Genomic DNA, 57,671 nt, shown 5'->3' with positions numbered 1-57,671 from the left:
AAGCCGGACTGCACGGCGTCGACCGCGGTGGCGCGCACACAGCCGCTCGTGGTCGCCCCGCACACCAGCACGGTGTCCCGGCCGAGGCCGGTCAGCACGGCGGCGAGCGAGGTGCCGAAGAACGCCGAGGCGCCCTTCTTCACCACCAGCGGATCCCCCTCCCGCCGCGGCAGCCGGGGGTCGAGGGCCACCGCGTCGCTGCCCTCGGCCATCGCCCGCATCCCCGGCGCCTTGCGCAGCCAGGTGACCGCATCCCCGGCGGCCTCCGCCGGGGAGTAGGAGATGGCGGTGAAGAGCACCGGTACGGCGGCCGGGCGGGCCGCCTCGATCAGCGCCGAGGTCGCGGCCACCACATCCGTCAGATCGGCGCCCGTGGGGAAGGTGTCCTCGGTGAAACCGCGGGTGAGATCCACGACGACGACGGCGGGACGGCTGCCCCGGCGCACCGGTGCGCCGAATCCGGCCCGCTCGTAGGTGCGGTCGGTCCGCTCGCCGTGGACGCCCCCGGTCACCGGATCCTCCCCGCCGCGCGCAGCTGCTTCTCCTGGGTGGTCAGCCGCCCCAGCAGCCAGCCCTCGAACAGTCCGAAGGCGAACGCCGCGGCCAGCGGTCCGTACGTGGTGAGCACCGGACCGGCGATCAGCGACAGCCCGTCGAGTTCGGTGTCCGCCGCGGGGGCGGCCGGACGGGACACGGGGGCGGAGGACACCGGGGCGGACGCCGTCACGCCCGGGGAGACCGGTGGACCCGCGGCCCGGTCGCCGTCCAGCAGCCCGCCCAGGTTCTGTGCGAACCGCTGGAGGATCCGGTCGGAGACCGCGCCGATCGCGCCCTTGCCGAACTGGGCGATCTTGCCGCGGATGACGAGGTCGGTGGAGATCTCCAGCCGGGCACCCTCGGCGGCCTCCGCCACCTCCAGGGTGACCTCGGCCTCCGCGTCGCCGTTGCCGTGCTCGTCCGCACCCCGCGCCTGCACCCGCAGCCGCCGCCGCGCGGTGTCGACCTCCAGGAAGCGGACGGTGCCCGCGTAGGCGGCCGTGATGGGGCCGACCCTGACCTTCACCCGGCCGCGCCAGGTGTCGCCGTCCCGGCCGTCGAGCGTGGCGCCCGGCATACACGAGGCCACCCGCTCCACATCGTTGACGAGGGCGAACACCGCGTCCGGCGGCGCCGGGACCGGGACCGTGTTGGACAGGTGCATCTACGTCTCCTTCCGGCGCCGGGCGGCGCAGTCGTCGATCGCCTCGACGATGGTCTGGTAGCCGGTGCAGCGGCACAGGTTGGACGCCACGACCTCGCGGATCTCCTCCTTGGTCGCCGCCGGGCGCTCGGCGAGGAACCCCTCGGCGAGCATCAGGAACCCGGGGGTGCAGAATCCGCACTGGAGGCCGTGGTGTTCGGTGAACGCCCGCTGCAGATCGCTGAGTTCGCCGTCCTCGGCGAGGGACTCCACGGTACGGATCCGGGCGCCCTCGGCCTGTGCGGCGAACATCAGACAGGCGCGGGCCGGAGCGCCGTCGACCAGGACGGTGCAGGCGCCGCAGATGCCGTGTTCGCATCCCACATGGGTGCCGGTCAGCAGCAGGTCGTGGCGGAGGGCGTCGACGAGGGTGCGGCGCGGCTCGATCAGCAGCTCATGGCGTTCGCCGTTGACGTCGAGCGTGATGAGCTGCCGCTCCCGCGGGGCGGTGTCGGTCATGAGGGGTGCTCCACGGTCCGGCCGAAGGCCCGCTGCACGGTCTCCGGGGTGATGGGGGTGGTGTCCAGTTCGGTTCCGGTGGGCCGCAGGGCGTCGTTGACCGCGTTGAGCACGGCCGCGGGCGCCCCGATGGTGCCGCCCTCACCCGCGCCCTTGGCGCCGGTCTCGGTGAAGGCGCACGGCGTCTGGAGATGGCGGATCAGCACGTCCGGGATCTCGTGCGCGGTGGGGACCTTGTAGTCCATGAAGCTGGTGGCCGAGGGTTCGCCCTGGTCGTCATAGGTGACCTGCTCGAACAGCGCGCCCGCGATGCCCTGGGCGATACCGCCGCGGCACTGGCCCTCGACCACCTGGGGGTTGATCGCCACCCCGCAGTCCTCGACGCACAGATACGCCAGGATCTCCACCTGACCGGTGCCCGGATGCAGTTCCACCACCACTCCGTGGGTGGCGTTGGAGAACGTGCCGTCGTTGAACACGTCGAAGGTGGCGGTGGCGGACAGCCCCGGCTCCACGTCCTTGGGCAGCAGATGCGCCTTGAGATAGGCGATGTCCGCCAGTTCCGGGAAGCCCACCACCTCCCCGGTCCCGTCCCGTCTGCGGATCCCGCCGGTCACCAGCTCCACCGCGTCCGGGGACAGCTCCCAGCGGGCGGCGGCGATCCGGCACAGCTTCTCGCCCAGTTTCGCCGCGGCCAGCCGGACCGCGCTGCCCCCCACCGCGATGGACCGGGAGGCGAAGGTCCCCCAGCCGTAGGTGACGCGGTCGGTGTCGCCCTGGTGGATCCGCACCTTGGCGATGTCCAGGCCGAGTTCATCGGCCACGATCTGGGCCATCGTGGTCTCGTGGCTCTGCCCGTGGCTCATCGTCCCGGTGGTCACCACCACCGCGCCACTGGTGTCCATCCGGACCTCGGAGATGTCGAAGCCCGGGACCACCTCCATCTTGCGCTGCGCGAACGCGGCCGAGCCGTAGCCGGTGCGCTCGCTGAAACACGCGTAGCCGATACCGAGGTGGCGTCCCTCGGCCGCCGCCTCCTCCCGGGCCGCGTACCAGCCCTCCTCCCGCACCAGCCGTTCGCACAGGTCCAGCGACTCTCGGTAGGAGCCCGGGTCGTAGGTGATGCGGTTGACACCGGTGTAGGGAAAGTCGGTGATGACGTTGCGCCGCCGGATCTCCACCGGGTCCATCCCCAGCTCCCGGGCGGCGCGCTCGAAGAGCCGCTCCATGACCATCACATACTGCGGTCTGCTGACCCCGCGGTACGGCGCGGTGGGCGCCTTGTTGGTGGTCACCGCACGGCCGCGGACCCGGTAGGCGGGCACCTTGTACACCCCCGGCATCTCGGCGGAGGCCATCAGCGGTTCGATCCCGGCGGTGAACGGATAGCAGGAGTACGCGCCCATGTCGCATACGACATCGGCGTCCAGCGCCAGGATCCGGCCGTCCGCGTCGAAGGCGGCGCGTGCGTCGTAGTGCTGCTCCCGGGCGAGGAACGACGCGGTCAGCGCGTCCTTGCGGTCCTCGATCCACTTGACCGGGCGGTCCAGTCGCAGCGCTGCCGCCGCCACCGCGATCTCCTCCCGCCCCACCACGCACTTGAGGCCGAATCCGCCGCCCATGTCGGGGACGACCACCCGCACCGCGCGCTCGTCCAGCCGCAGACAGCGCGCGGCCACCGTGCGCACCTGGTGCGGCACCTGGGTGCAGGTCTGCAGCAGCAACTGGTCCTCCCGGGCGTCCCAGCTCGCCACGGCGCCCCGGGTCTCCAGTGGCAGGGCGTTCTGCCGTCCGGTGCTCGCCCGGACCCGCACCACGTGCGGGGCGCCGTCGAAGACCGCGTCGATGCCCTCGGTGGCGAACATCGACACGTCCAGCAGGGTGTTGAGCGGCGCCTCGTCATGGACCAGGGGCGCACCGGGGGCGAGCGCCCGTGCCGCGGAGACCACCGGCGGGCGGGGCTCATAGGACACCTTCGCCGCCTCCAGGCCGTCCTCCGCGGCATAGGCGTCGCGGGCCACCACGACGGCCAGCGGCTCGCCGACGAACCGGACCCGGTCCCGGGCCAGCACCGGCATCGCGGTGGCGACGAACTCGGAGGCCGGACGTCCCAGCCGGGCGGTGATATCGCCCAGCTCCAGGTCCTCGGCGGTGAACGCGGCCACCACACCGGGGACGTCGAGCACCGCCGACAGATCGATCCCGGTGACCGTCGCGTGGGCGACGGTGGCGCGAACGAACTGCGCGTGCAGCATGCCCGGAAGCTGGATGTCATCGGTGAACCGGCCGCGGCCGGTGAGCAGCCGGGGATCCTCCCGGCGGCCGACCGACGCGCCGATCCACGCACCCCCGGGGGTCGTCGGGCGGCCGTGTCCGGTGGCCCGCTGGTGTGCCGCAGTGGTGTCGTTCACCGGGAAACCGCCTCCTCGCAGGCGCGCCGTACCAGTTCGCGGATGAGGGCGGCGCGGTAGTCACCGTCGCCGGACACGCCGTCCGGCGGACCTGCGGCCGCCGCGGCGGCCCCGGCACACGCGGTGAACAGTTCGGGACCGGCCGGGCCGCCGCGCGCCAGTACCGCTTCCGCCTCCGGGGAGCGGACCGGCAGAGGTGCGACACCGCCCAGCGCCACCCGGCCGCCGTGCACCGCGCCGTCCCGCAGATCGAGCGCCACCACGGTGGACACGGTCGCGAAGTCCCCCCGCCGCTCGGCGAACTCGGTGAGCGCCGCGTACCGCGCCGGACGCGGGAAGACCACCTCGACCAGCAGCTCGTCGGGATCGAGGGCACTGGTGTAGTAGCCCTGGAAGAAGTCGGCGGCCGGGATCCGGCGTTCACCGCCCGGCCCCAGGGCCACCATCTCGGCGTCCAGCGCCACCGCGAGCAGACACCACTCGGCGGTGGCGTCGGCGTGCGCGATGCTGCCGCCGACGGTGCCACGGGTGCGGATCGGCAGATGGCCGACCCACTCCATCGCCGCGCGCAGCACCGCGAACCCGCTGCCGAGCCGCTCGTCGGAGGCGGTCTCCACCGTGTGGTGGGTGGTGAGCGCCCCGACGCGCAGCGCCCCGTCGGGGCCGGTGCGCAGGTAGTCGAGCTCCCTCAGTCCGCCGACGTCGACCAGGTGGCGGGGCCGGGCGAGCCGGAAGTTCATCATCGCGACCAGGCTCTGGCCGCCCGCGATGACCTTCGACTCATCACCGAGCTCGGCCAGCAGCCGGGTGGCGCCGACGGCGTCCCGGGCCCGGTGGTAGACGAACGGGGCGGGCTTCATCTCTCTCCTGTCGTGTCGCGCGGTCCCTCGCCGGTCAGGCGCGGACCGCCTCCTCGGGGGCGGGGCGGACCGGAGCGGCGGGCACCTCGCCGGTCTCGTCCAGCGCCCGGCCACGGGTCTCGGGAGCGGCCACGGCCATCCACGCCATCGCGGCCAGTACGGCCACCCCCAGCACCGCGAAGGTCAGCGGCAGCCCGAGCACCGGCCACATCACCGAGCCGAACAGCATCGGCGCGAATCCGGTGAGCACCCGGCTGACCGAGGAGGCCCAGCCGAAGCCACTGGCCCGCAGCGCGGTGGGGTACAGCTCGGACACATACGCGTACATGGCCGGGATGGTGAGCTGCATCAGGAAGCCGAACACCGCGATGGCGACCAGCGGCGCCGTCGGCATCTTCATCACCATCGCGAAGACCACCAGCGCCAGGGTGGCCAGCGGGGCCGTGACACCGATGAGCCACTTGCGGCCCACGACGTCCACCAGGACGGTCGAGACCAGCACCCCCACGATGCCCACCCCGCTCATCAGCGTGGTGCCGAAGAAGGCGGCGGTGTCGCCCTGGCCCTCCTCCTTGAGGATGGACGGCATCCAGCTCAGCGCCGCGTAGTAGACCAGCATCACGGTGGCGAAGATCAGCCAGGAGGCCGAGGTGATCCGCGGGCTGAACCGCCAGATGCCACGGAGCTGTTCGGTGGCGGCGGCCAGTCCCCGCACCCGCTCGTCGCGCGGCTCGGGGGCCGGGATGGCATACGGCTCCACGGGCGCCCCGGTTCTGGCCACCAGATCGTCGATGACCTCCCGGGCCTCCGCTTCCCGGCCCTTCTCGGCGAGGTAGACGGGGGACTCGGGTATGCCGCGCCGCACCCAGAACAGCAGCAGGGCGGGCAGGGTCATGGTGGCCAGCATCCAGCGCCAGTTGCCGTCCAGCGGCAGCATCGCGGTGGACACCACCCCGCACAGCGTCACCCCGACCGGCCACCACACATCGAGCGCGGTCAGCACCCGGCCCCGGTACTTCCTCGGCGAGAACTCGCCCACCAGGGCGTAGTCCACCGGGATACAGCCGCCCAGGCCGACCCCCGCGAGGAAGCGCAGCGCCAGGAACAGCCAGTACGTGGGGGAGAAAGCGGCCAGTACCGAGAACACGGCGAAGATCAGCAGGGTGACGCTGAACGCCCGCTTGCGTCCGATCCGGTCCGCGATACCGCCCCAGACGATGGCGCCCACGGCCATGCCGATGAGGTTGGCGGTGGCCACCAGCCCGCGCTCGGAGAGCGAGAGCCCGAACTCCTTGCCCAGCAGCGGCATCAGAAAGCCGTTGAGGGCGATGTCATAGGCGTCGAACAGGTAGCCGAGGCCACCGATGATGAAGATCCTGCCCTGGACTCCCCACTTCCATGGGAGATCCTGGACGATCTGACTTCCCGTCTTCACGTGCGCTCCATGGTGTTGTTCGTGTTGAGCACGTGCCGCACCATGGCGGACGTGATCCGGACGCGGGCCCCGGTGGGCCGGGTCAGCGGGCGAACTGGTAGCCGAAGGCCCCCAGATCGGGGTCGTTGAGCGGGGTGCCGCCCCACAGCCAGTCGTAGGAGAGGTCGGACTCCCCGTCGAAGCGGCGGCGCAGCTTCGCGTCCCGGGCCCGCTGCTCCGGCCCGTCGGGGAGGTGGTAGAGGGTCTTGTTGCGCAGGGATGCCTCCTGGACCATCCCGGCGTGCTTGGCCCGCCGGTCGGCGTAGCGGCGCAGCGCCCCGGTGGCGCCGTCGGCGGTGACCGCGCCCAGTTCCTCGGCCAGGACCGCCGCGTCCTCCATCGCCTGCGAGGCGCCCTGGGCCTGGTAGGGGAGCATGGCGTGGCAGGCGTCTCCGAGCAGGGCCACCCGGCCGTCGGTCCACACCGGGTCCCGGCGGCGGTAGTACAGGGCGAAGCAGGTGACGTCGTCCTTGGCCTTCGACAGCATCGCCGGGACCCGGTCGTCCCAGCCGGGGAAGGCGTCCACCAGCTCCCGGGCGGAGGAGACCGCCGTCCAGCGACGGGCCACCTCCTCGGTGCACGGCACGCACGCCACGACGTTGAGGTGTTCGCCACCGCGGATCATGTAGTGCACCAGATGGCGGTCCGGGCCGTACCAGATGGTGCTCTGGAAGCGGTCCACCAGCCAGCGGGTCGCCGGATCGGCGGCGATCAGCTCGCCCGGGATCAGGGTGCGGAAGGCCATCTCGCCGGAGAACACCAGGGTGTCCGGCGCCCCCATCAGATCGCGCACCCGGGACCGTACCCCGTCCGCGCCGATCACCACGTCCGAGGCGAACCGCCGTCCGTCCTCGGTGACGGCCACCGGCCGGCGCGGCTCGGTGGTGTCCAGCCCGGACACCTTGCTGTCGGTGTGCAGCGCCACCACCGGGCCGGGGCCCGCGGGGTCCACACAGGCGTCCATGATGACCCGGTGCAGATCGGCCCGGTGGTAGTGCCAGTAGGGGGCGTTGAACGCGCTGGTGCAGCGCTCGCCCAGGGAGGTCAGCCCGATGACGCTGCCGTCCTTCCACCGCCGCCGCACCTGGTCCAGGGGTTCGGTGTGGATGGCCTCCAACTGGCGTCGCAGACCCAGGCCCAGCAGGATCCTGCTGGCGTTGGGCGCGGTCTGGATGCCCGCGCCGACCTCGCCGAGCTCGGGCGCCTGTTCCAGTACGGTGACCCGCAGTCCGCGGTGGCGCAGCGCGAGCGCCGCGGTCAGCCCGCCGAGCCCGCCGCCCACGATGGTGACTTCGTACGACTGAGTGGACGCCACTTCTCCTCCAGCTTCCGAATGCGGTCCGTTCGGCCACGGCCGCGGTGCGATGCGTAGGTGCGGGTCAGCGGTCCTGGAGGACGCCGTCCACCACGACGTCGGTGCCGTCGACGGAGACGGTGCAGCCGCGCATGGCGATGTCCAGATGGGCGTAGGACTCACGGCCCAGCACCGGATGCGGACCGGTGGACCACAGGAAGTTGCCCGCGAAGGCCCGTGCGTCCATGCCCATCAGATCGCCCTTGCCGTACATGGCGGTGGCGAACCAGTCGGCGGTGCGCATCAGTCCCCAGCCCATGTGCGAGAGGCTGCGCGCCCACTGGTCCCGGGCGTCGTCGAAGAAGGTGTTGAGCAGATCCGCCTCGGCACCGCCGGACACTTTCTCGATGTGCCCGCCCTCGATCCGGAGGGTGACCGGGTCCCGGACGTACTCCTTGAACGGCAGCAGGATGTCGCCGGGGGCCAGTACGAGCTCCCCGTCGGAGATCTCCGGCCAGCAGAGCACCATGGTGCTGGGCCAGTGGTCCCAGCGGCCCGGATCGTCGGCGAAGCCGCACTGGAACTCGGGCTTGGCGCCGCTGAGCCGGACGGTCAGATCGGTGCCCGCGGCGGAGGTGACCCGCATGATCTCCGACCGCTTCAGCAGTCCGACCCCCTCCAGTACCTCGTCCTTGTCCTTCGGGCGGGGCAGATTGCGGATGAGTACGTCGGGGGCGTCACAGACGAAGATGATGCGGGTGCCGGCCCGGAGGATCTCCTGCTGGACGGGGGCGTGGATAAAGCCCTCCTGGGTGAGGTCGACCACCAGGTCGGCCGATTTCAGCAGGTCCTGGGCGGTGGTGTCGGTGAGCACGGAGGTCAGTCCGGGCCCGGCGCCGGTGTGGGTGCTGGGCATGGGGGCGGGACTGCCGCCGGGGACCGTGGCGGCGATGACATGGGCGCCGCACGCCTTCGCGGCGCCGAAGGCGGCCGCGACGTAGTCGCCGCGGCTGGCGGGTTCCGCGAGGACGACCACATGCTCCCCTTCGCGGAGCTTGCACAGCTCCAGCTCACGGGTGAAGGCGTCGAGGAGGTCGACGGAGGAAAGATCGAACACGGGGTCCCTCCAAGGACTGATGGGTGGTACCAGACAGCGCCCAGGGCGGCCGTCCCGGTCGGTGCGGGGGACGTGGGCCGCGGGGACGCGAGGGGAGGATTCCGGGAAACGACGGAGGACGGGCAGAGGCGGCAAGTCGATATATCAGCACACCGACACATCGACCGGACAGACCGGTCTCGACCCGTGGGACCGGGTCTGAGCAGCGGTTTCGCAGGGGCGCTAGGGGCCCGATGGAGATAATCCGAACACGTACGATCTCGGTTTGGCAAGGGGTCGTACCCGGACTCGGGGCCGTTATTTCCTGAGGAGCCATCAGCTTCGGGGCGTTTTCCGAGGTCGTCCCGGGGATGTGCGGAGGCGTGTCTTCCGCTGTTTCCCGTCCGCTGTTTCCCGATCGGGGGCGGGGGCACCCGCGGGGCGGCCGGAGGAGTGCCGATGGCAGACGCGACCGAGGGGGCTACGGCCCCGCGCGGGCGGCCGGGTGGCCCGCGCGGAGTCCGCGGGCCGGGCGGGATGACCGCCGCCGTGGCGTTGACGGTGGCCACCGGCGCCATGGACGCGATCAGCTTTCTGGCCCTGGGCGGTGTCTTCACCAGCGTCATGACCGCCAATCTCTCCCTGCTCGGCCTGTCGACCGGTGCCCATGACGCGACCCTCGCCCGGGACGCCGCGGTGGCGCTGTGCGGCTATGTCATCGGTGCGCTGATGAGCGGGCGGATCATCCGGGGCCGCGGTACGGCCCGGCGGGCCCGCTGGGCCCTGGCGGGTGAGCTCCTCGCCCTCGGTGCGCTGTGGGCGGTCTGGGGGGCCGCCGGGGGCCATCCCTCCGGCGGCTGTCAGCTTGCGCTGCTCGCCGTGGCCGCGCTGGCCATGGGCGGCCAGAGCGGGCTGGTGCGCGCGATCTGCCCGCCGGGGTTCTCCACCACGTATCTCACCGGCATCCTGACCGGACTGCTGGTCGAGGTGGCCCGCAGCGGCCGGGTGCGCTGGGCGGACCTGTCCCTGCTGGTGGCGCTGGTGGCCGGAGCGGCCTGTGGCGGTCTGCTGGTCACCAACGCGGCCCGCGCGGCGCCCGCCCTGCCGACCGTACTGGTCGCCCTGGTCCTGCTGGCCTCGCTCACCCCACTGGCCAGGGACGCCGACGGCCGGCTCTGGCCGCACCAGCGCTGACCGCGTGGCGGGGGCGGTGGGCGTCTTCGGAGGGGGCGCGCCGGAACCGGGCGGGGCCCGGATTCCGTCGCCGCGTCGGCCGGCCGACGGCCGATTCTGGCCGCGCCGGCGTTGACCACCTGGTGGGGCGGCAGGCGCCTTCGCAGGGGGCGGCGCTGGAACCGGGCGCGGGGCCGGTGGTGTGGCGGCGGGCCGTCCCGCGCACCCCGCCTGCGCGGGCGGGGGTGCTCGCGAACACCGGGCGGTTCACGACGGTGGACGACCGCATCCGGGCCGCCGGGATCCCGGCGGGTGGCCCCGCCCGAGGGGCGCGCACGCCGATCCGGCCGACCCCTCCGGCGGCCCGGCTCGATCCGTGTGCCGGCGTCCGGTCGCGCGCAAACCGCCAGCAGACCCGCCACGCCGCCTGCCCGGGGTGCGGCGGAGTGGGGCCGGGGTGGTGAGGCCCCGGCGGCCGGGGCGGCGCCGGGCCGTGCTCAACGGTCCGGCCGCCGGGCGGCGTTGGTGCGTGGCTCGATCGGCGCGCCGGTCCCGCGGGGGCCCCGTGAGGTTGGGTGACGGTTGCTCTTCCGGGCCGCTGCTCCCGGTGTCAGACTCCTTTCCGTGACCGACTTTGACATGCTCGTGATCGGGTCCGGCCCCGGCGGACAGAAAGCCGCCATCGCGGCAGCCAAGCTCGGTCGCCGGGTGGCCGTCGTCGACCGTCCCGACATGGTGGGCGGGGTCTCCCTGCACACCGGGACCGTGCCCTCCAAGACCCTGCGTGAGGCGGTGCTCTATCTCACCGGGCTCACCCAGCGGGATCTGTACGGCCAGAGCTACCGGCTCAAGGAAGAGATCACCGTCGCGGATCTGACGGCCCGCACCCGCCATGTGGTGGGTCGTGAGGTGGAGGTCGTCCGCAGCCAGCTCACCCGCAACCGCGTGTCGCTGTTCTCCGGCACCGGACGGTTCGTGGACGACCACACCGTGGCCGTGGTCGATCCGGAGGGCCGGGAGCAGCTGTTGACGGCACGTCATATCGTCATCGCCACCGGGACCCGCCCGGCCCGTCCGTCGAGCGTGGAGTTCGACGAGCGGACCATCATGGACTCGGACAGCGTCCTGAACATGGAGCGGGTGCCGCGCTCGATGGTGATCGTGGGGGCCGGGGTGATCGGCATCGAGTACGCCTCGATGTTCGCGGCCCTGGGCAGCAAGGTCACCGTGGTCGAGCAGCGCGACGGCATGCTGGACTTCTGTGATGTCGAGATCGTCGAGGCGCTGAAGTACCGGCTGCGCGACCTGGCGGTCACCTTCCGCTTCGGCGAGACGGTCGCCGCCGTCGAGCGGCATCCGCGCGGCGCGCTGACCGTGCTGGAGAGCGGGAAGAAGATCCCCACCGAGGCGGTGATGTACTCCGCGGGCCGCCAGGGCCTCACCGACGGGCTCGATCTGGAGCGGGCCGGGCTGGCGGCCGACCGGCGCGGCCGGATCGCGGTGGACGAGCACTACCGCACGACCGTCCCGCATATCTACGCCGTGGGCGATGTCATCGGCTTCCCGGCGCTCGCCGCCACCTCGATGGAACAGGGCAGGAGCGCGGCGTACCACGCATGCGACGAGCCGGTGAACCCGATCCATGACCTCCAGCCCATCGGGATCTACACCATTCCGGAGATCAGCTTCATCGGCCGGACCGAGGACCAGCTGACCGAGGCGCGGGTGCCGTTCGAGGCCGGGGTGTCGCGCTACCGCGAACTCGCCCGGGGCCAGATCGTCGGTGACTCCAGCGGGATGCTGAAACTGCTGGTGTCCCCGGAGGACCGGCGGCTGCTCGGCGTGCACTGCTTCGGGACCGGTGCCACCGAGCTGATCCACATCGGCCAGGCGGTCATGGGGTGCGGCGGCACGGTCGACTATCTGGTGGACGCGGTGTTCAACTACCCGACGTTCGCCGAGTCCTACAAGGTGGCCGCCCTGGACGCGACCAACCGGATACGGGAGATCGAGCACCTGCGGGAGTGAACCGCGCCCGCGCCGTCCGCCGGGGCGGCGCCACCGGTGCATCTGGCGCCACCGATGCATCCGCGGCCCGGGGCAGGCGCCGGTGGCCCGGCCCATGGATCAAGCCTGATACATCCCTTTTGGGATACTGGGAGGCAGATCGGGAGGAGGGCCGAGATGACCCGCGCAGTCGGTATCGACCTGGGAACGACGAACTCGGTGGTGTCCGTCCTGGAGGGCGGTGAGCCGACCGTCATCACCAACACCGAGGGCGCCCGGACCACCCCCTCGGTGGTGGCGTTCGCCAAGAACGGCGAGGTGCTGGTGGGCGAGGTCGCCAAACGGCAGGCGGTGACCAACGTCGAGCGCACCGCCCGGTCCGCCAAGCGCCACATGGGGGACGCGGGGTGGCGGTTCCCGGCCACGGGTGACATCGACGGCAAGCGCTACACCGCCCAGGAGATATCCGCCCGGGTGCTGCAGAAGCTCAAGCGCGATGCGGAGGCGTACCTCGGTGACGACGTCACGGACGCCGTCATCACCGTCCCGGCGTACTTCAACGACACCCAGCGCACCGCCACCAAGGAGGCGGGTGAGATCGCCGGGCTGAAGGTGCTGCGGATCATCAACGAGCCCACGGCCGCGGCCCTGGCGTACGGCCTGGAGAAGGACGACCAGACCATCCTGGTCTTCGACCTCGGCGGCGGCACCTTCGATGTCTCGCTGCTGGAGATCGGCGACGGGGTCGTCGAGGTCAAGGCCACCAACGGTGACACCCACCTTGGTGGCGACGACTGGGACCAGCGGATCGTCGACCATCTCATCAAGCAGTTCAAGAACGGGTACGGGGTGGACCTGTCCAAGGACAAGATGGCGGTCCAGCGGCTGCGCGAGGCCGCCGAGAAGGCGAAGATCGAACTGTCCGCGGCCAGTGAGACCGCGATCAACCTGCCCTATGTCACCGCCTCGGACGAGGGCCCGCTGCATCTGGACGAGAAGCTCACCCGCTCGCAGTTCCAGCAGCTCACCGAGGATCTCCTGGAGCGCTGCAAGGCCCCCTTCCACCAGGCGGTCCAGGACGCCGGGATCAAGACCTCCGCCATCGACCATGTGATCCTCGTCGGCGGCTCGACCCGTATGCCCGCGGTGACCGGCCTGGTCAAGGAGCTGACCGGTAAGGAGCCGCACAAGGGTGTGAACCCGGACGAGGTCGTCGCCATCGGTGCGTCCCTCCAGGCCGGTGTGCTCAAGGGTGAGGTCAAGGACGTCCTGCTGCTGGACGTCACCCCGCTGTCCCTCGGTATCGAGACCAAGGGCGGCATCATGACCAAGCTGATCGAGCGCAACACCACGATCCCGACCAAGCGCTCCGAGGTGTTCACCACGGCCGAGGACAACCAGCCGTCGGTGCAGATCCAGGTCTTCCAGGGCGAGCGGGAGATCGCGGCGTACAACAAGAAGCTGGGGATGTTCGAGCTCACCGGTCTGCCCCCGGCGCCGCGCGGGGTGCCGCAGATCGAGGTGGCCTTCGACATCGACGCCGACGGGATCATGCATGTCTCCGCCAAGGACCTGGGTACCGGCAAGGAGCAGCGGATGACCGTCACCGGTGGCTCCGCGCTGCCGAAGGACGACATCGACCGCATGATGCGCGAGGCCGAGCAGTACGCGGAGGAGGACCACAAGCGCCGCGAGGCCGCCGAGACCCGCAACCAGGCCGAGCAGCTCGTCTACCAGACCGAGAAGCTGCTCCGGGACCAGGGCGACAAGGTTCCGCAGGAGGCGCGGGACGAGGCCGGGACGGCTGTCGCGGATCTGAAGGAGAAGCTGAAGGGCGAGGACATCACCGCGATCCGGGAGGCCACCGAGCGCACCGCGGCGGCCGGACAGAAGATCGGCTCCGCGCTTTACGCACAGGCGCGCCCGCCGTCCGACGGCGGGGGAGGGGCGGCAGGGCCGGACAGCGGCGGTGACGGCGGCGGCAGCGGCCCGGCGGGGTCGGACGACGAGGTCGTCGACGCCGAGATCGTCGACGAGGACAAGCCCCCGGGGGGTGGTGGCTGACCTGCGCATACGGCCCGTGCCCGCACGATCCGGCCCGTGGTTCGCCGCGAAGGGGTCGTAGCGCAAAACGGGAGCATTATGAAAATATTGGGTACCGAGTACCTCAAGGATGTACGCGTGAGCAACGGGACCAGTGAGACCGGCTACGACGACATACGGCTCGACCGCACGGGTCAGGCCGAGGCATTCGATGCCATAGGCGCCCGCTACGACGAGGCGTTCCCGCACAAGGACGGGCAGCTCGCCGCCGGTGAGTGGCTGATCGGAAAGCTCCCGGCCGGATCCCGGGTGCTGGACCTGGGCTGCGGCACCGGGCTGCCGACCGCGCGCCAGCTGACCGACGCGGGGCTGCGCGTCGTCGGCGTCGATCTGTCCGCCGGAATGGTGCGGCTGGCCAGGGAGTACGTCCCCGGTGCCGAGTTCCACCGGCTGGACCTGGCCGATCTGCGCCCCGGCGGCCCCCATGACCTCGGCCGTTTCGACGCGGTCGCCGCCTTCTTCTCCCTGCTCATGCTGCCGCGGGCGGAGATCCCGCACGCGCTCGGCACCATCCGCCGGCTGCTGGTCCCCGGCGGCCTGTTCGCCCTGTCGATGGTGGAGGCCGATGTGGACGACTACGCCATCCCGTTCCTCCACCACACCATCCGTGTCTCCGGCTATCTGCGGGAGGACCTGCGCCGGGTCATCGAGACCGCCGGTTTCGAGATCCTCGCGGAGACCTCCTACAGCTACGCCCCGGCGACCTCGGACGTACCCCCCGAGGAGCAGCTCTTCCTCCACTGCAGACGCGGCGGCTGACACCGCTCGGCCGCCCCGGCGTGGCCCCCACCGGACGGAAACGACTCGTGTGATCGCGCACCCCCCTCCCCCCGAAGGCCCGGACCACCTCACCGGCCGGGCGCAGGGGAAGGCCGCGCTCCGGGGCCGCGGCCAGCAGCCCCCGGCCGCCGGACCGGGCGGCCCGCCGCCGCAGCCACCGCCCCAGCGCGGCCGGGGCACCCCGCCGCCCGGGACCCCCGCGGAGCGGACCCGGGACGAGACCCCGTACGGGCCGGAGCCGCAGACCGACCGGCTGCGCTACCTCGACACCGCGACCCGGCAGATCGCCCGCGGGATGGACCTCGACGAGACACTGCGCGAGCTGTGCCGGGCCGCCGTCCCCGACTTCGCCGACGCGGCCGTGATCCATCTGCGGGACCCGCTGCCCGCCGGGGACGACGATTCCCCCGGCCCCCTGGTACTGCGCCCGCACACCACGGGACCGATCGGCGCGGTCGATCCGGACCCCGCGCCCTGTGGCACCCCCGGCGTGATCACGGCCGCCACCGGACTGCCCCCCAGCGGACCCGTACCCCCCGACGCCACCCGCCGGACGATCAGTGGTGGACTCGCCGACCTGCTGAACGGTGGACGGCCCGCCTTCTGCGACAACCCCGCGGTGGCCGCCGCCGCGGCCGAGCTGCTCGGCCCGGACGCGGGCGGCCCCGGCACCCTGCCGCCCGGCCGGCGGCTGATCATCGCCCCGCTGCGCGGCCGCCGCCATGTGCTGGGCGCCGCCGTGCTGGTGCGCCACGCCGACCGTCCGGCCTTCACCGGGGACGATCTCCTCGTCGCCTCCCAGCTCGCCACCCACACCGCCCTGGGCATGAACAAGGCGGTGCTCTACGGACGTGAGGCGTCCGTCGCGGACGCCCTCCAGCGCACCATGCTCCCGTCCTCACTGCCCGAGCCCATGGGCGTCCGGCTGGCCAGCCGCTATCTGCCCTCCTCGAAGACAGCCCGGATCGGCGGCGACTGGTATGACGCGATTCCGCTCCCCGGGAACCGCGTCGCGCTCGTCATCGGCGATGTGATGGGCCACTCCATGACCTCGGCCGCCATCATGGGCCAGCTGCGCACCACCGTGCAGACCCTCGCCGGACTCGACCTGACCCCCGACGAAGTGCTGCACCACCTCGACGAACAGGCCGAACGGCTGGGCAGCCAGCACATGGCCACCTGTCTCTACGCCATCTACGACCCCATCGCGCACCGGCTCCAGGTGGCCAACGCGGGCCATCCGCCCCCGGTGCTGCTGCACCCCGAGGGCCGCGGTGAGGTACTGCGGGTGCCGCCCGGCGCGCCCATCGGGGTGGGCGGCGTCGGCTTCGAGACCGTGGAGATGTACGCGCCCACCGGTGCCACCCTGCTGCTCTACACCGACGGACTGGTCGAGTCCCGGGACACCGATGTGTGGACCGGGGTGGAGCTGCTGCGCGACCGGCTGCACGCCACCGCCCTGGTGCTCACCCCACCGCCGCTGGAGCTGCTGTGCGACGCGGTGGTCGGCGGGGTCGGCCCCGGCAGCGAACGCGACGACGACATCGCCCTGCTGGCCGCCCGCTTCCACGGGATCCCGTCGTACAACGTGGCGTACTGGTTCCTGGAGCCCGAGGCGCAGACCCCCGGCCGGGCCCGGAGGCTCACCCGCAGAACACTCCAGCGCTGGCGGCTGGAATCCCTGCTGGAGCCCACCGAACTCATGGTCAGCGAGGTGGTGACCAACGCCGTGCGCTACGCCAGCCGTCCGCTGTCGCTGCGGTTGCTGCGCACCGATGTGCTCCGCTGCGAAGTGGGCGACGATTCACCCTTCGTGCCCCGGATGCTGCACGCCCGGCCCGGCGACGAGGGCGGCCGGGGGCTGTTCCTGGTCAATCAGCTCGCCCAGCGCTGGGGCGCCACTCGGCTGAGCACCGGCAAGGTGGTCTGGTTCGAACAGCAACTGCCCAAGGGCCGCCGGATGGAGATCCCCGACGACTGAGGCCCGGCGGCGCCTGCCGGGCCCCGCGCCGGTCACTGCTTGCGCGGCGGCTCCCCGCGCGGTGCCGACACCTCCAGCAGCTCCGCGCGGCCGGTCCGGGTCAGATGCAGGATCGGCACCGCCTTGTTCCGCGGATTGCCGTCGTTCCGGAAGGAGATGAACCCGCTCGCCCCCGCCACCTGCTGCCGGCCGTCCATCTGGTGGAACATCCGGGCCACCGCGTCCCCGGTCACCTCGCCCTGCCAGCCCGCCGCCATCTGGATGCCGTGTGCCGCGGTCAGCACCGCGTCATGCGCCATGATGGCCTGCCCGTCGTACCGGGGGTCATTGGGGAACCAGCGGTCCAGTGAGCCGTCGGGCTGGAAGTGGCGGGCCGACGGACCGGAGACATGGAGCGGATCCTGGCGCCACATGTCCGGATGGGCCAGCCCCGTGTACAGCACCCGCACCCCGCTCTCGGCGGCGTGCGCGAGCTGCCGCGCGGTGAGGTTGGAGGTGTCGTCGCCCGCGATGACGGTGAACTTCCGCCCCTGGCAGGGCCGGTTGGCCAGCGAGTCCAGGAAGCGGGTGAGATGGCGGCCACGGCCGGCGAAGTAGACCACCTGCGGCTTCTGGTCGCACAACTGCCCCGGCATATAGCGCAGTTCGTTCTGCCAGGCGCTGCGCACGGAGGAGTCGTAGGTCATCCGGTCCGCCACCAGCCGGTGGCCCTCGGTGTCCTGGAAGACATCGGTGAAGGCGTCGCCCAGGGTCTTGGCGTAGTAGTTGCTCTCCGCGTCGTCCTGCACCACCACCGCGGTGCGGATCTTCTGCTGCTTCAGATAGGCCGACGCGGCCTGCGCCTCGTCCACGTTGGTCGGTGAGACCCGCACGAAGCCGTTGATGCCCTTGATGTTGGTGGCCGTCATGGTGCTGGCCACCAGGGCGAGGCCGTGGTCGGACAGCCGGCGCAGCGCCTCCAGGGTCCGGTCGGTGCTCGGCCCCAGCCCGGTCACCGCCACCAGGTGGTCGGGCGCGCCGGTGCGCCCGATGAGCTCGTCGGTGGTGTGCGCCCAGTGGGCCGCGTTGCTGCCGGTGTTGGCGATCAGCAGCTTGATCTTGGGAGTGGAGGACAGATCGCCGCGGTTGTGCCGGTACTGCGCCAGATAGGCGCCCTCCAGCTCATGGCGGACCGACTCCTCCGAGTTGCTGTCGTCATCGGTCAGGGTGAAGGAGGTCATATAGGCGACGCTGACGTACGGATCCTTGTCGGCACCGGCCGTGACCCGGTCGTTCTCCGCCTTGATCTTCTTCTCCACCGCGCCGAGATGACCGGCGAAGGCGTACGAGCCGTCGGTGATGCCCACGCATTCGCCGCCGTCGCCCAGCTTCACCACGCCCGCCGCGCAGCGCGACCGCTTCTCCTGGATCCAGTGCGCGGTGAGCGGCACCGCCACCGCCAGCACGGCGACGATCACCACCCCCACGATCACCCGCCGCACGATGTGCAGCGGCCATTCGAGTCTGGGCACCGGGCTCACCCCTCGCCGGCGGAGGTCAGCGGATGGCGCCAGTGGCGGTATCGCTCCGCCTCGTTGAACAGGGCCACGATGTCGTTCCTCCTCAGCCGGGACAGCTGGTTGAAACCGTCGGCGAGCACACCGCCCAGCCGTCGGCCGGGGTCGGCCAGCGGATCGCTCCACACCCAGCGCGCGGTGATCAGCTCCCGGATCACCGACGCGGCGGTGACCGCCTCCGGGGGGTTCTCCGGGGCCAGCGCCGCGAGCAGGTCCAGTGGACCGCCCGCCGCCGGGAACCGCCCGGGGGCGGCCGTGATGATGTTGAACTCGCTGATCCACTGGGCCGCGGGCACCACCGGGAACCGGGCCACCAGATACTCCGTCACCTCGTCGATCCGCTCCGAGGCCAGCCGGTGGTACATCTCGTGCATCGTGCGCCCCTCGGCCCGGAAGTGCTCGGCCAGCAGCTCGTGCACGGTGTCCCAGTCCCCGGGGCGTCCGGCCAGCCGCCACAGCAGCAGCCGCCGCAGCCACGGGTGGAGCGACGGGGTCACCGTGCCCGGCGTCAGCAGCAGCCAGCGGTCGCGGATCTCGCCGAACAGCGATTCGCCCGAGGCGAGCAGCCGGGTGCCGACGGACAGGTCGCGGGCGGCCGCGCATTCGGCGAGGGCGAGCCGCTGCCCGGGGTCGAAGCCCTTGAGCAGATGGCCGAGGGCGGATTCGGCGAGCGGGCGGGTGTCCTCGCCGTCGCGCAGGGTGCGGTCCGGCAGCGTACGCAGCCAGCGGTCCTGCTCGGAGCCGTCCTCCGCGGGCAGGTCCGACTGCCGGAACACCTCCAGCACCTGGGACACGGCCCGGGGGAGCCCCGCGGTCAGCCGGTGGACGAAGGGCGCGAGCCGGGTGTACGGCGCGAGGTCGGGGTGGTGGCGCAGCTCCAGCTCCATCCGGATGCGCACCTCGTCCAGATTGAGGTCACGCAGCCGCAGCGGGTACCACCAGGTGTCATCGCTGTCACGGGTGGGCCGGTGCTCCTCCCAGTCGCCCAGCGAGGCCCGGTCGGGGCCGCGCAGCTGCCACGGCCACTGGTCCCCGGTGGCCGGTCCCCAGCGCGGCAGCCAGCGGTTGGCGCTGGCCACCACGGTGAGCGGATCGCAGACCGCGCCCGCCACCACGGCGTCGTCATGGCGCGAGCGGATCAGCAGGTCGAGGAAGCGACGGCCGTACTCCGTATGGGAGTTGTCCAGCAGCAGCAGATACGAACGCGGCATGAACGAGCGGTCCGCGTTGCTCCGCAGATCCTCCAGGAAGGCGGAGAACAGCACCCGGTCCAGCCGCTCCAGATCATGGGCGTCGCCCTCGTGGCGCCATAAGTTGAGCTCGACCAGGGCCTCCCACGGATCACGGCTGTGCAGCAGCCGGTGGCCGCCGTACCAGGCGGCGCTGCCGGTGAACTTCCGCCCCGGCAGCCGTCGGCGACCGCGCCGCAGGGCGTCCCGCAGCAGCGCCAGCGCGGCGGTGGACGCACCGTCGGGGGCGCCCACCGCCCCTCCGGCCACCTCGAAGAAGGCGGCCAGGTAGTCGCCGTAGCGCGCCTCGGCCTGCTCCTGGAAGGCGTCCAGCTCCCGCCGGATGGTGCGCCGCCCCTCGGCCAGGCTGGTCATCCGCAACTGGTGGTCGGAGGCGAGCAGCCCGAGGGTGAGCCGGGGGAAGTGGGAGCGGCGGTAGCGCGGCAGCTTGCGCTCCAACTGGCGGGCCAGCAGGGCCAGGGCGTAGCGCGGCAGCAGCGACTGCTCCCCGCCGAGGTTCACATAGGCGAAGGGGTGCTCGGGGCCGAACCGCTCCATCAGCGCGCTGTGTGCCTCACTGGCGCCGCTGCCGCGCGGCCCGAGCAGCATGATCACCGGCCGCTCGGCCTCCGGTGGCAGCCGCAGGCACTCCTCGGCCAGACTGATGATGCCGCTCCGGCCTCTGAGGCCGACACCCATCCCCGATTCCCCCACGCGCCCCCGCCCCCCGTCAACTACGCTGAGTTTACCCGCGTTCACCCATTCTGATCCGGTCTGTGCTCCGGACATCCGGTTCCGGAGGGTCAGCGCCGGAAGATCTCCAGCCGGGACGGCGCGTTCCGGGCGGGCTCCGGCAGCCGCAGCGGACGCCGCCCCGGGGTGAGCGAGCCCAGCAGGCTCGGATGGTGTGCGCCGGTGCATCCGGGCGCGGTGCCCGGCAGTCCATGGGCGGTCAGGAAGCCCAGCACGGCGAACGCGTACGCCTCCTTCGCGTCCGCCGGGAGGCCGAGGTCGTCGGAACACCGCAGCGCGATCCCGTCCAGGGCCCGGTCCAGCGCCGCCATCAGCACGGGGTTGCGGACGCCGCCCCCGGAGGCGATCACCTCGGTGGCGTGCACCGACCGGACCGCGTCCGCCACCGTACGGGCCGTCAGCTCCGTGACCGTGGCCAGGACGTCATCCGCCGCGACCGGACCGGCCTCGGCCAGGGCGGCCCGCAGGTACGCCGGGTGGAACAGCTCCTTCCCGGTGGTCTTGGGCGCGGAGCGGGCGTAGTACGGCTCCGTCAGCAGCCGCCCGAGCAGTCCCGGGTGGACCGTGCCGCGCGCCGCCATCGCGCCGTCCGCGTCATGGTCGAGCCGGCCCCCGGTCAGCTCCGTGGCGGCCGCGTCGATGAGGGCGTTCCCCGGGCCGGTGTCGAAGGCCAGCGGTGCGCCGCCCTTGGGCACCGCGGTCAGATTGGCGATACCGCCGAGGTTCAGCGCGGCGCACACCCCGGGCCGTCCGTTCAGCCACAGCGCGTCCACCAGGCTCACCAGCGGGGCGCCCTGACCGCCCGCGGCGATGTCCCGGGAGCGCAGATCGGAGACGACCGGTACCCCGGTGGCCTCGGCGATCCAGGCGGACCGGCCCAGTTGCAGGGTGCCCAGTGCCCGGCCGTCCGCCACCCAGTGGTACACGGTCTGGCCGTGCGAGGCGATGAGGTCCGCCCGCCCGCCGCACAGCTCCCGGGCGGCCCGCGCGGCGAGCGCCGCGAACGCCTGGCCGATCCGGGTGTCCAGCGCGCACACCTCCTCCATGGTGGTCGCCGACGGTGGCAGCGCGGCCCGCAGCGCACCGCGCAGCGCGTCCGGATAGGGATCGCTGACCAGTCCCAGCGGGGCCAGGATCAGGGTGTCGCCGTCGAGGACGAGATCGGCGGCCGCGGCGTCGATCGCATCGTGGGAGGTCCCCGACATCAGTCCGATCACCCGCATGACGTCTCCTTCGGTGTCCGTGGTGTTCCGGGGTCGCGCGGTGTCCCGGTGGTCTCGCGCAGCGCCCCGCGGTGGTGGTCGCCGCGCAGCCCGAGCAGGGCGAGCAGACTGACGGCGCAGGTGACCGTCACGTAGTACGCGGGGATGTCCGCGTCGCCGGTCTGCTGGACGGCCTCGGTGATGATGAGCCCCGCGCATCCGGAGAACACCGCGTTCGACAGCGCGTAGGCGAGCCCCAGCCCGGTGCAGCGGACCCGGGTCGGGAACATCTCGGCGAGCATCGCCGGACCGGGTCCGGCCATCAGCCCGACGGCGGCGCCCGCCACGAAGACGGCGGCTCCGCGGACCACGGCCGAACCGTGCGGATCCTGGACCAGGTCGAGCAGCGGGAAGGCGAGCATGGCCACCAGGGCCGCCCCGGTGAGCATCACCGGACGCCGTCCGATCCGGTCGCTGAGCAGCCCCGCCGGGAGGATGGACAGGGCGAACCCCACATTGGCCACCACGGTGGCGACCAGCGCCTGCCGGAACGAGGCGTCCAGGGTGCTCTGGAGGTAGGAGGGCATGACGACCAGGAAGGTGTAACCGGCCGCGGCCCAGCCCATGACCCGTCCGGCCCCCAGCACGACGGCGCGCGCCACCTCCTTCCGGTCCGCTCTCGCCTCGGCCGGTGCCACCGCGGGCGCGGCCCGGAAGGACGGGGTCTCCTCCAGTCTCAGCCGCAGCCACAGCGCGGCGAGCCCCAGCGGCAGGGTGAGCAGGAACGGCAGCCGCCACCCCCAGTCGTGGAGCGCGCGCTCATCGAGCACGGTGGCCAGCACCGCCGCGGCGCCGGCCCCCGCGAGCAGTCCCAGCGCCACCGTGAACGACTGCCACGCCCCGTACAGCCCCCGGCGGCCCGGCGGCGCGAACTCCGTCATCAGCGACACCGCGCCGCCGAACTCCCCGCCCGCGGACAGGCCCTGGACCACCCGCAGCAGTGTCAGCAGCCACGGGGCGGCGGCGCCCACCGTGGCGTAGGTGGGCAGCAGACCGATCAGTGTGGTGGCGCCGGTCATCAGCAGCAGCACCAGGATCAGCGTGGGACGGCGGCCGATCCGGTCGCCGACCCGTCCGAACAGCGCGGCGCCCAGGGGCCGGAAGAAGAAGGCGAGCCCGAACGAGGCGTAGGTCTTGACCAGACCCTCGGCCTCGCTCCCGCCGCTGGGGGTGAAGAAGTTGGCGGCGATGACGGTCGCGAAGTAGCCGTAGACGCCGAACTCGTACCACTCGATGAGGTTGCCGACCGAACCGGCCACCAGCGCGCGGCGCGGAGCGGGCGCGGGCACCGGACGGCCGGGCCCGGTGCGGTGCGGGAGGGAACCGGCCGGGTCGGGGAGGGGACTGGTCACATCGGGCCCTTTCAGCCGTACACCGCCGGGCGGGGGACGTGGAGTGGGTACCCCGTGACGGCGGTGGTTACGGCTCGGGGACCTCCAGCGGCTGTTCCGCCCAGACCGTCTTGCGGTCCCCGGCGTACCGGGTGCCCCACCGCCTGCTGAGCTGGGCGACGAGGAACAGACCGCGTCCGCCCTCGTCCAGCCGTCCGGCCCGGCGCAGATGCGGGGCGGCGGCGCTGCTGTCGGACACTTCGCAGATGAGGGTCTCGTTCCTGACCAGCCGCAGCTTGACCGGACCGCCGGCGTGCAGGATCGCGTTGGTCACCAGTTCGCTGACCATCAGCTGGGTGGTGTGCACCAGATGGCCCAGCTCCCACTGGGCCAGCTGCTGGGCGACGAAGGAGCGGGCCCGGGAGACGATCGCGGGCTTCGGGGGCAGCTCCCAGGAGGCGCAGCGGTCGTCGTCCAGCGCCCGGGTACGGGCCACCAGCAGGGCCACGTCATCGGGCGGATGCTCGGGGAGCAGTCCGTTCACCACCGCGTCGCACACCGAGTCCAGCGACAGCTCGTGGCAGCCGTCGTCCAGGGCGCCCCGCAGCCGCTCCAGACCGGCGTCGATGTCATGGTCCCGGGACTCCACCAGGCCGTCGGTGTAGAGCACGAGCATGCTGCGGTCGGGCAGTTCGACCTCCGCCCGCTCGAACGGATGGCCGCCCACCCCCAGGGGCGGTCCTCCGGCGGAGTCCAGGAACCGGGTCCGGCCGTCGGGGAGGACCAGGGCGGGCGGCGGGTGTCCGGCGCGGGCGAAGGTGCAGCACCGGGTGACGGGGTCGTAGACCGCGTAGACACAGGTGGCCCCGAACGCCCAGGTGTCGATGGCCGGTTCGGCGGGCGGCCGCCCCGCCTCGGCGAAGTCCTGGTGCTCATCGGCCTGTTCCGCGATCAGCCGCCGCACATGGGCGTCCACATGGGTGAGCAGATCGTCCGGCGGGAGGTCGAGGTCGGCCAGGGTGCGCACCGCGGTGCGCAGCCGCCCCATGGTGACGGCCGCCTTCATCCCGTGCCCCACCACGTCCCCCACCACCAGTGCCACCCGGGCCCCGGACAGCGAGATCACATCGAACCAGTCGCCGCCGACCCCGGTCCGGCCGCTCGCGGGCAGATAGCGCGAGGCAGCCTCCACGGCCGCCTGCGCGGGCAGCCGCTGGGGGAGCAGACTGCGCTGGAGGGCGAGGGCCGTACCGCGCTCCCGGGTGTAGCGGCGGGCGTTGTCGATGCAGACCGCGGCCCGCGCCACGATCTCGTCGGCCAGCAGCAGGTCGTCCTCCTCGAACGGCTCGGGGCGCTGACGGCGCAGGAACACCGCCACCCCGAGCGTGCTGCCGCGCGCCCGCACCGGGACCACCATCCAGGAGTGGATGCCCCACACCCGGATGCCCGCGGCCCGCGCGGGATCGTCGGCGAGCCAGGCGGGGACCGGCCCCGGGCCGTTCGCGGACTCCAGCACCGGCTGCCCGGTGGCGAGCGCGCGGGCGAAGGGGGAGTTGGGGGCGGAGGCGTGGACGTCCACGTCCTCCACCTCGGCCACCGCCTCCGGGGAGCCCGGCACGATGGAGCGGTGGGCGGCGCGGCGGAACGCGGTCTCCCGGGTCACCGGGCCGGACGGCGGCTCCTCGCCCTCGAAGACGGAGTCGATCAGATCGACGCAGGCGAAGTCGGCGAGCCGGGGCACGGCCACGTCCGCCAGTTCCTGGGCGGTGTGCAGCAGGTCCAGGGTGCTGCCGATACTGGCGCTTGCGTCGTTGAGCACCGCCAGCCGCTCCCGGGCGCGGGCCTGCGCGGTCACGTCGACCACCGCGTGGCAGACGGCGAAGACATCCCCGGAGCGGTCCTTCAGAGGGAAGACGGAGTTGCACCAGGAGTGCTCCCGGCCGGGGTCGGCCGGTACCCGGCCGTGCACCTCCACGTCCCCCACCGGGCTGCCGCCCCCGAGCACCCGCCGCTGGAGCGCCTCCATCTCCGTGACCTCCAGGTCCGGCAGGGACTCCCGGAGGGTCCGGCCCATGCGCTCCTCGTCGGTGAGACCGCTCAGCCTGCGCAGGGCGGCGTTCTGCATCAGACAGCGGCAGTCGGTGTCGTAGACGCTCATGGCGACCGGCGCGTCCGTGCCGAGGCTGTCCAGCAGCGCCCGGCCGACGTCCTGCCGCCGTATCGCCTCCTCGCGGGTCGCCTGCACCAGCCAGTGGCGGCCCCCGTCACCGGGGGCCCACGGCTGCGCCCACAGCACGACGGGTATCTCGCCGCCGTCGTGGTGGCGCAGTACGGCCGCTCTTCCCCCGGGCGCCGTGTACGCCGCTACTCCGTGCGGCGGTTCGGCACCGTCCGCGAACAGCCCGGCCGCGGGCCGTCCGACGGCCTCTTCCGCGGGAATCCCGAGCAGCCGGTGTGCCCCGAGGCTCCAGCCGGTGAGGACACCCCGCTCATCGACCACGGCGACGGCCTCGGAGACCAGATCGGGGAGATGGTGGGGCCACCCGCGGAAGGTGCTGTCGCCCATGAGATCCGCTTTCGCTCTGCCTCCAGCACGTGAAGCGTAATTTTACTCCGCACCTGCCACGCTAAGCGGAAATAGGCGGATATGCCGGATGTGCATGCCGCCGGTCCCGCATCCCGGCTCCCGGATCCCGGAGTGAGGGCCGGGCAGCATGCCGTTAATTCACATTTAATCCGGTGACCGATCCCCTGAGGCCGTCGCCGCCCCCGCCGTCCCGGTGCCAGGATGTATTCATAAATAACGCGTGGTACGGGCGATTCCGTACGGGGTGGGGCGGGCGGGCAGGAGGAGCGCACCCATGACGTCCTACGCGGGCAGAGGTGTCCACGGCCGGGTGGTCCAGCGGCTCGGCGCCCGGATCGTCGCGGGAGCGCTCGCCGAGGGCGAGATCCTGGATGTGCGTGCCCTCGGCGCGGAGCTGGACGTCAGCCTCACCGTGATGCGCGAGTCCCTGAAGGTCCTCGCCGGGAAGGGACTCATCGACGCGCGCCAGAAGCGCGGCACCTTCGTCCGCCCGCGCTCCGCCTGGAACCTGCTGGACGCCGATGTGATCCGCTGGCGGCTGGCCGGGGGAGACGGTGAACGGCTGTGGCGCGACCTCACCGATGTCCGCGCCGCCGTGGCCCCGGCCGCCGCCCACCGCGCCGCGCTGCGCCGTGGCGACACCGACCTGGCCGCGCTGGAGGCGGCGCTGACCGCCATGGAGCAGGGCCGCGGCGATCCCGCGGCGGAGGCGGAGGCGGCGGCCTCCTTCCAGCACGCCCTGCACACCGCCACCGGCAATGAACTGCTCGCCCGGCTCGGACTGGTCCTGGCGCCCGCACCGGACGGCCCCGCCCGGCCGGTGCGCGGCCGCGACGACACCGGCGACCCCGTGCCCGGCCACCGCCGGGTGCTGGAGGCCGTGCGGGACCGGGACGCGCCCCGCGCCGAGGGCGCGATGCTCGACCTGCTCGCCGGGGCGGCCGAGGACCCGCCCTAGGGCATGTCCGCAAAGTCCCGCCGGGCCCGCGACGCCTGGCACGCACGCTCGCTGCGTTGTCGGGATCATCCGAGTAGGCCCACTACGAGGACGACCCTCCGCCTTGCGATCGCACGCACCAGACGCCGCGGGCTGATCCGACGCGACTTTGCGGACACGCCCTGGCCCGTACGCCTGCGCCGTCAGGCGATCCAGCCGTACCCCGGGCGCGGCCGGGGCGACGCCGGAGGGGCGCCCACCCGCTCGATGTCGTGCTCCGCGGCGCGCATCAGTTGCTCCCCGAGGTCGTGCAGCGCCCGGCCCGCGGCCAGCTCGTCACCGATCGCCGGGACGTCCTCGTCATCGGGGTTGCAGCGCGCCACCCCGCGCCCGGTGAGCGCCGACTCCCCGGTGTCCAGCTCGATCCGCGCCTTCGTCCTGCCCTCGTCCTCGAAGAGGAAGAGGTGCACCCGCCATTCCACTGTGTGCGACATGTCCGCTCCTCACCTTCCACCTGCGTCCGCCGGTCCCGCGGGCACCGGCCGGATCAGCGACGGTTCCTGCCGGACCACGCGGGTTCCACCTCCTTCCACTCTGCCTCCCACCGCGCGTACCGGCCGCGGTCCAGCGCCCGCCGGACCCGGGACTGCGCGGCACAGGTGAGGGCGAGCCCCGCGGCGGCGCTCAGAGCGCCGGTGAACCAGCCCACCGTCCGCGCGGTCGAGGCCGAGGCCGGGGCCCGTACCAGCGCACCGGCGCGGTCCACCCACACCAGTACGGCGTCCCCCGCCCGGGTACCGCCCGTCACCGTGGCCACGCCGGAGTGGCGGGCGCCGTCCGGGCCGGTCCAGCGGACCCGCGCCTGCCGGGTCGACGGCCCGTCCGCCCCACGCGGTCCGTCCGGCGGATCCTCGGCCAGCCGCGCGGTGACCCGGTGGCGCGCCGCCTCCTCGGCGTGCACCACCCGTAGCTGTGAGTCGTACGCCGCGCCGGCCACGCTCAGCGCGGCGAACGGGACCCCGCACACCAGCGTCAGCAGGAACAGCACGGTGCACCAGGACTGGATCCGGTCCGACCGGCGCCGCAGCGGATTCCGCCCGCGGGCCACCGCCCGAGGCCGGTGCGTTCCGACGTCACGTCGCGGTCCATGGGTGTTCATGGTGTGGCCTCCAGCGGGTGCCGGGGTACGGTCGGGGCCGCCGCCTCGCGGGCCGCGGGGACGGCCGTCATCGGTGGACGCCGTTCGGGATGGGAGACGGTTCGGCGCTGCCGTCCAGCCAGGTCTGCCAGTCGGGGGCGCGCAGCGCAGGACCCGCGCGCAGCGGACGGCCCAGCCACGCGGTGACCGGGCGGATCCCGTGCAGCGCGTTGACCAGCCACACCTCCCGGCCGTCCAGCTCATGCGGGGTGCATCTGCGGTGTTCGAGCCGCAGCCCGAGCTCCGCCGCACGCTCCCCGATCAGCGCCGAGGTGACACTCGCGAACAGCGGCAGCTCGGGGTCCGGCAGACAGAGCACATCGTCCTCCCACCACAGGACGCCGGCGCCGGTGCCCTCCAGCACCAGCCCGGTCTCCGTGGTGAGCAGCAGTTCCTGTGCGCCGCGCGCAGCCGCCCGCTCGCGCAGATGCGCCAGCAGGGAGAGATCGGGCCCCTTGCGCCGGGGGGCGGCCCGCGGGTCGAACTCCTCGGTCAGACACACCGTCACATTGGCCGTCCGGGGCGGCGCCGGACGGATCCGCAGAAACAGCCGGGCCGGTTCCGGGCCCGCCAGTTCCACCCGGGGAAACCAGCGGTCCGTACGCGGCACCATCGTCATCGCGTCCCGCCAGAAGCTCTCGATCCGCGCGGGCGAATCGCCCGTGGCCTCGGTGCAGGCGGCCACGAAGCGGCGGCGGTGCCGGTCCAGCGCCCGTACCCGTCCGTCGTCCACCAGCCAGGAGTCGGCGGCCAGCACCGCGCTGTCGGGCACCGAGCGCGAGGGCATCAGCCCGCCGTCCTCACGCCACATCAGCGTCCACTGCTTCTGGTCGGGGCGGTAGTCCTGGAGCCCGCCGCCCCACTGCCGCGTCCGTTCACCCATGGGCCGGCGCTCCGCTCAGCACGGGCAGTTCACCCGTGGCCAGCAGCCGCGCGATCTCCAGCCGTCTGACCTTCCAGGTGCGGGTGCGGGGCAGGTCCTCGAAGCGGCACTGCACGGGTGACGCCAGCGACGGCAGGTCGCCGGTGGCCCGCAGCCACCGGCCGGTGTCCAGCGGGAGGTCCCCGCGGGTGCACACCACCGGTACCGCCTCCCGTCCGGGACCGCGGACGATGATCACCTCACGGAGCTCGGCCACCCGTGACAGCAGCTCGTCCTCGACCTCCAGATCGCCTTCGGCCGGGGACACCCCGTCCGCCTCGTGGTCCAGCAGGTACAGCGCGCCCCACCGGTCCCGGTAGCCGGTGTCGCCCATCCGCCACCAGCCCCGGTCCACCTGCCGGGCGTAACTCTCCGGCGCGCCCAGATAGGTGAGGATCCGGCCCCGGGTGCGGACCTCGACCGCCCCCGGCGCACCGGGCGGACACGCGCGGCCGCGCTCGTCGACCACCCGGATCCGGGTGAAGCCGGGGATCCCGGTGCCGACCCGGCGGCAGTGCGCCCGGTCCACACCCCGCCGGGTGTACCAGCCGAAGGCGATCGGGCCCGTCTCGCCCTCGCCGTAGAGCTGGAGCAGCCGGGGGTCCCGGCGCCGGGACGCGTCCAGCAGCCGCCGCACGGTGCGCGGGTGCACGGTGTCGAAGGGGCAGCCGTAGGAGCGCACCCGGGACAGCGGCGCGCCGGGCGCGTCCGCCAGCTCCTCCCACAGCGCGAAGGTGTGCGGATCCGTCTCGACGACGCCGGGCCGCTGCGCCGCCAGCAGCGGGCCCGCCTGCGCGGGGTCGGGATCGGTGAGCAGCAGCAGCGGACTGCCGAAGTGCAGCAGCACCCCGAGCTGCTGGAGCATCCGGGAGGAGGCGAACGGCAGGTGCAGCGCGGCCGGTTCACCACGGGTGGCCCGGCCCAGCGCCTGCTGCGGCACCAGCCGGTTCCACAGCGTATGCGGCGAGTGCACCTCCAGCCGGGGGATTCCGGTGGCCCCCGGGCCATGGGTGATCAGCGAGGGCTCATGCGGGTGCAGCCGGACGGCCGGACGCCGTGGCACACCGGCCAGCCCTGCCAGCGCCAGGGTCTTCCCCGGCGCCTCGTCCACCGTCAGCACCCCGCGGGCCAGCGTGGTGTCCACCCCGCCGAGGGTGGACAGCAGGGTCTCCCGGTCGGTGATCAGCCAGGGGGCGTGCAGCCGGTCCAGCAGCACCGCCACCACCCCGCCCTCCAGGGCGGGCGACAGCAGCGCCGGAACCGCACCGATCCGGGAGACGGCACACGCCAATAAGACGACGTCCGCGTTGTCCCGCTTGAGGACGGCCACATGCTCGCTCGGCCGGACCCCGGCCGACCACAGCCGTCCGGCCAGATCGTCCACCAGATCGGCCAGTTCGGGGTAGCCCAGATCCGTACCGGCGCCGGGCGCGACGTCCAGCGGACGGTCGAGGGTGACGCGGACCCGGCCGTGGCGGACCGCGGCCTCCTGGAACGCGAGCCCCGGATAGAACCCGCGCTCGGGGAGCAGCCGTTGCAACATGTCCGGGTCACCTCACCGTTCGAAGTCGGTCGCGGTGGCGGGCGCGGTTCCCACGAGCAGGCCGTCGTGCGCCCCGGCCGCCGGGGCGTGCGGGCCGTCGTGGTCTGTGCCGGACCCGGACCGTACGGCGTCGTGGGCGCGCATCGCCGCGGCGGTCTTGAGCAGCATCTCCTCGTACTCCTCGGCCGGATCGGAGCCGAGGACGACGGAGCCGCCCGCGCCGAGGTGCATCCGGCCGCCGGTGAAGGTGGCCGTGCGGATGACCACGTTGAGATCGGCGGCGCCGTTGCAGCTGAGGAAGCCGATGGCCCCGGAGTACACCCCGCGGGCCTCGGTCTCGAGGGAGTCGATGATCTCCATGGTGCGTGTCTTGGGGGCGCCGGTCATGGACCCGGCGGGGAAGCAGGACCGTACGCAGTCGACGGCGGAGGTGCCCCGGCGCAGCCGTCCGCGCACCGTGGAGACCAGGTGGTGCACGGTGGCGTGGGTCTCGGTGTTCATCAGCCGCGGTACGTACACGCTGCCGGGCTGGGAGACCCTGCCGAGGTCGTTGCGGAGCAGATCGACGATCAGCAGGTTCTCGGCGCGGGGCTTGGGGCTGGTGCCGAGGGCCGCCAGCGCCCGGGCGTCCTGTTCGGCGTCCGTGCCGCGGCCGATGGTGCCCTTCACCGGTTTGGCCTCCGCGAGCCCGTCGGGGGTGACGCGCAGGAAGCGCTCGGGGGAGGCGCAGGCCACGTCGGTGTCGCCGAAGCGCAGATAGGCGGCGTACGGAGCGGGGTCGGACCGGCGCAGGGCCCGGTAGAAGGCGTAGGAGTCGCCGGGCGCGGGCAGCCAGGCGGAGTCGGTGAGGCAGATCTCGTAGCTCGTCCCGGCGCGCAGTTCGCGCAGCGCGGCCCGGACCGCGGCGGCATGGCTCTCCCGGTCCCGGACCAGCCAGGGTTCCACGGCGGTGGTGGAGGTGAGCGGCGGCGGCTGGGGGAGCGGCGCGGTGGCCGTCGGCACTCCGGTGAGCACGGTGACGGTCGCGTCCAGCCAGTCCTTCGCCCCCTGCTGTCCCTCGGGGGTGTCCTCGGCCAGCGCGCACACATAGGTGACGCCCTCCTGGTGGTCGACCGCGACGAACCGGTCGGCGAACAGCCAGCAGGCGTCCGGGGTGGTCGCCCGGTGCCGGTTGGGGGAGCCGCAGTCGGCCTTGAGCTCGTAGCCGAAGTACCCGACGTAGCCGCCGGTGAAGTCGAAGGGGAGGTCGGGGGCGGTCACCTGACGGCGGGCCAGTTCCCGTTCGAGGTAGTCGAAGACACTGCCCTCGAACCGGGCGCCGGGCCGCCCCGTCCGCTCGATCTCGCAGACCCCGCGGGTGACGTCGTAGCGGACGAACTCGGCCAGCGGGCCCCGGCTGTCGCCGAGGAAGGAGAAACGGGCCTCACCGGTCCCGGTACGGGCGCTGTCCAGCCAGAACGCGCCCGGGGCATTCGCGTAGAGCCGGGTGAAGGCCGCCTCGGTGTCGGTGGCGTCGGCCAGCCACCGGGCGTGCAGCCGGTAGCGGCGCTCCGGGGCCGGTGCCCCGTCCGTCCGGCGTGCGGGCGCCGGTGCCGTGCGGGCGGGGGCGCTCGCCACGGGCGGCGGGGTCCGCTCCGGCGGCGGTTCGGGGGCCGGTACGCCCGCCGGGCGGGCGCGGCGGGGATCGGTGATGGAGGTGACCGACTCCCCGTTGGCGTGCTCGACGGTCAGATCGCGGAAGTTGACGAACATGCGGTAGCCGAATCCGGTGAGCACCGACTCCGGGTGGAACTGCACCCCCCACAGCGGACGGGCCCGGTGCCGCAGCCCCATCAGCACACCGTCCTCGGACCAGGCGATGCCCTGGAGCCCCAGCGGCAACGGCTCGGCCACGCACAGCGAATGCGAGCGGACGGCGGTGAAGTCCGGCGGGAGGCCGCGGAACAGTCCGCGGCCCCCGTGGCTGATCCGGGAGAGGTGCCCGTGCCGGGGTTCGGGGGCGGGCACCACCCGCGCCTGTGCGCCCAGCGCGATGCCCTGGTGGCCGAGGCCGATCCCCAGCACCGGGACGGGGGAGCGGTCGATCAGCCGGGCGGCGGCGCCGAAGTCCCGCCCGTCGGCCGGATGCCCGGGCCCGGGGGACACCACGATGTTGTCGAACTCCGAAAGGTCGATGTCCGCACATTCCGGTGCGTCATTGAGAAGCACCTCCGGTTCCTCGCCGTTGACCTCGGTCAGCAGATGAAAGAGGTTGTACGTGTACGAGTCATAATTATCGATGAGGAGCGTCCTCAGCGATTCCATCCGGATTGCCTCCTTGCATTCAAGCTGCCCGGACGTCGCTCTCCCCGGACAGGCGTCCCAACGACCGCTCGCGGGAAGCCGAGGGCGGGGACCTCTCCACCGCGTTCGACCCGCGAGGGCTTCCGGCTTTCCAGCAGGTCGGCCGGTGAAGACGCAAAGAAGTGTTCCACAAGGGATGGTTGGCACCGTTGGAATGCTCAACAACGGACATAAATTCTCGGACGGGTGGCCGTGACCTGGGCGTTATCTTAGGTTCCGGTTGCCCATCCGCACGGCGTGGAGAAAATTCCCGCCGAAGGGTGAACACAGCGGAGCGCCGGGCCGTATGAGACTGAATGCGGCCCGGCGCTCGAGTGCTGTCGGTGGTGCGGAGTCGGTCAGCCGAGCACCTTCTCCAGGGCGGCGAGCGAGGACTCCAGCTCCTCACGGGTAATGGTCAGCGGCGGCGCGAGCCGGATCGTCGAACCGTGGGTGTCCTTCACCAGGATCCCCTCGCCCATGAGGCGTTCGCTCACCTCGCGGCCGGTGCCCAGCGCGGGGTCCACGTCGACGCCCGCCCACAGCCCGCGGCAGCGGTAGCCCACCACGCCCTTGCCGGTGAGCCTCGCCAGACCGTCCCCCAGGACCTCGCCCAGCTCGGCCGCGCGGCGCTGGAACTCCCCGGTGCGCAGCAGGTCCACCACGGCCGTGCCGACCGCCGCGGACAGCGGGTTGCCGCCGAACGTCGAACCGTGCTCACCCGGGCGCAGCACCCCGAGCACCTCGCGGTCGGCGACCACCGCGGAGACCGGGACGATACCGCCGCCCAGGGCCTTGCCGAGCGTCAGCACATCGGGCCGGACCGACTCGTGGTCCACGGCCAGCGTGGTGCCGGTGCGCCCCAGACCCGACTGGATCTCATCGGCGATGAACAGCACCCCGGTCCGCCGGGTGAGCTCCCGCACCCCGCGCAGATAGCCGTCGTCGGGGATGATGACGCCCGCCTCGCCCTGGATGGGCTCGATCAGCACGGCGGCGGTGGTCTCGTCGATCGCCGCCTCCATGGCGGCGAGGTCGTTGTAGGGCACGACCCGGAAGCCGGGCGCGAACGGGCCGAACCCCTCCCGGGCGGTGGGGTCGCTGGAGAAGCTGACGATCGTGGTCGTGCGGCCGTGGAAGTTGTCCGCGGCCACCACGATGGTGGCTTGGTCCGGGGCGACGCCCTTGACCTCGTAGGCCCATTTGCGGGCCACCTTGATGGCGCTCTCCACGGCCTCGGCGCCGGTGTTCATCGGCAGCACCATGCCGAGACCGGTGAGCTCCGCCAGGCCCTCGGCGAACCCGGCCAGCCGGTCGTTGTGGAACGCCCTGGAGGTGAGGGTGAGTTCATCGAGCTGCCGGTGGGCGGCGGCGATGAGCTCCGGGTGGCGGTGGCCGAAGTTCAGGGCCGAGTACCCGGCCAGCATGTCGAGGTACCGGCGGCCCTCGACGTCCTCCACCCAGACGCCCTCGGCGCGGGCGACGACCACCGGCAGCGGGTGGTAGTTGTGGGCGAGCGAGGACTCCTCGGCGCGGATCAGCTCCTGTGACGACCGCGCGGAACGGGAGCCGTGGTCCGGGGCGGTGCGCGTGGGGGCGGTCATCAGCGGATCTCCTGTGTGCAGCACTTGATGCCCCCGCCGGCCTTGTGCAGTTCCGACAGGTCGACGGGGACGGGGACGTAACCGCGCTCGGTGAGCCGGTCGATGAGGCCGGTCGCCTGGGGGGCGACGAAGACGTTGCGGCCGTCGGAGACGGAGTTGAGTCCGAAGGCCATGGCGTCCTCCCGGGTGGCGAGCAGCGCGTCCGGGTAGAGCCGCTCCAGCACCTCCCGGCTGCCGGGCGAGAACGCCTCGGGGTAGTAGGCGATGTTCTCGTCGTCGAGGGTGAACAGCGCGGTGTCCAGGTGGTAGAAGTACGGGTCCACCAGCAGCAGGCTGATCGTGGGTATCCCGAAGAACTCCTGCACCTCCTGATGGGCCGTCCGCGTGGTGCGGAAACCGGTGCCCGCCAGGATGAACCGGCCCGCGGGCACCAGGTCGCCCTCGCCCTCGCACACCGACTCCGGCGGGTGCACGTCGTAGCCGGCCGCCTTGAACCAGGTCTCGTAGGCCAGCTGCTCCGGGCGCCGCTGCGGGGCGTGGAAGCGGGAGCCGAACACCCGGCCCTCCAGGACCAGGGCCGAGTTGGCCGCGAAGACCATGTCCGGCAGGCCCGCCACCGGTTCGATGGTCTCCACCTGATGGCCGTGGTCACGGTAGACGCGGATCAGCGTCTCCCACTGCGAGCGGGCGAGGTCGGTGTCGACCTCGGCGTCCTCGCGCATCCAGGGATTGATGGCATAGCGCACGTCGAAATATCTGGGAGGACAGGTCAGATAGCGCCGGGGGCGCGGCACGCGCTCGTGGGGCACGGACGGATTCCTCTCGCTTCCGCAGGCGACCGGGGGATGCCTTCAACGGTAGGAAGCGGAGGAGAGCGGAGACAAGAATGGAGAGCTGCGCGCACACGCAGTGATGCTGCGTGCTGGGGCGCCGCGGCGCCGGTTCATTGCGTGGGGGGCGTGACAGGGGTCGCACCGGCCTCCGGACTGCCGGTGAGCAGGTGGGACAACACCATGTAACTGATCGTTTTCCGGATGAAGGGCTCGGCCCGGATGCGCTCCAGCACCTCCTCGAAATGCTCCACGTCGGTGGCCATGACATGCAGCAGGGCGTCGGCCCCGCCGGTCACCGTCATCGCCGCGATGATCTCCGGATAGTCCCGCACCACCTCCGCGATCCGCCGCGGTGGCGCCGCGCTGTCGCAGTAGACCTCCACATACGCCTCGGTCCGCCAGCCCAGGGCGGCCGGGCGCACGGTGGTGGTGAACCCGGTGATCACGTCGTTGTCCCGCATACGGTCCACCCGCCGCTTCACCGCGGAGGCGGACAGGCCGATCGCGGCGCCGATCTCCGTGAAGCTCGCCCTGGCGTTCGCGACCAGCGCCGCAACGATCTTGCGATCCAGGTCGTCGAACGGCACGGACTGATTTGCCATGTTTCGTCATCCTTTGCAGTCGGCCGTCCCGGGTACCGGGAAGAGAACTGTGTCACGCACGCAAACCGCCCAATGGTATCCGCGCCGGAAACAACAGGTGATGAACTGCCAAGACGACCTGCCGATGAGATGCCCGCAATGCTCGGTTCCGTAAAGCGTTCCGCGAAGCCAGCATTTTGCTGCCCGCTTTCTGTCCGCTTACAGGAAGTTTCCGCAAGAGGGGGCGTGAGGCGGCGGCCGGTCCGCATTTTCCGCTCGGTGGTGTGGGGTGGGCGCCGGGCGTGCAGAACAGAGTGGCGGGTCGCTCGAATCCGCCCGGGTGATTCGACACCACCTACCGATAGGCCCTCTTGACGGCGTAGCGTCATCTATTCCACACATCGTTTCCGAGCGACGATCTGCTCCTGATCCACCGAGGGTCCATTCCATGTCTCAACCGGCATTTGTCCTCCTCGTCGGCGGACCCCCCGGAACCCCCCAGGTATGGGCCGCTCCCTCCATCGGGGGGCGAGAGCGAGTCAAGATCCAGCGGGGCAACGGTTATGAACATTTCGAATCCGCGGGCGAGTGCGCCGAATTCGAGGGTGAGCTGATCCCTGTCTACCGGTGGTGCTACCGCACATTCATAGCAGAGTAGGGCCCGCCGCGCAGCGGCGCGTCCGCGGTCTGCTCACGTGAAAGGGATCGCAATGAAGAAAGGCGGCGGAAATGCGCGCGACGCCGTGGTCACCGGCCTCGGTTTCTGTCTGCCCGGCGGTGCGGAACCGGTCTTCACCGCCGGGCAGGTCTGGGAGATCGCCTCACAGGGCCGCTCCGCACTCGTCCAGCACGACATCTACTACGGCTCGGTGAACCTCACCACCGAGCAGTTCGAACAGCGTCTCCCCGACATCCCCGAATTCTTCTCCCGCCACTACACCGCCGCCCACCGGCTCGGTCTGGTCTCCCTGGTGGAGGCGTGCACCGACGCCGAACTGGACTTCCGCGCCGGAGACCTGCGGGAATCGGCGATCCTCGTCGGCCGCGGCAGTGTGGACGCCAATGTCGACAGCTATCTGGCGCTGCTGAACGTCGACCCCGACGGCACCTCCGTCTTCGACGCCCTGGAGCTGTTCGTCGCCGCCGAGCAGGCCGTGTCGCCCTCCGACGTGGCGGTCGTCCAGGGCGCCCTCACCCAGTCCGTCGGCCCCTGCTACACCGTCTCCTGCGGCTGCTCCTCCGCCGCCGTCCAGATCGGCAACGCCCGCCGGCTGATCGCCAGCGGGGAGACCGACATCGCCGTCGTCACCGGCGTCGACGTCTTCAATCTCGGGCTGATACAGAAGGGGCAGCGGCTGCTGCGCGGCGCCCAGCACGCCTACGACTCCATGGACGCGGCCGGGATGCCCGACCTCCTGCCGTCCTTCGACTCCCTGATGCGCCCCTACGACCGGCGGGCGGACTGCATCAACCACGGCGAGGGCGCCGCCACCGTCATCATGGAGAGCCGCGAGCACGCCGTCCGCCGGGGTGCCCACCTCTACGGCCAGGTGCTCGCCACCGCCATGACCCGCGACGGACTCGCCAATCCGCTGGCTGCCGACCACACCGGCGCCCAGCTCGTACGCGCGGTGCGGGCCTGCCTCGGCGACCGCTGGAGCATCGGCCAGGTGCCCTACGTCAACGGCGCCAGCGACGGCGGCGCGGCCGTCACCGCCATGGAGGCCAGCACCGTCCGGGAGCTCTACGGACCGGACGGCACCGTCCTGATGTCCTCCCAGGAGGGCTGCTTCGGCCACCACGGTTCGCCCGCCGGGTGCCTGGGCGCCGCCCTGACGCTGATGATGATGGAACTCGGTGAGGTGTGTCCCACCGCCAACTGCGAACAGCCCCTGGACGGGCTCCCCTTCGACCCCGTCCCCGGCGACCGCACCCGCCCGCTCGACTTCGACCACGCGCTGAGCTTCAACTACCAGATCGGTGGCGTGAAGCACGTGATGCTGCTGGGCGGCCCGGACGCCACCTGAGTCCGCGCCCCGGCCACGTACCCCCTCACCTCCCGCGTGCGTCCCGCGCGCATCCCCCCCACGGCCCCACCCCCCGGCCCCCACCCCCGGCCCCCTCCCCATGGACCACGCGGCCCCACCCCGGCCGAGCACCCCCCACGGAGACTCCGATGCGTCATGACATATCCATACCCAGCCGCATAGCGGTGGTCGGCATGGGCTGCCGGCTCCCCGGTGACATCGACTCGCCCGCGGCCCTGTGGCACCTGCTGACCGAAGGCCGGGACGCCGTCGGTGAACCGCCCGCCGAACGCCGGGAGTTGTGGCCCGACGAGCCGGGCGCCGACTCCGGACTGCCCACCCACGGCGGCTATCTGCGCGATGTCTCCCGCTTCGACGCCGACTTCTTCGGAGTCTCCGGCCGCGAGGCCGACGTCCTCGACCCGCAGCACCGGCTGCTCCTCGAAGTGGCCTGGGAGGCCCTGGAGCACGCCGGAATGCCGCCGGACCGGCTCGGCGGCACCGCCACCGGCGTCTTCACCGGCCTCAGTTACAACGACTACATGGACCGCCTGGAGCGGCACCCCCGGGAGAACGAGGGCTCCGCCCTGTCCAACGCCCACTGCGTCGCCGCCGGACGGATCTCCTACCTGCTCGGACTGCACGGCCCCTGCGTGGCCCTCGACACCGCCTGCTCCTCCTCCCTGGTCGCGGTGCACCTCGCGGCCCAGGCCCTGCGTGCGGGCGAGTGCGACCTCGCCCTCGCCGGCGGTGTCACGCTCATGTTCGAGCCCAGGACCACCCGTTCGTTCGTGCGCATGGGCATGCTCTCGCGCGCCGGCCACTGCCACGCCTTCGACGCCGCCGCCGACGGTTTCGTCCGCGGCGAGGGCTGCGGCATGGTCGTCCTCAAACGTCTGGAGGACGCCGAACGGGACGGGGACCGCGTCCTGGCCGTACTGCGCGGCTCCGCCGTCAACCAGGACGGCCGCTCCGACGGGCTCGCCGCACCCTCCGCCCCCGCCCAGCGCGCCCTGTACGAGGAGGCGCTGCGCCGCGCCGGGATCGACGCCGCGAACGTGGGCATGGTCGAGGCGCACGGCACCGGCACCCCGGTCGGCGACCCGGTCGAGTTCACCAGCCTCGCCCAGGTCTACGGCACCGGACCCGACCCCTGCGCACTGGCCTCGGTCAAGACCAACCTCGGCCATCTGGAGCCCGCCGCCGGGGTCACCGGCATGATCAAGGCGATCCTCTGCCTGGGCCACGGACAGATCCCACCCAACCTCCACTTCACCCGCTGGAACCCGGCCATCGACGCCGACGGCACCCGGTTCTTCATCCCCCGTGAGCTCACCCCCTGGCCGGTGCGGACCGGTCCCCGGCTGGCCGCCGTCTCCTCCTTCGGCTTCTCCGGCACCAACGCCCACGTCCTGCTGGAGCAGCCGCCCGCCGCCCCCGCCGGAACGGACCGTCCCCCGCTCACCACCCGGACCGTTCCGCAGGTCTTCCTCGTCCCCGCGGGCTCCCCGGCCGCGCTGCCCGCCGCCGCCCACCGCATGGCCGACTGGCTGGAGGGTGACGGCGCCGGGGTACCGCTGCGCGACATCGCCCACACCCTGGCCCTGCGCCGCTCCGGCGGCCGCGGCCGCCTCGGCGTCACCACCGGCAGACGTGCGGACCTGGTCCAGGCGCTCAGAGCCTTCGCCGCCGGACAGGCCCACCCCGCCGTGGTGTCCGGGTCCGTCGGCGCGGCCGTCTCCCGGCAGCCGGTGTGGGTGTTCTCCGGACAGGGATCGCAGTGGCCCGGTATGGGACGCGACCTGCTGGAGCGGGACCCGGCGTTCGCCGCCGCCCTCACCGAGGCCGATGAACTCATCGCCGCCGAGGCCGGGTTCTCGGTCCTCGACCTCGTACGCGCGGGGGAGCCGGTCACCGGCTGCGCCCGGGTGCAGCCCGTGCTGTTCGCCCTCCAGACCGCCCTGGCCGCCACCTGGCGCGCCCACGGCGTCGAACCGGCCGGTGTCATCGGCCACTCCATGGGCGAGGTGGCCGCCGCCGTGGTGGCCGGAGCGCTCTCCCTCGCCGACGGTGCCGCCGTGATCTGCCGCCGCTCCGCCCTGCTCGCCCGGGTCGCCGGACGGGGCGCCATGGCCACCGTCGGTCTGGCCGCCGCCGAGGTGCAGGCCGGACTCGAAGCCGCCGGGGCCGCCGACGCGGTCACCGTGGCGGTGATGGCCGCGCCCGGCTCCACCGTCGTGGCCGGGGACACCGCCACCGTCGAACGGCTGGTCGCCGACTGGGAGGACCGCGGTGTGCCCGCCGCGCTCATCGCCGTCGACGTGGCCTCGCACTCCCCGCAGATGGATCCGCTCCTCGGTGATCTGCGCACCGCGCTCGCCGGCCTCACCCCCATGCGGCCCCGGGTGCCCTTCTACACCACCGTCCTGGACGACCCGCACACCGTCCCGGCCTTCGACGCCGACTACTGGTGCGCCAATCTGCGGCGCCCGGTGCGGTTCTCCGCCGCCGTGGCCGCCGCCGCGGCCGACCGCCACCTGGTCTACACCGAGATCTCCCCGCACCCCGTGGTCACCCACCCGATCACCCGCAGTCTGACCGGACTCGTCGACGACCCCGTCGTCCTGCCCACCCTGCGCCGGGACACCGACGAGACCGTCACCTTCCGCACCCACCTCGCCGCGCTGCACTGCGCCGGTGTCCCGGTGGACTGGACGCGGCTCTACGACGGCGCGGCCCTCGCCGACGTCCCCGCCATCACCTTCGACCGCACCCACCACTGGGCGGACACCACCCTCCCGGACCACCCCGCCGGATCCGCGGAGCTCCGCCCGGCCGGTGAACTCCCCGGCGCCCACACCGAAGTGCCCGGGCAGCCGCCGCGCCACGTCTGGCGCGCCACCACGGGCACCGCGGCACTGCCATGGCTCGACGACCACCGGGTGCACGGCACCCCCGTCCTCCCCGGCGCCGCCTACTACGCCATCGCCCTGACCACCGCCTGCGAGGTGTTCGACACCGCTCCCGCCGAGGTCGAGGTCACCGATCTGCGCTTCCGCGAACTGCTGCGGCTCGCCGACCGCACCGATCTCAGCAGCACCGTGACGGTGGCCGCCACCGACCGCGCCGAGTGCGAGATCTTCGGACGCGGCGACGACGGCACCTGGGTGTGCCAGGCCACCGCCGTCCTGCGCAGGCTCAGCGCCCCGCCGCGCTCCCGCCCCGCCTCGGTCCAGACCCTCGCCCTGCGCCACCCGGTGGCCGTCGAACCCGGCGCCCTCTACGGCAACATGCGCGCCCGCGGCCTGGAACACGGCCCCGCGTTCAGCGGTATCACCGCGGTACACGCCTCCCGCTACGGCAACAGCTTCTGGGCCCGGGTGGAACTCCCCGAAGCCTCCCGCACCCCCGGACACGGACTGCGGATCCACCCTGTCCTGGTCGACCTGTGCGCCCAACTGCTCGTCGCCGGAATGCTCGAGGACGGCGACGAACCCGGACTGGTGCTGCCGGTACGGGTGCAGAGCGCCCGGATCCTCGGCGACCCGGGGACCGCGGTCCACTGCCACGCCCGGATAGCCGAGGCCACCCCGGAGAGCGTCGTCGGACACATCCGGCTGCTCGACGCGGAGGGCAGACCCGTGCTCGCCCTCGACGGACTGCGGCTGGCCCGCCGGACCGTGCCCCGGGCCGCCACCGAGGTCGACCGCTGGTTCCTCGAGGTCGGCTGGCAGCGCGCCGACCGGCCCGCCGCGTCCGGCACCCCGCGTCCCGGACGGTGGCTGGTGGTCGGCGAGGCCGACGGCGGCGCCCGCACCCTCGCCTACGCCCTGTCCTTCGCCGGAGCCGAGGCCCGGGTCTGGGACCCGGCCCTCACCGACGAGAGCCTGGACGCCTTCCGCGACGCCCTCACCGGACGGCTCGCGGGCCCCGGAGAGCGCTTGCGCGGCGTGGTGCTGCTGTGCGCGGCGCCACCCCCCGGCAATGACACCCCCGGCCGTGCCGACGCGCTCTCCCGTACCCGGCGGCTGCTGGCCGCCGCCCAGGCGCTCACCGCCCGGTTCCCCGAACCGCCCCGGCTGTACGCCGTCACCCGCGGCGCCCGCGCCCTGGCACCCGGCGAGCCCGCGGACCCCGGTCAGGGCGCCCTGCGCGGTCTGGTGCGCGTCCTCGCCTTCGAACACCCCGAACTGCGCGCCACCCTCGTGGACACCGCCCCGGACGGCACCGGTGACCTGGTCGCCGAACTCCTCGCCGACGCCCCCGAGGACGAGATCGCGCTGCGCGACGGCGAACGGCACGTCGCCCAGCTCGGCTACGCACCGCTCACCGACGCGGAGCGTGACCGGGCCGCCGCGCGCACCGTGCGCTGCGGTACGGACGGCTTCCGTCTGCGCGCCGGACGCCTGGGCGACCTGGACACCCTGGAACTGGCCGCCACCCGGCGCCGCCCACCGGGTCCCGGCGAGGTCGAACTGCGGGTGCTCGCCGCGGGCCTGAACTTCCGTGATGTCCTCACCGTCATGGGCCTGCTCCCCGGTGACCCCGACGCGATCCGCTACCGGATCGGCTTCGAATGCACCGGTGAGGTCACCGCCGTCGGCCCCGGGGTGGACCAGCTGCGCACCGGCGACCGGGTGGTCGCGGTCGACGTCCGCGGTGGCGCCTTCGGCTCGTTCGCCGTCGTCCCCGCCGACTGCGCGGGACCGATCCCCGAGGGCCTGGACCCGGCCACCGCCGCCGGGCTGCCGATCGCCTTCCTCACCGCCTGGTACGCGCTGCGCCACCTCGGCCGCCTCGCCGCGGGGGAGCGGGTGCTGATCCACTCGGCCACCGGCGGCACCGGACTGGCGGCCGTCGCGGTCGCCCGGCTGCTGGGCGCCGAGGTCCTGGCCACCGCCGGCAGCGAGGAGAAGCGCCGCTTCCTGCGCGGGATGGGCATCGCCCACGTCATGGACTCCCGGTCGCTGGACTTCCGGGACGAGGTCAAGGAGGCCACCGGCGGCGAAGGCGTGGACATCGTCCTCAACTCGCTGTCCGGCGGGGCCATCCGCGCCGGTCTGGAATGTCTGCGCCCGTTCGGCCGCTTCCTCGAACTCGGTGTCCGCGACATCCTCTCCGACGCCCCGCTCGGTCTGGCGCCCCTCCAGCACAACATCACCTTCAGCACGGTGGATCTGCGGGAACTCCAGACCGTGCGGCCCGCGGTGCTGGCCACCCTGCTGCGCGAGGTGCTGGACGAGTTCGCCGCCGGACGGCTGAAGCCGCTGCGCTGCACCGTGCTCCCGCTCGCGGAGGCCACCGACGCCTTCCGGCAGATGGCCGGGGCCCGCCACATCGGCAAGATGGTGCTGACCGTCCCCCAGGACGGCGAGATCCGCGCCGTGCTGCCCGACGGTCCGCTTCCCGTCCACGACGACGGCACCTACGTCATCACCGGCGGTCTGCGGGGTCTGGGCCTGGCCACCGCGAGCTGGCTGGCCGCCCAGGGCGTCCGCCACCTGGTGCTCAACGGCCGTACCGCGCCGACCGCCGCCACCGCGCGGACCCTGGCCGAACTGTCGGCCGCCGGAACGCGGGTGACGGTCATCCTCGGTGACATCGGCCGCCCCGGTACGGCCGACCGGCTGGTGGCCGCCGCCACCGCCGACCCGGACGCCCCGCTGCGCGGAGTCGTCCACTGCGCCATGGTGCTGGACGACGCGGCCATCACCACCGTCCGCGAGGACCAGCTCGGCCGGGTGTGGACCCCGAAGGTCACCGGGGCCTGGCGGCTGCACGAGGCCACCGCAGGACACCGGCTCGACTGGTTCGCGGTGTTCTCCTCCATGGCCTCCCTGCTCGGCAACCCCGGCCAGGGCGCCTACGCGGCCACCAATGCCTGGCTGGACGCCTTCGCCGTCTGGCGTTCCGCCCGCGGGGCCCCCACCCTCGCCGTCAACTGGGGCGCGTGGGGCGAGACCGGTGTCGCCACCGGCTTCGCCGACCGCGGCTACGAGACCATCCCCACCGAGGACGGTCTGCGGGCGCTGAGCACCCTGCTGGCCCACCGCCGGGTGCAGACCGGTGTGATCCCCGGTGAGCCGGACAGCTGGATCCTCCCCGCCGGGCGCCACTCCTCGCTGTTCGCACGGCTCGCCCCGGACGACGAGCAGACCCCGGCCACGCCCGGGGCCGCCGATGACGTCCGCGCCCGGATCACCGCCCTCCCGGCCGGGATCGCACGGCGGACGGCGCTCGAGGCGTACCTGGGCGAGCACATCCGCGCCGTGCTCCGGCTGAGCAGCACCACCCTCGACCCCGAGACCCCGCTGAAGTCCCTGGGCTTCGACTCCCTGCTCGCCATGGAGCTGCGGGTCCGGCTGGAATCGGGGCTGGGCGTGAAACTGGCGGGCAACTTCGTCTGGCAGCATCCGACCGTCGCGGCCCTGGCCGCCGGGCTCGCCCGGCACATGGGCCTCGAACCGGACGCCGCGCAGGACGCCGGTCCGCTGGGCGACACCGGCTGACCGGCGGTCGCACACCGCGGGACGAGGAGGGCCGTGGCCGGGAGCGGAGGGTGTGCCGCGACCGGCCACCGCCCGTCGCCACGGCCCGCCCGTCCGGTCCTCGGATGCGGCCTGTGCGGCCCCGGGGGAGAATCGAGGGTGGCCGGGCCCGGGTCCACCGGACGGGAGGAGGTGGAGGGCGATGTCCTCTCCCGCCCCGCGGGAGGCGATCCCGCAGCCGGTGCTGACCCCGCTCACCAGCGCCGCCATCTTCCTCGTGGTGACCGTCGACCCCGGCGGCGAAGCGGATACCCGGGATCTGCTGTCCGAGGTCCCCGCGCTCCAGCGGGCGGTCGGCTTCCGGGCCCCGCACGGCGAGCTGAGCTGTGTCGTCGGTATCGGGTCCCAGGTGTGGGACCGGCTCTTCGACGGGCCGCGTCCGGCCGAACTGCATCCGCTGCGCGAACTGGTGGGCGCCCGCCACCGCGCCGTGTCCACCCCCGGCGATCTGCTGTTCCACATCCGGGCCGGCCGGCTCGACCTGTGCTTCGGGCTGGCCACCGAGATCATGGACCGGCTGCGCGGCGCGATCACGGTCCGCGACGAGACCCATGGCTTCAAGTACTTCGACGTACGCGATCTGCTCGGCTTCGTGGACGGGACCGAGAATCCGGAGGGGCCCGCGGCGAGCGCGGCGGTCCTCATCGGCGACGAGGACGCGCCGTTCGCGGGCGGCAGTTATGTGATCGTGCAGAAGTATCTGCACGATCTGCGCGCGTGGAACGCGCTGCCGGTGGAGGCCCAGGAGAAGGTGATCGGCCGGACCAAGCTGTCCGACATCGAGCTGGACGACGCGGTCAAGCCGGACGACTCGCATGTCGCCCTGACCACCATCACCGACCCCGATGGCACCGAGCGGCAGATCCTCCGGGACAACATGCCCTTCGGCAGCGCCGGGCAGGGCGAGTTCGGCACCTACTTCATCGGCTACGCCCGTACGCCCTCGGTCACCGAACGGATGCTGGAGAACATGTTCCTGGGCAGTCCGTCGGCCGGCCACGACCGGATCCTGGACTTCTCCACGGCCATGACCGGCTCGCTGTTCTTCGTGCCCAGCGCCGACTTCCTGGACGAACTGCCCGATCCGCCCGCCGCCGTGGCGCACGCCGACGCGGACCGTGAGGTGGCGGCGGCACCACCGGCCCCCGAGGTCCGGTTCACCGCACCGTCCGGCTCACCGGCGCACGACGGTTCCCTGGGGATCGGCGATGTGAAGAGGAGCGCCCCCGATGAAGAACCTGCACCGTGAACTGGCGCCCGTCTCCGACGCGGCATGGGCGGATCTGGAGGAGGAGGCGCGGCGCACCTTCAGACGCCATGTGGCCGGGCGCCGTGTCGTGGATGTGCCCGAACCGGCCGGACTGGAACTGGCGGCGGTCGGCACCGGGCATCTGACGGCCGTCGATCCGCCCGCCAAGGGCGTGGTGGCGCACACCCGGCGGTCGGAGCCGGTCGTCGAACTGCGCGTGCCGTTCATCGTCGACCGTCGCCAGGTCGACTCGGTCGAACGCGGTGCCAAGGACGCGGACTGGCAGCCGGTCAAGGACGCCGCGCGCAGAATCGCGTTCGCCGAGGACCGGGCGGTGTTCGAGGGGTACCCCGCGGCGGGCATCACCGGTATCCGGCGCGGCAGTTCCCTCCCGGAGCTGACGCTCCCGGCGGAGGTGCGGGACTACCCCAACGCCATCAGCCAGGCGGTCAGCATCCTGCGGCTCGCGGGGGTCGAGGGCGCGTACACCCTGGCGCTGAGCGCGGACGCGTACACGGCCGTGAACGAGACCTCCGACCACGGCTATCCGATCCACAAGCACATCGACCGGGTGCTGGACGGGGAGATCATCTGGGCACCCGCGATCGACGGCGCCTTCCTGCTGTCCACCCGGGGCGGTGACTTCGAACTCCACCTCGGCCAGGACGTGTCCATCGGCTATCTCTCCCACGACGAGAACCGTGTCCGGCTGTACTTCCAGGAGACTCTGACGTTCCTGATGTACACGAGCGAGGCCGCGGTGGCGCTGGCGCCCGCGCCCGGCAGAAAGCGGAAGTGACCGGTGGTCAGGCGTCCGGGCCGGAGGCCGCGGACAGCGCGCCGGGGGTGAGATTGCGCAGGAACGCCGGGACCGCCAGTGCCACCAGGGCCGCGAAGACCAGGAAGGCGGGCCGCGGTCCGAGCCACTGCGCCAGCAGTCCCACCAGCCCGGACCCCACCGGCATCGCCCCCCAGCTGAACAGACGGGTGACCGCGTTGTAGCGGCCGAGCAGATGGTCGGGGACCAGCCGCTGGCCGATCGTCCGGGCGTTGACCGCCCACAGGGTGCCGCCCATGCCCCCGGCGAACGCCGCGGCGGCGACCGCCCACGGTGCGCCGGTCAGCGCGGGGACGGCCATCATCGCGAAGGTACCGGCCAGATCGGCACCCATCACCCGGCGGCGGCCCAGCAGCCGGTTGAGCCGGGTCACCGCGAGGGCGCCGACGAGCCCGCCCACCCCGAGCGCGCTGAGCAGGGTGCCGTAGCCACGCGGGGTCAGCCCCATCGACTCCGTGGCGTACAGCGGCATCAGCGCAAGCCAGGCGCCCCAGGAGGCGCACAGCACGGTGAGGATCAGGGACATGGTGCGCAGTAGCGGGTGGCCCCACAGATGGCGGAGGCCGGTGACGATCTGGTGGCCGACGGTCTCCCGCGCCCCCGGCGTCACCGGGCCGGGGAGGCGGGCGCGGAAGGAGCCCGTGAGCAGCAGCAGGACCAGGGACGCGGCCAGGTAGGAGAACCAGGTCGCGCCGAGCGCGAAACCGGTGCCCGCGGCGAGCAGCAGCCCGCCCGCGAACGGCCCGGCGAACTCGTTGCAGACGGTCTCGGCGCCCGTGATCCACGCGTTGGCGCGTTCGCGGCCCGCGGGCGGAACGACGGCGGGCACCAGCGCGGCGGCGGAGGTCAGCGCGATGACCTCCGCGACCCCCAGTACCGTGCCCGCCGCGCACAGCACGGTGATGGACAGGGCGCCGGTGGCGGTGAGCTGGAGCAGCGCCGCCACCGCCGCCAGCCGCAGCCCGTCGGCGATCCACAGCAGCCGACGCCGGTCGAACCGGTCCACCAGGACGCCCACGTGGAGGGCGATGAGGAGCCAGGGGAGGGTCAGGGTGAGGGAGACGGCGGCGACCTGGGACGGCGCCGAGGACACCTGGGCGGCCAGCAGGGGCAGCGCGACCTTGGTCACGCCGTCCGCGAGATTGGTGACGGCGGTGAACACCAGGAGGACGGCGGTGTTGCGGGTCCCGGGCGGTGCCGCGTCACCGGCCGTCACCGCGGACAGCTCCCGCGCCGTCACCGGCGCCGTTCGGTCGGTCATCGCCCCACCCCTCTGCCCGGATAACCGGCTACATCGTTTTGGCGGTTTGAGCACCGCGAGGGTGAGTGTGCCATCCGGGACACGGTCGCGCTACCGGTAAACTCGATAGCCGGTTATCAGGAAGGCGGCCCATGCGTGACGCACCCGCCTCGGCCCGGCTGGTCGAGGACTTCGCCAACACCCTTGATGTGCATCTGGACACCGATGCGCTGACCACGCCCGCCCGGCTCGCCGACTGGTTGCGGGAGCGGGGGCTGCTCGACCGTCCGCGCCGGGTCACCGCCGAGGACCACGCCCTGGGGCTGGCTCTGCGCGCCGGGATCCGCGAGCGGCTGGGGAGTCATGTCGGGGACGAACCGGACGCCGCGGTCCTCGCGGCCGCCGATGCGGCGCTGGGCCGGCTCACGGTGTGCGTCACCGTCGATGGCGCGGCCCGCCCGGCGGACGGTCTGCCGTCGGTCCGGCAGGCCCTGGCACGGCTGGCGATCGCCTGGAACGAGCTGGTCACGACCGGTGAACATGTGCGTCTCAAGCGGTGTGCCGAGCACACCTGTGCGGAGGCGTTCTGGGATGTGTCGAAGAACCGCAGCCGCCGCTGGTGCTCGATGAGCGTATGCGGCAACCGCGTGAAGGCGCGCCGCCACTCCGCCCGGCAGAAGGGCGTGGGCGGCGCCTGAGCCGGACGGGCGGCGCCCGCGTCAGCGGCCGGGGGTGTCGCCGAGCCCGACGAGGAGCTTGCGCAGCAGTCCGGCCAGTTGGGTCCGTTCGCGTCCGGTGAGCGGGGCGAGCAGCCGCTCCTCGTTCGCGACATGCGTCGCGACCACGGTGTCCACCAGGCGCAGCCCCTCGTCGGTGAGTGTGATGAGCACGCTGCGGCGGTTGCCGGGGTCGGTCTCCCGGGTGACCAGGCCGCGGCTCGCCAGCCGGTCGATCCGGTTGGTGATGGCGCCCGAGGTGACCATCGACGTCTCGACCAGGGCGCCCGCCGTCAACTGGTGGGGGGCTCCGGAGCGGCGGAGCGTGGCGAGGATGTCGAACTCCCAGCGCTGCAGGCCGTGGTCGGCGAAGTGGTCGCGCAGTTCCAGGCCGAGCAGCCGGTCGGCGCGGGCGATGCGGCCCACGACGCCCATGGGTGCGGGGTCGATGTCCGGCCGCTCGGCCTTCCACTGGTCCAGTACCCGGTCGACGTTGTCCCTCATGCGGAGTCCCTCACGTGATTCCTCAATGTTGAAGTGTTTGACGGCAAGGTATCAGTGCGCTTAGTTTTCTCAACGTTGAACAGTTCAGCATTGAGGAGTTCCTGTGCGTGTGAGTCCGCGTACCAGTGGTGTCGGCGCTCCGCCCACCGTCGTTCCGGGGCCGGTGGCACCGGCCTGGAGGCTCACCGGCCTCGCCGCGCTGGCGCCGGTGTCCTGGGGCACCACCTACCTCGTCACCACCGAGTTCCTGCCGCCGGGGCGTCCGCTGCTGTCGGCCGCGATACGTGCCCTCCCGGCGGGCCTGGCGGTCCTCGCCGTGACCCGCACGCTTCCGCGCGGCTCCTGGTGGTGGCGGGCGGCCGTGCTCGGCACCCTCAACATCGGTGCCTTCTTCGCCCTGTTGTTCTTCTCCGCCTACCGGCTCCCCGGCGGAGTCGCGGCCACCCTGGGCGCGGCGCAGCCGCTGCTGGTCGCCGGACTCGCCCTCGCCCTGCTCCACCAGCGCCCCACCGCCTGGCAGCTCGGCTGGGGCGTGGCCGGAGCGGGCGGGGTCGCCGCGATGGTGCTGCGCGGCGAGGCCGCCTTCGACCCGGTCGGGGTCCTGGCCGGACTCCTGGGCACCCTGGCGATGGCCACCGGGGTCGTCCTGACCAAGCGCTGGGGGCGCCCGGTGGGGCTGCTGCCGTTCACCGGCTGGCAGCTGACCGCGGGCGGACTGCTGCTGGCGCCGCTGGCGCTCGCCGTCGAGGGGCCGCCGCCCGCGCTGGACGCCGGGGCCCTGGGCGGGTACGCGTGGCTGGCGGTCGTCGGCACCCTGCTCGCCTACGCGCTGTGGTTCCAGGGCGTGGAGCGGCTCCCCGTCGGCGCGCTGTCCTTCCTGCCGATGCTCTCCCCGGCCGTCGCCACCGCGCTCGGCCGGCTCGCCCTGGACCAGACCCTCACCACCGCCCAGGCGCTGGGCTTCGCCCTCGCCCTGCTGTCCATCGCGGCCGCGCAGCTGTCCCCGCACACCGTGCGCACCCTGCTGCGCCGCGGCCGGCACGGCTCCTGACGCCATCTCAGCCGACCTGTCCGACCGGGGTGTTCACCCCGGCCACCGAACCCGAGGAGTACCCGTCATGCGTATCACCGTCTTCGGAGCCACCGGCGCCGTCGGACGCCGGGTGGTGGCCGAGGCCCTGCGCCGCGGCCACGAGGTCACCGCCGTCTCCCGCCGTCCCGCCGCCGAGGGCGCGCTGCCGCCCGGCGCCACCGTCCGCACCGGCGACGCCTCCGACACCGGGGACGTGGCCCGGCTCTCGGCCGGACAGGACATCGTGATCGGTGCGACCCGTCCGGTGGCCGGGCGCGAGGACGAACTCGTCGCCGTCACCGAGGCACTGCTGACCGGGCTCGCCCCGACCGGTGTCCGGCTGCTGCTCGTCGGTGGCGCCGCCACCCTCACCGTGCCCGGCACCGAGGGGCTGACCGTCGTCGACACCCCCGGCTTTCCCGCGGATGTGCGCCCCATCGCGCTCGCCTGCGCCCGGCAGCTGGAGGTCTGCCGTGCCGAGCGCCGGGTGGACTGGACGTACCTCAGCCCGCCCGCCCTGCTGGAGCCCGGGGTGCGCACCGGCGGCTATCGCACCGGGACGGATGAGCTGCTGGTGGATGCGGCGGGGCGGTCCGCGATCTCCATGGAGGATCTCGCCGTGGCCCTCGTCGACGAAGCCGAACGCCCCCGCCATCACCGGGTTCGTTTCACCGTGGGCTACTGAGCCGGGAGCCCCGGGGCCGCCCCGGGGCTCCCGGATTCCGGCGGACGCCACCTTGTGCAAGGATGAGATATGGATTTGTCCTGGTATGAGGACATTCCACCGTATGGGCCGTACGGGGCGCACCAGGACCGTCCGGTCGGCATCGCACCCTCTCACCTCCGGGGAGGACGATGGGCCATGACCGACATCGAGGACGCGCTGGGTGATGTGATGCATGTCGAGGGCGTGCTGGCGGCCTCGCTCGTCGACTATCTGAGCCGGATCACCCTCGGAGCCGTGCAGACCACCAAGGGGCCGGACCTGGAGAAGGTGGCCTACGGCGACACCGATGTGCTGCGCGCCAAGCTCTCCACCCTCGAACTCCTCGGCTACAGCCCCGACCGCCTCGAGGACATCGTGGTCACCCTGGACACCGAGTACCACGTGATCAGACCGCTCAGCCAGCGCGCCCGGCAGGGCGTGTTCATGTACCTGGTGGCCGACCGCGGCCGGGTCGACCTGACCGCGGCCCGCGCGACGATGTCCGAGGTGGCGCTGCGGCTCGACGTCTGACGCGCGCGACCGGGGGCGGGAGCTACACCGGGGGCGGGGGCTGCGCCGGGGACGCGGACGGCGGGACGGGGTCCGGGGTGAGCGCCAGGATCGCCATGTCGTCCTGCCGCTGGCCGCCGGTCCAGGCGGTGACCTCCGCGACGAGCGTGTCCACCAGGTGCGACGCCCCGCGGAAATCCCGGCCGGACAGTCCGGTGCACGGGTCGTAGTACGTGCCCTCGCCGTTCCGGGCCTCGGTCACCCCGTCCGTCACCAGCAGCAGGTAGTCGCCCCGGCGGAAGGCGAAGGTGTCGGTGCCGGGCGGCAGCTCGCCCTCGGGCAGTCCCAGCCCCAGCGGCAGTCCGGCCTCCGCGGACTCCAGGGACCGCACCGTGCCGTCCCGGATCAGATAGGGCGGCGGATGGCCCCGGTTGCACACCCGCAGCACCCCGTCCGCCACCTCGATCTCCACCAGCACCGCGGTGGCGAACCGCTCCAGTGCGTCCGGGCCGTCCCCGGTGTCCTCCGCGAACCGCGCCAGCCCGCGGTCCAGGTGGTCCGCCAGCGCGCCCAGCGACGGCATCCGCCCGGCCGCCTCCCGGAAGGCACTGGTCGCCACCGCCATCGCGGACACCGCGGGCAGCCCCTTCCCACGGACGTCCCCGATCAGCGCGCGGACCCCGAACGGCGAGGACCGCACCGCGAAGAAGTCGCCGCCGATCTGCGCCTCCGCGTACGCGCACTCGTACCGGGTGGCCACCGACAGCGCCCCCACCCGCGCGGGCAGGGGCGGCAGCACGGCGCGCTGCGCCACCTCGGCGACCGCCCGCACCGCCGCAAACCGCCGCCCCTGGCGGCGCACCACCCACTTCAGCCACAGCGCGATCACACTGATCACCGCCACGTCCAGCAGATCCACCACCAGCGCCAGTACCGGCCGGTCCACCAGCAGGTCCGTGGCCACCGACACCGCACAGGCGCATATCGCGGTGATCACGGCGCCCCGGAACGGCAGCACCATGCACCCGACGAGCGGGGCGGCGGCCAGCAGCGGCAGCCCGGTGTACGGCACCGGGCCGAGCACGTCCGCCAGCACACCCCCGGCCATCAGCAGCCCGGGGACCAGGGCGAGCAGTCCCGCCCTGCCCTGGTGCTCCGCCATCAGGCCCTCGGCGGTCACCGGCCGCGCCACGGCCTCGTGGAGCCGCCGGGACCACCGGTTCCAGGCCGTCACCTCGAGTGCACCCACGCCTCCTGTGTCCGGTGTGCGGCGGGAGCCGCCTCCCGCCGCACGGTCACCGTCCTCCCTCCAGCGTGACCCAGGGCGGCGCGCACCGCCCCGTGCCGGGCCCGGCCGGCGGCGCGCGGACCGGTCAGCCGCGGGGCAGCCGCCCCTTGCTGCGCATCGCGGCACGGACCCGCTCCTCGGCCAGACCGTGCCCCGCGGTGTGCGGGGTGGTGGACCGGCGGCGCGCCTCCTCCAGGACGGTCACCGCATTGGCGCGCAACCGCGCCGACACCGTCTCGAAGATGGCGGCCGTGTCCGGGCGGAACCCGGAGTAGCGGGCGTCCATGGCGAAGGCTGCCGCCACGACGCCCCCGGCGTTGGCCACGAAGTCGGGGATCACGGTGACACCCCGCTCCGCGAGGATGCCCTGCGCCTCCTCGGACGTGGGCAGGTTCGCCCCCTCCACCACCACCCGGGCCTTGATCTGCCGTGCGGTGTCCCGGCTGATGACGTCCTGGAGCGCGGCCGGGACCAGGACGTCGCAGTCGGCCGTCAGCTCGGCGCCGGGCGGCAGCGCGGTGCCCCCGCGGTGGCGGGTGACGAAGTGGTCGCCGTGTTCCTCACGGGCGGCCAGCAGCTCCGCCACGTCCAGCCCGGTGGGATCGTGCAGAGCGCCGTGGGCGGTGGACACCGCCACCACGGCGGCGCCCAGCTCGGTGAAGCGGCGGGCGGCGGCACTGCCCACCGCGCCGAACCCCTGGATCGCCACCCGTGCCCCGGCCAGCGGCAGCCCCAGGCCGCCCGCCGCCGCGTCGGCGGCCTCGGCCACTCCGTAGCCGGTGACACCGAGCTTGTCGTAGGCCACGCCGCCCAGGTGTTCCGGGGTGCCGACGGCCGCGCCCCGGTCGCCCAGTTCGTCCTGGATGATGGCCGCGTCGCATTCGGTCAGCCCCATGTCCAGGCCCATCACATACTCGCGCGGCACCTCGTTGGACAGCGCCCGCGCGAAGGCGCGCAGCACCGCCTCCTTGTCGGGGGAGGCGGGGTCGGCCACGATGCCCGCCTTGGCGCCCCCGTAGAACAGGTCCACGCCCGCCCACTTCCAGGTCATCACCCGGGCCAGCCGCGCCACCTCCTGGACGGTCACCCCGGGCGCCATCCGCGTACCGCCCTTGCCGATACCGCGCGCGGTGTTGTCGATGACCAGCACGCCCTTCATACCGGTGCGCCGGTGGGAGACCACCACGACCTTCTCCGGGCCCCAGTCGTCGATGAGCGAGAGTGCGTCAGTCACGGGTGTCTTCCTGTCCCTCGGAGGTGTGTCCCTGGTCGGAGCCGGGTCCCCGGGAGGCGCGGGCGGTGTCCGCGGCCGGCGGGGGCGGCAGGGCCGCCGCGATGAGCTGGGCCAGATGGAGCCCGCGGCGGTCGGTGTGCTGGCCGATCTGGGTGCGACAGCTGAAACCGTCGGCGAGGACGGCCGTATCGGGGGCGGCCTCGCGCACCGCGGGCAGCAGCACCTGTTCCCCCGCGGCCACGGACACCTCGTAGTGCCCGCGCTCGAAGCCGAAGTTGCCCGCCAGCCCGCAGCAGCCGGAGTCCAGCACGGTGTTGTCCACGCCCATCCGGCGCAGCAGTGCGGCGTCCGCGCCGAAACCCGAGGTGGCGTGCTGGTGGCAGTGGGTCTGGCTGATGCTCCGGGCCGCGACCTCGGGGGGCCGCCAGTCCGGGGTGTGCTCGACGAGGAGTTCGGCCAGGGAGACGATGGCCTGTCCGACGGCGGCCGCGTCCGCGTCGCCGTCCAGCAGCTCCGGCAGGTCACCGCGCAGCGCCGCGGTACAGCTCGGCTCCAGACCCACCACCGGTATCCCGGCCCGGGCGGCGGGACCGAGCGCGGCGGCGGTGCGCCCGGCGATCCGGCGCGCCACACCGAGCTGCCCGGTGGTGATCCAGGTCAGTCCGCAGCACTGGGTGCCGTCGGGGACCCGCACCCGGTATCCGGCGCTCTCCAGAACGGCCACCCCGGCCCGCAGCACCTCGGGGGAGAAGTGGTTGTTGAACGAGTCCACCCACAGCACCACCGGACCGCGCCGTCCGTCGCCCTGAGGGGTCCGGCGGCGGAACCACTCCAGGAAGGTGCGGTCGGCGAAGCGCGGGATCTCCCGCTGCGGGGCGATACCGCCGAGCCGTTTGAGCAGCGGGGCGAACCGGGAGGCGGTGAGGGCGTTGACCAGCCGTGGCATCCGCGCCGCCACCCGGGACAGCAGCGGCAGCCAGCCCATCGAGTAGTGGGACGCCGGGCGCGGCCGCCCCCGGTAGTGGTGGTACAGGAACTCGGACTTGTAGGTGGCCATGTCCACCCCGACCGGGCAGTCGCTGCTGCATCCCTTGCAGGACAGACACAGGTCCAGGGCGTCACGGACCTCGGTGGACCGCCAGCCGTCGGTGATCACCTCACCCTGTGTCATCTCGTACAGCAGCCGCGCCCGGCCGCGGGTGGAGTCCTTCTCGTCCCGTGTCACCCGGTAGCTCGGGCACATCACATCGCCGCGCTGGGCGGTCGAGCGGCATGCGCCGACGCCCACACAGCGGCGGGTGGCCTTGGCGAAGTCACCGCCGTCGGCGCGGAACGGGAAGACGGTGGCCAGCGGCAGCGGGGTGCGGTGATGGGCGACACGCAGATTGCCGTCCAGCGGCAACGGCCTTGTGATGATGCCCGGGTTGAGCCCGTGGTCCGGATCCCAGACGTTCTTGAACTCCTCGAAGAGTCCGATGACCCGGGGCCCGTACATCAGGGGGAGCAACTCCGAACGGGCCTGGCCGTCCCCGTGCTCACCGGAGAGTGACCCCCCGTGCGCGGCCGTCAGCTCGGCTGCGTCGGTGACGAAGGCGCGGAAGACCGCGGTGCCCTTCTCGGTGCCGAAGTCGAAGTCGATGCGTACGTGCAGACAGCCCTCGCCGAAGTGTCCGTACACCGCTCCGCGCAGTCCGTGCCGGTCCAGCAGACCGGTGAACCCGCGCAGGTAGGAGCCCAGCCGCTCGGGGGGTACGGCGGCGTCCTCCCAGCCGGGCCACGCCTCGGACCCGTCCGGCATCCGGGTCGCGAGCCCCGCGCCGTCCTCGCGGATCCGCCACAGCCGCCGGGCGCGCCCGGGGTCGGTGACGACCTCACCGCCGGTGAACCCGGCCGTCTCCCGGGCCGCTGCGCTCAGGGCCTTAGCCCTGGCATCCAACTCCTCTGCCGTGCCGCCGAGTTCGGCGAACAGCCAGGCCCGGGAGCCGGGTGGCAGGGAGTCGACGGCCGCCCGGGTCGCGGGCCGGGTGACGATGTCGGTGAGCGCGTGGTCCAGCCCCTCCAGGGCCAGCGGCCGGTGTTCCAGCAGGGCGGGCACCGCGTCGGCCGCGGCGTAGGTGTCCCGGTACCCGAGCACCACCAGCGCCCGGGCCGGGGGAGGGGCGATGAGCGTCACGGTCGCGGAGAGCACCACGGCCAGGGTGCCCTCACTGCCCACCAGGGCCCGCGCGAGGTTGAACCGGTTCTCGGGCAGCAGGTGTTCCAGCGCGTAGCCCGACACCTGCCGCGGAAACCGGCCCAGTTCGGTGCGGAGCACCTCCAGATTGCTGCGGGCCAGGGTGTCCAGTGCGCCGATCAGCCGTCCGCGGTCGTCGTCCGCGGCGACCGCCTCGTCGATCTCGGCGCGGGTCATCGGGCCGAGCCGGACCACCGTGCCCCGGTACGTCAGCACCTCCAGCCCGACCACGTTGTCGGCGGTGCGGCCCCAGGCCACCGAATGCGATCCGCATGCGTTGTTGCCGATCATCCCGCCCAGGGTGCAGCGGCTGTGGGTGGAGGGGTCGGCACCGAACAGCAGCCCGTGTCCGGCGGCCGCCGTCTGGAGCTCGTCCAGTACGATCCCCGGCTGCACGGTGGCGGTGCGGGCCACCGGGTCAAGTGAGAGCAGCTTGTTGAAGTGGCGGGAGACGTCCAGCACCACACCCGATCCGACGGCCTGGCCCGAGGTGCTGGTGCCCGCGCCGCGTACGGTGACCGGAACCCCCAGCCGACGGCAGACCGCCACCGCGCGCAGCACCTGCTCCCGGTCGCGCGGGAACACCACCGCCAGCGGGACCCGCCGGTAGTTGGAGGCGTCGGCAGCGTACTGCGCACGGCGTCCGGCGTCCCCGGCCACCTCACCGCAGTCCGCCCGGTCCAGGGCCTCGGCCACCGCCGCCGCCTCGGGAGTCCGGCGGGTTTCCTGCGCTGACGTCGTCACGTGTGTTCGCTCCTCCGGGGAAGACGCACCGGCCGTGTGCTCCGCGGCCGGGTCCCGACCACGATCCGCGCCCGCTCCGGGCCACCACAAGGGCCAGCAGCGCGAAAGAAATGACGCGCGAGGCCAAGGAATGCTTATGCTGCGCGGAGTGCGCTTATGCTCGGTCCCCCTGTCATTCGGGACCGCCCTGGGGAGCCGGAATGCTCAAGCCTCTGCATCTGATCACCCTGAAGGCCGTCGTCCGCAGCGGATCGTTCGCCATCGCCGCCCGCGACCTCGGCTACACCGCGTCCGCCATCTCCCAGCAGATCTCCGCGCTGGAGAAGGAGACCGGCCTGGTGCTGTTCGAGCGCGAGGCGCACGGCATCCGCGCCACCACCGCCGCCCACCGGCTGGTCGACCTCAGCGCCCGGGTCCTGGCCGCCCTGGACGACCTGGACCACCAGGTGCGGGAGCTGGCCACCGGCACCGTGGGACGGCTGCGGCTGGGCACCTTCCCCACCGCCGGGGTTCGGCTGGTGCCCGCCGCCCTGTCCGCGGCGGTCGCCGCCCTGCCAAGGGCGGAGATCCAGCTCGCCGAGGGCGAACCGGACGAGCTGATCGCCCTGCTCGTCCAGGGCGATCTGGACATCGCCGTGGTCTACGAGTACGGGCTCAGCCCCCGGCACTGGCCCGACGGGCTCACCCGCCATCCGCTGCTGCGCGAGGACCTGGTCCTGCTGCGCGCCCGCGGCAGCGGACTCGGCGCGGAACTTCCCCAACTGGCCCGCGCCCGCTGGATCACCAGCCGGGAGGACACCGGTGGGGCGGTGTCGCTGACCCGGCTGTGCGCGGCGGCCGGGTTCGACGCCGATGTGGTCTTCCGCAGCAACAACTACGACGTGGTCCGGGAGTTGGTGTCCAGCGGGCTCGGAGTGGCGGTGGTCCCGGCCCTCGGCCACAAGGACAGCGCGTCCATCGAGGCCACCCGGCTCACCCGGCGCTCCGCCCACCGCAGCGTGCTGGCCCTGCACCGTGCCGAGAACAGCAACCCGCTGCTCGGCACGGTGCTGGAGGCGCTGCGGCGGGCGGTGCCCCGTGACGAGCCGTATCTGCGGCCCGTGGGAGCGGTGGAGGACGGTGGCGGGGACGGGCCGGCGACATCGCCACCGGCCCGTCCCCGCCACCGTCCGCACTAGGGTCCGTGGTGAAAGGGGGCGCCCGGGTGCCCACCCCAGGGCCCGCCC

The 57,671-nt window shown here is 72.9% G+C and carries 42 protein-coding genes (1 of these 42 running past the window's edge); 16 read left to right on the top strand and 26 right to left on the bottom strand.

Annotated elements, in window-relative coordinates:
- The 8 genes from NMK44_RS26990 to NMK44_RS26955 form a co-directional block, all read right to left on the bottom strand.
- Positions 1-512: the 5' portion of an isochorismatase family protein gene (locus NMK44_RS26990; RefSeq protein WP_254747695.1), read on the bottom strand. 163 nt of this gene lie to the left of the window's left edge; the window shows 512 of its 675 coding nt (coding positions 1-512); its start codon is at positions 510-512; its stop codon lies beyond the left edge, outside the window.
- A complete protein-coding gene (locus NMK44_RS26985) occupies positions 509-1,201 on the bottom strand; it encodes an SRPBCC family protein (RefSeq protein ID WP_254747693.1) in 693 nt (230 codons plus the stop codon). The genes NMK44_RS26990 and NMK44_RS26985 overlap by 4 nt, the downstream gene beginning before the upstream one ends.
- Complete coding sequence (locus tag NMK44_RS26980) at positions 1,202-1,699, bottom strand: (2Fe-2S)-binding protein (protein ID WP_254747691.1); 498 nt, start codon at positions 1,697-1,699, stop codon at positions 1,202-1,204.
- On the bottom strand, positions 1,696-4,038 hold the full coding sequence (locus NMK44_RS26975) for a xanthine dehydrogenase family protein molybdopterin-binding subunit (protein WP_254747915.1): 2,343 nt from the start codon (positions 4,036-4,038) through the stop codon (positions 1,696-1,698). Before NMK44_RS26975 ends, NMK44_RS26980 begins: the two co-directional genes overlap by 4 nt.
- A gap of 68 nt (positions 4,039-4,106) precedes the next feature.
- Positions 4,107-4,970: an FAD binding domain-containing protein gene (locus NMK44_RS26970; RefSeq protein ID WP_254747689.1), complete on the bottom strand. Its 864-nt coding sequence runs from the start codon at positions 4,968-4,970 to the stop codon at positions 4,107-4,109.
- A 34-nt stretch (positions 4,971-5,004) separates the two neighbouring features.
- Positions 5,005-6,405, bottom strand: a complete 1,401-nt coding sequence (locus NMK44_RS26965; protein ID WP_254747687.1) for an MFS transporter — start codon at positions 6,403-6,405, stop codon at positions 5,005-5,007.
- Positions 6,406-6,487: 82 nt separating this feature from the next.
- Complete coding sequence (locus NMK44_RS26960; protein ID WP_254747685.1) at positions 6,488-7,759, bottom strand: FAD-dependent monooxygenase; 1,272 nt, start codon at positions 7,757-7,759, stop codon at positions 6,488-6,490.
- A gap of 64 nt (positions 7,760-7,823) precedes the next feature.
- Complete coding sequence (locus NMK44_RS26955; RefSeq protein ID WP_254747683.1) at positions 7,824-8,855, bottom strand: 2,5-dihydroxypyridine 5,6-dioxygenase NicX family protein; 1,032 nt, start codon at positions 8,853-8,855, stop codon at positions 7,824-7,826.
- 438 nt (positions 8,856-9,293) lie between these two features.
- Between NMK44_RS26955 and NMK44_RS26950 the strand changes: the two genes are divergently transcribed.
- The 5 genes from NMK44_RS26950 (at position 9,294) to NMK44_RS26930 (ending at position 16,878) form a co-directional block, all read left to right on the top strand.
- On the top strand, positions 9,294-10,028 hold the full coding sequence (locus tag NMK44_RS26950) for a YoaK family protein (RefSeq protein ID WP_254747681.1): 735 nt from the start codon (positions 9,294-9,296) through the stop codon (positions 10,026-10,028).
- Positions 10,029-10,631: 603 nt separating this feature from the next.
- Positions 10,632-12,035, top strand: a complete 1,404-nt coding sequence (sthA, locus tag NMK44_RS26945) for a Si-specific NAD(P)(+) transhydrogenase (RefSeq protein WP_254747679.1) — start codon at positions 10,632-10,634, stop codon at positions 12,033-12,035.
- 156 nt (positions 12,036-12,191) lie between these two features.
- A complete protein-coding gene (dnaK, locus tag NMK44_RS26940; RefSeq protein WP_254747677.1) occupies positions 12,192-14,078 on the top strand; it encodes a molecular chaperone DnaK in 1,887 nt (628 codons plus the stop codon).
- Positions 14,079-14,156: 78 nt separating this feature from the next.
- Positions 14,157-14,876: a class I SAM-dependent DNA methyltransferase gene (locus tag NMK44_RS26935; RefSeq protein WP_302888676.1), complete on the top strand. Its 720-nt coding sequence runs from the start codon at positions 14,157-14,159 to the stop codon at positions 14,874-14,876.
- Positions 14,877-14,928: 52 nt separating this feature from the next.
- Positions 14,929-16,878, top strand: coding sequence for a SpoIIE family protein phosphatase (locus NMK44_RS26930; protein ID WP_374215349.1), 1,950 nt, complete (start codon positions 14,929-14,931; stop codon positions 16,876-16,878).
- Positions 16,879-16,910: 32 nt separating this feature from the next.
- Here NMK44_RS26930 and NMK44_RS26925 read toward each other — a convergent pair whose 3' ends face one another.
- From NMK44_RS26925 to NMK44_RS26905, 5 genes are all read right to left on the bottom strand, one after another.
- Positions 16,911-18,389, bottom strand: coding sequence for an ABC transporter substrate-binding protein (locus tag NMK44_RS26925; RefSeq protein ID WP_254747673.1), 1,479 nt, complete (start codon positions 18,387-18,389; stop codon positions 16,911-16,913).
- 5 nt (positions 18,390-18,394) lie between these two features.
- Positions 18,395-20,362: a hypothetical protein gene (locus tag NMK44_RS26920; RefSeq protein WP_254747671.1), complete on the bottom strand. Its 1,968-nt coding sequence runs from the start codon at positions 20,360-20,362 to the stop codon at positions 18,395-18,397.
- A gap of 104 nt (positions 20,363-20,466) precedes the next feature.
- Positions 20,467-21,639: an anhydro-N-acetylmuramic acid kinase gene (locus NMK44_RS26915; RefSeq protein ID WP_254747669.1), complete on the bottom strand. Its 1,173-nt coding sequence runs from the start codon at positions 21,637-21,639 to the stop codon at positions 20,467-20,469.
- Entirely contained in the window at positions 21,630-22,967 is a 1,338-nt protein-coding gene (locus NMK44_RS26910) for an MFS transporter (RefSeq protein ID WP_254747911.1), read from the bottom strand. The genes NMK44_RS26915 and NMK44_RS26910 overlap by 10 nt, the downstream gene beginning before the upstream one ends.
- A gap of 130 nt (positions 22,968-23,097) precedes the next feature.
- Positions 23,098-25,575, bottom strand: coding sequence for a SpoIIE family protein phosphatase (locus NMK44_RS26905; RefSeq protein ID WP_254747667.1), 2,478 nt, complete (start codon positions 25,573-25,575; stop codon positions 23,098-23,100).
- A 295-nt stretch (positions 25,576-25,870) separates the two neighbouring features.
- On the opposite strand from NMK44_RS26905, the gene NMK44_RS26900 reads away from it, so the two are divergent.
- Complete coding sequence (locus NMK44_RS26900) at positions 25,871-26,554, top strand: FadR/GntR family transcriptional regulator (protein WP_254747665.1); 684 nt, start codon at positions 25,871-25,873, stop codon at positions 26,552-26,554.
- 182 nt (positions 26,555-26,736) lie between these two features.
- Here NMK44_RS26900 and NMK44_RS26895 read toward each other — a convergent pair whose 3' ends face one another.
- The 8 genes from NMK44_RS26895 to NMK44_RS26860 form a co-directional block, all read right to left on the bottom strand.
- Positions 26,737-27,027, bottom strand: coding sequence for a DUF1876 domain-containing protein (locus NMK44_RS26895; RefSeq protein ID WP_254747663.1), 291 nt, complete (start codon positions 27,025-27,027; stop codon positions 26,737-26,739).
- Between the two features lie 53 nt (positions 27,028-27,080).
- Positions 27,081-27,692 (bottom strand): Rv1733c family protein, encoded by a 612-nt coding sequence (locus NMK44_RS26890; RefSeq protein ID WP_254747661.1) that lies wholly within the window; start codon positions 27,690-27,692, stop codon positions 27,081-27,083.
- 67 nt (positions 27,693-27,759) lie between these two features.
- Positions 27,760-28,614, bottom strand: a complete 855-nt coding sequence (locus NMK44_RS26885; protein WP_254747659.1) for an aminotransferase class IV — start codon at positions 28,612-28,614, stop codon at positions 27,760-27,762.
- Positions 28,607-30,196 (bottom strand): AMP-binding protein, encoded by a 1,590-nt coding sequence (locus NMK44_RS26880; RefSeq protein WP_254747657.1) that lies wholly within the window; start codon positions 30,194-30,196, stop codon positions 28,607-28,609. Before NMK44_RS26880 ends, NMK44_RS26885 begins: the two co-directional genes overlap by 8 nt.
- A gap of 12 nt (positions 30,197-30,208) precedes the next feature.
- Positions 30,209-32,500, bottom strand: coding sequence for a chorismate-binding protein (locus NMK44_RS26875; RefSeq protein WP_254747655.1), 2,292 nt, complete (start codon positions 32,498-32,500; stop codon positions 30,209-30,211).
- 377 nt (positions 32,501-32,877) lie between these two features.
- On the bottom strand, positions 32,878-34,122 hold the full coding sequence (rocD, locus tag NMK44_RS26870; RefSeq protein ID WP_254747644.1) for an ornithine--oxo-acid transaminase: 1,245 nt from the start codon (positions 34,120-34,122) through the stop codon (positions 32,878-32,880).
- Positions 34,122-34,931, bottom strand: coding sequence for a dimethylargininase (gene ddaH, locus NMK44_RS26865; RefSeq protein ID WP_254747642.1), 810 nt, complete (start codon positions 34,929-34,931; stop codon positions 34,122-34,124). Before ddaH ends, rocD begins: the two co-directional genes overlap by 1 nt.
- Positions 34,932-35,065: 134 nt before the next feature.
- A complete protein-coding gene (locus NMK44_RS26860) occupies positions 35,066-35,557 on the bottom strand; it encodes an Lrp/AsnC family transcriptional regulator (protein WP_254747640.1) in 492 nt (163 codons plus the stop codon).
- 427 nt (positions 35,558-35,984) lie between these two features.
- On the opposite strand from NMK44_RS26860, the gene NMK44_RS26855 reads away from it, so the two are divergent.
- The 5 genes from NMK44_RS26855 (at position 35,985) to NMK44_RS26835 (ending at position 46,159) form a co-directional block, all read left to right on the top strand.
- A complete protein-coding gene (locus NMK44_RS26855) occupies positions 35,985-36,194 on the top strand; it encodes a DUF5988 family protein (RefSeq protein WP_254747638.1) in 210 nt (69 codons plus the stop codon).
- A gap of 52 nt (positions 36,195-36,246) precedes the next feature.
- Positions 36,247-37,563: a beta-ketoacyl synthase N-terminal-like domain-containing protein gene (locus tag NMK44_RS26850; RefSeq protein WP_254747636.1), complete on the top strand. Its 1,317-nt coding sequence runs from the start codon at positions 36,247-36,249 to the stop codon at positions 37,561-37,563.
- Between the two features lie 149 nt (positions 37,564-37,712).
- Positions 37,713-44,072 carry a type I polyketide synthase gene (locus NMK44_RS26845; RefSeq protein ID WP_254747634.1) on the top strand — a complete coding sequence of 2,120 codons (6,360 nt, stop codon included), beginning with the start codon at positions 37,713-37,715 and terminating at the stop codon, positions 44,070-44,072.
- Between the two features lie 181 nt (positions 44,073-44,253).
- Positions 44,254-45,360, top strand: coding sequence for a Dyp-type peroxidase (locus NMK44_RS26840; protein WP_254747632.1), 1,107 nt, complete (start codon positions 44,254-44,256; stop codon positions 45,358-45,360).
- Positions 45,341-46,159, top strand: a complete 819-nt coding sequence (locus NMK44_RS26835) for a family 1 encapsulin nanocompartment shell protein (RefSeq protein WP_254747630.1) — start codon at positions 45,341-45,343, stop codon at positions 46,157-46,159. The genes NMK44_RS26840 and NMK44_RS26835 overlap by 20 nt, the downstream gene beginning before the upstream one ends.
- Positions 46,160-46,166: 7 nt before the next feature.
- On the opposite strand, the gene NMK44_RS26830 is transcribed toward NMK44_RS26835, so the two are convergent.
- A complete protein-coding gene (locus NMK44_RS26830) occupies positions 46,167-47,459 on the bottom strand; it encodes an MFS transporter (RefSeq protein ID WP_254747628.1) in 1,293 nt (430 codons plus the stop codon).
- Positions 47,460-47,590: 131 nt separating this feature from the next.
- On the opposite strand from NMK44_RS26830, the gene NMK44_RS26825 reads away from it, so the two are divergent.
- A complete protein-coding gene (locus NMK44_RS26825; RefSeq protein ID WP_254747626.1) occupies positions 47,591-48,136 on the top strand; it encodes a CGNR zinc finger domain-containing protein in 546 nt (181 codons plus the stop codon).
- A 21-nt stretch (positions 48,137-48,157) separates the two neighbouring features.
- Here NMK44_RS26825 and NMK44_RS26820 read toward each other — a convergent pair whose 3' ends face one another.
- On the bottom strand, positions 48,158-48,658 hold the full coding sequence (locus NMK44_RS26820; RefSeq protein ID WP_254747624.1) for a MarR family winged helix-turn-helix transcriptional regulator: 501 nt from the start codon (positions 48,656-48,658) through the stop codon (positions 48,158-48,160).
- A 109-nt stretch (positions 48,659-48,767) separates the two neighbouring features.
- On the opposite strand from NMK44_RS26820, the gene NMK44_RS26815 reads away from it, so the two are divergent.
- The 3 genes from NMK44_RS26815 (at position 48,768) to NMK44_RS26805 (ending at position 50,967) form a co-directional block, all read left to right on the top strand.
- Positions 48,768-49,709 carry an EamA family transporter gene (locus tag NMK44_RS26815; RefSeq protein ID WP_374215346.1) on the top strand — a complete coding sequence of 314 codons (942 nt, stop codon included), beginning with the start codon at positions 48,768-48,770 and terminating at the stop codon, positions 49,707-49,709.
- Positions 49,710-49,776: 67 nt separating this feature from the next.
- A complete protein-coding gene (locus NMK44_RS26810; RefSeq protein WP_254747622.1) occupies positions 49,777-50,415 on the top strand; it encodes an NAD(P)-dependent oxidoreductase in 639 nt (212 codons plus the stop codon).
- Positions 50,416-50,592: 177 nt separating this feature from the next.
- Positions 50,593-50,967 carry a hypothetical protein gene (locus NMK44_RS26805; RefSeq protein ID WP_254747620.1) on the top strand — a complete coding sequence of 125 codons (375 nt, stop codon included), beginning with the start codon at positions 50,593-50,595 and terminating at the stop codon, positions 50,965-50,967.
- Positions 50,968-50,989: 22 nt separating this feature from the next.
- Here the strand turns inward: NMK44_RS26805 and NMK44_RS26800 are convergent, their stop codons facing one another.
- The 3 genes from NMK44_RS26800 to NMK44_RS26790 form a co-directional block, all read right to left on the bottom strand.
- Complete coding sequence (locus NMK44_RS26800) at positions 50,990-52,195, bottom strand: PP2C family protein-serine/threonine phosphatase (protein WP_254747618.1); 1,206 nt, start codon at positions 52,193-52,195, stop codon at positions 50,990-50,992.
- 124 nt (positions 52,196-52,319) lie between these two features.
- Complete coding sequence (locus tag NMK44_RS26795) at positions 52,320-53,468, bottom strand: Glu/Leu/Phe/Val family dehydrogenase (RefSeq protein ID WP_254747617.1); 1,149 nt, start codon at positions 53,466-53,468, stop codon at positions 52,320-52,322.
- Positions 53,461-56,445: an FAD-binding and (Fe-S)-binding domain-containing protein gene (locus NMK44_RS26790; protein WP_254747615.1), complete on the bottom strand. Its 2,985-nt coding sequence runs from the start codon at positions 56,443-56,445 to the stop codon at positions 53,461-53,463. The genes NMK44_RS26795 and NMK44_RS26790 overlap by 8 nt, the downstream gene beginning before the upstream one ends.
- A 200-nt stretch (positions 56,446-56,645) precedes the next feature.
- On the opposite strand from NMK44_RS26790, the gene NMK44_RS26785 reads away from it, so the two are divergent.
- Complete coding sequence (locus NMK44_RS26785) at positions 56,646-57,623, top strand: LysR family transcriptional regulator (RefSeq protein WP_254747613.1); 978 nt, start codon at positions 56,646-56,648, stop codon at positions 57,621-57,623.
- The last annotated feature ends 48 nt before the right edge of the window (positions 57,624-57,671 follow it).

It is taken from the genome of Streptomyces cucumeris, from assembly GCF_024295805.1.
Taxonomy (GTDB): domain Bacteria; phylum Actinomycetota; class Actinomycetes; order Streptomycetales; family Streptomycetaceae; genus Streptomyces; species Streptomyces cucumeris.
Note: the sequence above shows the minus strand (reverse complement) of the source record. Positions and strands in the feature narration are given on the sequence as shown.

Excerpts from the sequence above, each read along its gene's own strand:
- NMK44_RS26900 (WP_254747665.1), top strand. The coding sequence starts at position 25,871 with ATGACGTCCTACGCGGGCAGAGGTGTCCACGGCCGGGTGGTCCAGCGG.
- NMK44_RS26850 (WP_254747636.1), top strand. The coding sequence starts at position 36,247 with ATGAAGAAAGGCGGCGGAAATGCGCGCGACGCCGTGGTCACCGGCCTC.
- NMK44_RS26875 (WP_254747655.1), bottom strand. The coding sequence starts at position 32,500 with ATGGAATCGCTGAGGACGCTCCTCATCGATAATTATGACTCGTACACG.
- NMK44_RS26885 (WP_254747659.1), bottom strand. The coding sequence starts at position 28,614 with ATGGGTGAACGGACGCGGCAGTGGGGCGGCGGGCTCCAGGACTACCGC.
- rocD (WP_254747644.1), bottom strand. The coding sequence starts at position 34,122 with ATGACCGCCCCCACGCGCACCGCCCCGGACCACGGCTCCCGTTCCGCG.
- NMK44_RS26825 (WP_254747626.1), top strand. The coding sequence starts at position 47,591 with ATGCGTGACGCACCCGCCTCGGCCCGGCTGGTCGAGGACTTCGCCAAC.
- NMK44_RS26860 (WP_254747640.1), bottom strand. The coding sequence starts at position 35,557 with ATGGCAAATCAGTCCGTGCCGTTCGACGACCTGGATCGCAAGATCGTT.
- dnaK (WP_254747677.1), top strand. The coding sequence starts at position 12,192 with ATGACCCGCGCAGTCGGTATCGACCTGGGAACGACGAACTCGGTGGTG.
- NMK44_RS26915 (WP_254747669.1), bottom strand. The coding sequence starts at position 21,639 with ATGCGGGTGATCGGACTGATGTCGGGGACCTCCCACGATGCGATCGAC.
- NMK44_RS26855 (WP_254747638.1), top strand. The coding sequence starts at position 35,985 with ATGTCTCAACCGGCATTTGTCCTCCTCGTCGGCGGACCCCCCGGAACC.
- NMK44_RS26810 (WP_254747622.1), top strand. The coding sequence starts at position 49,777 with ATGCGTATCACCGTCTTCGGAGCCACCGGCGCCGTCGGACGCCGGGTG.
- NMK44_RS26880 (WP_254747657.1), bottom strand. The coding sequence starts at position 30,196 with ATGTTGCAACGGCTGCTCCCCGAGCGCGGGTTCTATCCGGGGCTCGCG.
- NMK44_RS26935 (WP_302888676.1), top strand. The coding sequence starts at position 14,157 with ATGAAAATATTGGGTACCGAGTACCTCAAGGATGTACGCGTGAGCAAC.
- NMK44_RS26830 (WP_254747628.1), bottom strand. The coding sequence starts at position 47,459 with ATGACCGACCGAACGGCGCCGGTGACGGCGCGGGAGCTGTCCGCGGTG.
- NMK44_RS26820 (WP_254747624.1), bottom strand. The coding sequence starts at position 48,658 with ATGAGGGACAACGTCGACCGGGTACTGGACCAGTGGAAGGCCGAGCGG.
- NMK44_RS26805 (WP_254747620.1), top strand. The coding sequence starts at position 50,593 with ATGACCGACATCGAGGACGCGCTGGGTGATGTGATGCATGTCGAGGGC.
- NMK44_RS26970 (WP_254747689.1), bottom strand. The coding sequence starts at position 4,970 with ATGAAGCCCGCCCCGTTCGTCTACCACCGGGCCCGGGACGCCGTCGGC.
- NMK44_RS26905 (WP_254747667.1), bottom strand. The coding sequence starts at position 25,575 with ATGGGCGACAGCACCTTCCGCGGGTGGCCCCACCATCTCCCCGATCTG.
- NMK44_RS26895 (WP_254747663.1), bottom strand. The coding sequence starts at position 27,027 with ATGTCGCACACAGTGGAATGGCGGGTGCACCTCTTCCTCTTCGAGGAC.
- NMK44_RS26980 (WP_254747691.1), bottom strand. The coding sequence starts at position 1,699 with ATGACCGACACCGCCCCGCGGGAGCGGCAGCTCATCACGCTCGACGTC.
- NMK44_RS26890 (WP_254747661.1), bottom strand. The coding sequence starts at position 27,692 with ATGAACACCCATGGACCGCGACGTGACGTCGGAACGCACCGGCCTCGG.
- NMK44_RS26785 (WP_254747613.1), top strand. The coding sequence starts at position 56,646 with ATGCTCAAGCCTCTGCATCTGATCACCCTGAAGGCCGTCGTCCGCAGC.
- NMK44_RS26835 (WP_254747630.1), top strand. The coding sequence starts at position 45,341 with ATGAAGAACCTGCACCGTGAACTGGCGCCCGTCTCCGACGCGGCATGG.
- NMK44_RS26950 (WP_254747681.1), top strand. The coding sequence starts at position 9,294 with ATGGCAGACGCGACCGAGGGGGCTACGGCCCCGCGCGGGCGGCCGGGT.
- NMK44_RS26840 (WP_254747632.1), top strand. The coding sequence starts at position 44,254 with ATGTCCTCTCCCGCCCCGCGGGAGGCGATCCCGCAGCCGGTGCTGACC.
- NMK44_RS26845 (WP_254747634.1), top strand. The coding sequence starts at position 37,713 with ATGCGTCATGACATATCCATACCCAGCCGCATAGCGGTGGTCGGCATG.
- NMK44_RS26985 (WP_254747693.1), bottom strand. The coding sequence starts at position 1,201 with ATGCACCTGTCCAACACGGTCCCGGTCCCGGCGCCGCCGGACGCGGTG.
- NMK44_RS26920 (WP_254747671.1), bottom strand. The coding sequence starts at position 20,362 with ATGGGTGTCGGCCTCAGAGGCCGGAGCGGCATCATCAGTCTGGCCGAG.